Origin of the sequence: Streptomyces huiliensis (assembly GCF_020037025.1) — a bacterium.
Lineage (GTDB): Bacteria > Actinomycetota > Actinomycetes > Streptomycetales > Streptomycetaceae > Streptomyces > Streptomyces huiliensis.
Genome location: NZ_JAIQLH010000010.1, coordinates 1 through 57,671, shown reverse-complemented (window position 1 = coordinate 57,671; position 57,671 = coordinate 1). Strand labels below are relative to the sequence as shown.

Genomic DNA, 57,671 nt, shown 5'->3' with positions numbered 1-57,671 from the left:
CACGGCGACCCCGCCGAGCCCCGCCACCTCCATCCGGACCCCGCCGGCCGTCAACGGCAGGGACACCAGGCCCGCGTGGGCGACGAGACGGCCGTCCCACCGGACGCCGAAGTGCTCGTCCTTGGGCCGCCAGGCCAGCCCCCAGGCGTCGACGCCGAACGGGTCGGGGGCGTCGCCGAGGATCTCGGCGGGGGAGTAGTCGGCGAGCCGGACGGTGACCGGCCCGGACGGGTCCTTGTGAGTGTTCATGCGGGGACGATGGCACGACTCCCGCCGTCCGGCCGTGGCCCGTGTCACTCCGGGGCACCGCCGCGGGCCCGGCCCGTCACGACCCCAGGCAGTGCCGCCGCGCGCGCAGGAACTCCTCGGTCGCCGGCTCCGGCCGGCCGGGGTCGGCGGTGAACGCCGCCCACGGCTGGACGGTGGTGTGCGCCCCCATGGCCGCGAACACCTCCGCCGCCTCGGCGTAGTGCCGGGCCGACCACAACGCGAAGGCCAGGTGCGACAGATCGGCCACGGACAGCGGCGCCCGCCCGCCGCGGACGGCCGGGGCGAACCAGCCCTGGTACGTCCGCAAGGTCTCGGAGCGGATGGGGTCCACCGACCACTGCGAGCGCAGCAGCGCGTCCGACCGGCCCTGCCCCATCGGGTCCGCGGCCTGCCGCCGGTGCAGGTCGGCGTAGGCGAACAGCGGCAGCGCCAGCAGCGGCGACCCGGCCGGCGCCCAGGACGCCACCCAGCGGGCGAAGTCGACCGCCGACACCGACGCCGCGGCGCCGCTGGTGCACGCCTGGAAGAACTGGAGCATCCGGTGGAACGCCTCGCGGTTGCACTGGTCGCGCTCCCAGATCCGGGAGAGCAGCCCCCACGGACCCGGCGGCAGCATGATCTCCCAGGGCTGGAGCCGGTGCTCGGGCCGCTCCTGGCGCTCGTCCAGCGAGGCCAAGGCCAGCAGGCAGATCCACGGCACTGGGTCGCCGGGCGCGGCCTCGACCGCCAGCCGGCATGCCTCCCGGGCCTGGTGCTCCAGGTGGACGGCCTCCGGATGCCGCTGCCGGTGCGCGCGCTGCGCCCGCTGCACCACCACCCGGGCCCACATCACCCGCGCGTCGACGCTGTACCCCTCCTCCGCGGCCCACGCCTCGACGATCGTCGAACCGGCGGCGACCGCGCCGAGGACCTGGGTGCGGGCCGTGCGCAGCGCCCAGTCGGCGCCGGTCTGCGCCAGCAGGTCGCGCATGGCCATCCAGCGGCCCGCCCACACCTCCTCGACGGCGATCCGCAGGGCGTCGTCGAGCCCGGCCGGGTGGTGGACGGGGCGGAAGCCGCCGGCGGGGGCCGTGGTCTCCCTGGCCATCAGCCCACCCCGTCGTGCAGGGCCGGCCGGGTGGCCGGCGGGCGGTAGGCGGTGGCGCGGGGGGACGGCGGGCCGGCGGTGCCGGGTGTGCGGGTGGTCACAAGCGGATCCTGGGCTGGGGGGCGGGGGAGCGGCGGGCGGGACGGGGCGTGCGGTGTCGGCGAGGCCGACGGGGGAAGGCGAAGTATGCGGGGGGTGTGGCAAGAGCCGCACCGCGCAAGGGAGTTCGCGGCCGCCGCCCGACGAGCCTAACCCCAGGCGGACGGCCGGTCGACCGTGGGCCCGAGGAAGATCGGGTTCCGCCGAAAGCGGCTGGTGCGGTATGCAACCAAGTGGGGATTTCGATGGTCTTACCGTTCATGACAATGAATCGCACCTCCCTGCGGACCCGGCTGGGCGTCGCGCTGGGCGCCGCCGGACTGGCCGTCCCCCTGGCCGTGGCGGCCGGCGGGACCGCCGAGGCGGCCCCCGCCAAGGCGGCGGCCAAGGCGCCCGCCAAGGTCTCCTGCCCGACGGACAAGGGCCGCATCGCCTGCGTCGACCTGACCCGCCAGGTGAGCTGGATACAGGACGGCAAGAAGATCAAGTACGGCCCGGTCCACATACGCTCGGGCAGAAAGGGCTTCGCCACGCGCACCGGCCTCAAGAAGGTCTACTGGCGCGACAAGAACCACCGCTCGTCGCTGTACGACGTGAGCATGCCGTACAGCCAGTTCTTCGACGGCGGCCAGGCGTTCCACGCCATCAGCGGCAGCGTCTACTCGCCGCCCGGCTCCCACGGCTGCGTCAACATGCGGATGAAGGACGCCCAGGCGTACTGGAACCTGCTGCACAAGGGCGACGACGTCTTCGTGTACGGCCGCAAGCCCGGCACCTGACCGGTCCGTCCACCGGCGGGCCGGGCCGTACGCGCCCCGGCCCGCCGGCGGGCGTCCGCCGGTGGCGGACCGCACGGCGCCCGGGTACGCTGCCCGGAGCGCCGACCGGGGGGAACGGATGCCCACACCGCTCGTACAACGCCCGCGCCTGCTGCACGAGTTGCCCGCCCACTGGGCCGACCGCGCGCCGGACGCCGAAGCACTCGCCTCGGACGGCCGCCGCCTCACCTGGCGCGATCTCCACGCCCGTGCCGACCTGCTGCGCGGCGCCCTCCACACCGCCGGCGTGGGCCCGGGGAGCCGGGTCGCCGTCGTCGGCCGCAACAGCCTCGCCTGCCTGGAGACCGTCCTCGCCGCCGCCGGCGCCGGAGCGGCCACCGCCATCCTCAACTGGCGCCTCGCCCCGCCCGAACTCGCCCACGTCGTCGCCGACTCCGGTGCCTCCGTGCTGTTCGCCGACGCCGACGTGCTGGACACCGTACGGACGGCCCTCGGCACGCTGGACGCCCCGCCGCGCCTGATCGTCACCGGCGACCCCGCCGAGCCGGGTGACCCCGCCGAACCGGACGACGGCGCCGAGACGTACGCGTCCCTCCTCGCCCGCGCGGAACCGCTCGCCGCCCGCGACGGCCTCGACCCGGACGACACCTGCGTCATCCTCTACACCTCCGGCACCACCGGCTCACCCAAGGGCGCCGAACTGACCCACCGGGGCTTGCTGGAACAGAGCGCGTCGCTGCTCGCCGTCCTGCCCATGGGCCCGGCCGACCGCAGCCTCGCCGTCCTCCCGTTCTTCCACGTCGGCGGCGTCTGCTACGTCGTCACCGCGCTGCTCGCCGGGGCGCCCACCGTCGTCCTGCGGGAAGCCACCCCCGAGGCCATGTGCGCGGCCGTCGCCGACGGCGCCACCCACCTCCTGCTGGTGCCGGCCATGCTGCCCGGCATCCTGGCCGGCGGCCCGGCCGCGGCCGCGGCCTTCGCCGGGCTGCGGTACTGCCTCTACGGCGCCTCGCCCATGCCACTGCCGGTGCTGCGCCGGGCGCTCGCCCTCTTCCCCGACGTCGGGTTCCTCCAGCTCTACGGCATGACCGAACTCTCCGGCGCCGCCACGGCCCTGACCCCCGAGGTCCACCGCGACCCGGTCCAGGCCCACCGCCTCGTCTCCGCCGGCCGCCCGATGCCGGGCGTCGAGGCCCGCGTCGTCGACCCCCACACCCGCGCCGACCTGCCCCCGGGGGAGCGGGGCGAACTGTGGATCCGGTCCCCCGGGCGGATGAAGGGCTATCTCGGCAATCCCGCCGCGACGGCCGAGACCGTCACCGGGGACGGCTGGCTGCGCACCGGGGACCTGGCGCGGATCGACGAGGACGGCTTCGTCTTCGTCGAGGACCGGCTCAAGGACCTGATCATCACCGGCGGCGAGAACGTCTGCCCCGCCGAGGTCGAGCGGGTGCTGGCCGAGCACCCCGCCGTCGCCGAGGTCGCCGTGGTCGGGGTGCCCGACGAGAAGTGGGGCGAGGCGGTACGGGCCGTCCTGGTGGCGGCCGGCGCGGCGCCGATCGACGAGGCCGAGCTGCGGGCGTACTGTCGGGAGCGGCTCGCCGGGTTCAAGTGCCCCAAGGCGGTGGAGGTGGTGGCGGCCCTGCCGCGCAACGCCACCGGGAAGATCGACAAGAACGCGCTGCGGGCCGCGGCGTCCGCCGGATGACGGTCGCGGCGGCCCTCGGCGGCCTTGCGGCGAACGGCCGTTACTCGTCCTGTGCCGTACGGTCGGCCAGCCGTTCGTAGCGCTGCCGTGCGGCCTGGGGAGTGCCGAGCCCGAGCCCGAAGGCGATGTCCGGCCAGGTCATGCCGCGCCCCCGGGCCATTCTGAGGAGCCCGGCCTCCAGCTCGTCCATCTCCCCGCGCATCAGCGGCACGAGGCTCAGGGCGGCGGTGATGTCGGCGCGGTCCACCTCCGGTTCGCCGTCCTCCGGCAGGGCGGCGCCGCTGAGCAGGAAGGACACCAGCCGGACGGCCTCGTGCGGGCCGATCATCGTGGGGTGGACCTGCCGGCGGCGGCGCGCGTCCGTGTCCGCGTGCCGCTCGGCGATCCGGAACAGCGCGGCGTGGACGCGCCGCGCCCGCGCCTGGTCGGCATCCGGGGGAGAGAAGGGATCTGGGGTCTCGGGCGCCTCCGGCGCCTCGGAAGATGACGGCATGCGCAGCAGCATGACGCACCACATGACGGTGCGTCAACGGCGCGTTGTGAACAGTCTGTTTGCTCAGTCGTAGAGGCGGGCGGCGTACCCCGGTCCGTAGTAGGTCTCCAGCTCCTCCAGGGAGTCCTCGGGCCGCTCCAGGACCTTGGCGATGCGCGCCCGGGAGGCGACCCCGTCCGGCCGCCAGGTCTCCGGCTTCCACAGCTCGGAGCGGAGGAACGCCTTCGAGCAGTGGAAGAAGACCTCCTCGACCTCGACCAGCAGGGCGAGGACCGGGCGGTGCCCCTTGACTGTCATCCGGTCGAGGAACGGCGCCTCGCGCACCAGCCGGGCCCGGCCGTTGACGCGCAGGGTGTCGCCGCGGCCGGGCACCAGGAAGACCAGGCCGACGTGGGGGTTGGCGAGGACGTTGTGGAACCCGTCCGCCCGCCGGTTGCCCGGGCGTTCGGCGATCGCGAGCGTGGTGTCGTCCAGGACGAGCGCCAGGCCGCCGGCCGGGTCGCCCTTCGGTGAGACGTCGCAGTTCCCGTCCGCGTCCGAGGTGGCCACCAGGCAGAACGGCGAGCTCTCCAGCCACTGCCGGTCGAGCTCGCCCAGCCGGTCCCGGACCTTGTCGCGGACGCGCGGGACCGGTTCCCCGAGCAGTTCCGTCAGTTCGCCGGGCTCGGTGATCTCGACCCAGTCCGTCCTGTCCACGGTGGTTCCCCCTCGTTCCGCGGTGCCTGCGACGACGTCTTCGATCCTAGGCGCGCCGGCCGGCCCGGTCACCGGCCGGCCGACGCCTTCGACCGCCCGTCAGTGCCCGCGGGCGATCCACTCCTCCAGGTGCGGCGCCTCCGCGCCGATCGTCGTCGTGTCGCCGTGGCCCGTCCGGACGACCGTCGCGGCGTCGAGGGTCAGCAGCCGGTCGCGGATCGACGCGACGATGGTCGGGAAGTCGGAGAACGACCGGCCGGTGGCGCCCGGGCCGCCTTGGAACAAGGTGTCCCCGGTGAACACCGTACCCAGCTCCGGGGCGTGGAGGCAGACCGCGCCCGGCGCGTGGCCCGGCGTGTGCAGCACGGTGAGCTCCGTGCCGGCCACCCGCAGCACCTGCCCGTCCGTCAGCTCGCCGTCCGGGGCGCGGTCCGGGTGGGTGCGGTCCCACAGGGGCCGGTCGGCGGGGTGGAGCAGGACCGGGGCGCCGGTGCGCTCGGCCAGCGCCGGGGCCGCGTTGACGTGGTCGTCGTGCGCGTGGGTGCAGACGACGGCCAGCAGCCGGCGGTCGCCCAGCGCCTTGGCGATGGCGTCGGCGTCGTGCGCCGCGTCGATGACGATCGCCTCGTGGTCGTCGCCCACGATCCAGACGTTGTTGTCGACCTCCCACGTGCCCCCGTCGAGGGAGAACGTGCCGGAGGTGACGAGGTGGTCGATCCGGGCCGGCATCAGAAGACCACCACCGAGCGCAGCACGTCGCCCTGGTGCATCCGGTCGAAGGCCGCCTCGACGTCACCCAGGCCGATGGTCTCGGTGACGAAGGCCGCCAGGTCGAGCCGGCCCTGGAGGTGCAGGTCGACGAGCATGGGGAAGTCGCGGGAGGGCAGGCAGTCGCCGTACCAGGAGGACTTCAGGGCGCCGCCGCGGCCGAAGACGTCGAGCAGCGGCAGGTCGATCCGCATGTCCGGGGTCGGGACGCCGACCAGGACGACGGTGCCGGCCAGGTCGCGGGCGTAGAACGCCTGCTCGTACGTCTCCGGGCGGCCGACCGCCTCGATGACCACGTCGGCACCGAAGCCGCCGGTCAGCTCGCGGATGGCCTCGACCGGGTCGCTGGTGCGCGAGTTCACCGTGTGGGTGGCGCCCATCCGGCGGGCCGTCTCCAGCTTGCGGTCGTCGATGTCGACGGCGATGATCCGGGCCGCGCCCGCCAGCCGGGAGCCGGCGATGGCCGCGTCACCGACGCCGCCGCAGCCGATGACGGCCACCGAGTCGCCGCGGCCCACCCCGCCGGTGTTGATGGCGGCACCGATGCCCGCCATCACGCCGCAGCCGAGCAGCCCGGCGACGGCGGGGGAGACCTCGGGGTCGACCTTGGTGCACTGGCCGGCGGCGACCAGCGTCTTCTCCGCGAACGCGCCGATGCCCAGGGCGGCCGTCAGCTCGGTGCCGTCCTTCAGGGTCATCTTCTGCCGTGCGTTGTGCGTGGCGAAGCAGTACTGCGGGCGGCCGCGCAGGCAGGCCCGGCACTGGCCGCAGACGGCACGCCAGTTGAGGACGACGAAGTCGCCGGGCGCCACCTCGGTCACGCCCTCGCCGACCGCCTCGACCACGCCGGCCGCCTCGTGGCCCAGCAGGAACGGGAAGTCGTCGTTGATGCCGCCCTGCTTGTAGTGCAGGTCGGTGTGGCAGACGCCGCACGCCTGCACCTTCACCACGGCCTCACCAGGTCCCGGGTCCGGCACCACGATGGTCTCGACCCGCACCGGCTGGTTCTTCCCCGGCGCCACCACGCCCCGGACTTCCTGTGCCACGGCACTGCCCCTTCCTTGATCATTACGTCGTGGACCACTCTCGCGCACCACGGCGCCCGGCGTCCAACGACGCGGCTCACGTCTCGCTGGGAGCGCTGGGAGCGCTGGGAGCACTGGGGGCGCCGGGGGTGTCGGCCGCCGGCGCCGCGCCGGGCACGCGGGGCGCCCCCGGCGCGTCGGGCTCGCGCAGCGGGCGCAGCAGCAGCCAGCCGAGGGCGGGCAGCGCGATCAGCGGCGCGAGGGCGGTCCGCAGCGACGCGGTGTCGGCGAGGGCGCCGATGAGCGGGCTCGCCACGCCGCCGACGCTGACCGCCAGGCCGAGGGTGACGCCGCTCGCGGTGCCCACGCGCCGGGGCAGGTAGTCCTGGCCGAGCGTGACGTGCAGGGAGAAGGGGACGTACAGCGCGGCCGAGGTCAGGGCCACGAACAGGTAGAGCGCCGGGCCGGGGACGAGCACGACGCCGGCGACCGCCGGGACCGCCAGGGCGTACGACCAGCGGACGACGGCGATCCGCCCGTACCGTCCGGCCAGCTTCCCGCCCGCCACCGTGCCCACCGCGCCGCCCAGGTAGAGCACGAACAGAGCCGCGGTACCCGCCAGTTGCCCCCAGCCGGTGCGCTGCCGCACATGCAGCGAGACGAACGCGCTCAGCCCGACGAAGACGATCGAACGGCACATGATGGCCCCGGTCAGCCGGCGGAACGACGCCCAGTCGTCCCGTCCGGCCGGGCGGGACGCGGCCTTGGCACCCGCCGCGTCCCCCGGCGCGCGGACCGCGCGCAGCGCCGCCGCGCACAGGGCCGCGCCCGCGACGGCCGGGAGCACCAGCAGCGGCGTCGCCCGCAGGCCGCCTGTGGCGACGACGGCGGAGACCAGCAGGGGGGCCGCGGCGAAGCCCAGGTTGCCGCCGAGCGAGAACCAGCCCATCGCCACATGGCTGCCCCGGCTCGCCTGACGCGCCACCCGCGCGGACTCGGGATGATAGGCGGCCACGCCGATCCCGGACACGGCGACGACCGCCAGGGTCAGGGCGTACGAGTCCCACAGGCCGCTCAGGGCGACGCCCGCCCCGCCCACCAGCGTGCTCACCGGCAGCAGCCACGGCAGGGCCCACCGGTCGGTGAGCGCCCCGAACAGCGGCTGCACCACCGACGAGAGCAGGGACGCGGCCAGGACGACGCCCGAGGCGGCGGCGTAGGTGTAGGCCCGCTCGGAGACGAAGAACGACACCAGGGCGGCCACGGCTCCCTGGTAGACGTCCACACAGGCGTGCCCCGAGGAGAGGAGAAGGATCGGGCGGTTGCGCGGCGGGCGGTTGCGTGAGGGGAGGGAACGATTCTTCGGCACGTCCCCGATCGTGACGGCTCTTCTGCGCGTCGCGCTTCCGATAATGTGCCAACTCCTGTCGGAAACCCGCCACTCCCGGTCCCAACCGGTGGCCGATCGTCCGGAATCCTACCCGTGCGCGGCCCCCGGGGCGGTGAGTAGTCTCGGGCGGGAAGCGGGCGGAACCCGCCGGGCGGGAGGGAGCGGACCATGGCCGGAAGGCGGCCCCGGATCGCCGTCGTCGGCGGGGGTATCGGCGGGCTGGCCGCCGCCGTCGCGCTGCGGCGGAGCGGCGTCGAAGCCGTCGTCCACGAACAGGCGCCGCGGCCGACGGCCACCGGCGCGGGCGTCGCCATCGGCGCCAACGGCCACCGCGTCCTGCGCTCCCTCGGCATCGACCGGCGGCTCGCGACGACGGCCGTCGTCCCGCTGCGCGTCGACTTCCGGCACTGGAGCACCGGTCGGACGGTGGCCGGACTCGGCATCGGCGACAGCTACGAGCAGCGGTTCGGCGCCCCCTTCCGGCACCTCGAACGCTCCGCCCTCCAGGACGCGCTGCTCGCCGCCGCCGACGGGATCCCGGTGCGCTTCGGTGCCCGCTGCACCGGCGTCGAGCAGACCCCCGACGGCGCCGTCGCCCGGTTCGCCGACGGCTCGGTGGCCGAGGCGGACGCGGTCGTCGGCGCGGACGGCATCCACTCCGCCGTCCGGAACGCCGTCTTCGGCCCCGACGAGGCGGTCTTCTCCGGCACCAGCGGCTACCGCGCCCTCGTCCCCCTCGACCGGGTGCCCGACCTGCCCGAACTCGCCGAGCCCGTCCTGTGGCTGTGGGTCGGGCCCGGCCGGCACGTGGTGGTCTACCCGGTCGCGGGCGGCCGCCTGCTCAACTTCCTGGCCGTCGTGCCGGACCCCGCCTGGACCGTCGAGTCCTGGGTCACCGAGGGCCGGACGGGCGACCTGCTCGCCGCGTTCGACGGCTGGCACCCGTCCCTCACCCGCCTCCTGGCCGCCGCCGAACGCCCCGGCCGCTGGGCCCTCTACGACCGCGAGCCCCGGCGCGCCTGGACCCGCGGTCGGATCACCCTGCTCGGCGACGCCGCCCACCCGATGCTGCCCCACCACGGGCAGGGGGCGAACCAGGCGCTGGAGGACGCGGCCGTCCTCGCCGCGCTGCTCGCCGGGGCGGGACCGGACGACGTGCCCGCCGCCCTGCGCCGCTACGAGCTGGCGCGCCGCCCCAGGACCCGCGCCATCCAGGCCGGCTCCCGGCGGAACGCCGCCTGCCTCCAGCTCCCCGACGGGCCCCAGGCCACCGCCCGCGACGCGGACCTCGCCACCCTCCCGGACCGGCTCGCCTGGATCCACGGCCACGACGCCCTGGCCGAGCTGCGCGCACCGGCGCCGGGCGAGGCGGCTACCCGGCGGTGACCTCCAAGTGGTAGTCGTACGCGGCAGGATCGAAGGTGAGGCCCGCCGTCCGCTCCAGGACCGCCATGTGTCCCGCGTCCATGGGATAGACGTCCACGAAACGCTCGACCGGGACCCCGAACAGCCCGGCGAGGAAGGCCGGGTCGGCGTCCGGCAGTTCCGTCTCGCCCGCGGGGAAGTCGGCGCCCTTCGGGTAGGCCGTCACGGTGTGGCGGGCGTCCGGCCGGCCGGAGTCGCGCGGGGCTCCGGCGGTGCCGGGCCGGTCCTCGGTCACACCTCGACCCAGCCGTGGTTGGCGGCCAGGCGGACGAGCCGCTGGCGGATCAGGAGGATCTGCTCCGCGGTCATGGTGGGGGCCGCGCCGAGGAGCAGTTCGGTGACCTCGTCCGTGAACTCCTTGGCGGACAGCACGTCGCAGTCGCCGTCCTCGTGCGGCGGGCCGGGTGTGTAGGGCTCCGCCGGAGGCTCGGCCGGGCGCGCGGACGGCACCCGGTCCAGCAGGCGGACGTGGGACGCCTTGAGGCCCCGCTCGCCCTCCTCCACGGTGAACTCGACGAACGCGCCGGGGACGATCAGGCGCTTGTCCGCCTGGACGTCGTTGACGTGCACGAACACGTCCTCCCCGCCGGTGTCCGGAGCGACGAACCCATAGCCCCGGAACTCGTCGAAGCGGATTATCCTACCCGTGACCACAGACATTCCCCACCTACACCGCGTGCCAGCACCAGCCCGGTCCCGGGCCCGACGGGACCCTATCCAGCGCCGGTGCGGGACACAATCCCCGTGTCAACGCCCTGCCGCCCGCACGTCGACGAGCACCTTCCCCGCCGTCTCCCGCGCCGCGACGGCCTCGTGCGCCTGCGCTACGCCGTCCAGCGGCACGACGCGGTCGACGTGCGGGACGAGCCGCCCCTCGCCGGCGAGGGCGAGGACCCGCCCGGCCACCTCCGCGAACAGGCCGGGCGTTTCCAGGACTTGCTGCATCCACAGCGTCACCACGCCGAGTGAGCGCCGGGTCAGCGCGTCCACGGCGACGACGGCCGGCTCCTCGCGGTGGCCGATGGAGACGAGCCGCCCGAAGGGGGCCAGCGCGGCGAGCGCGGCCTCGACGCGCGGGCCGCCCAGCGAGTCCAGGTAGAGGTCCACGCCGTCCGGCAGGAGCTCCGGCAGATCCTCCGGGCCCGCGACCGCGTGCTCGGCGCCCAGCCGCCGGACGAACTCCCGCTTGGCCTCCGACGAGGCCGTCCCGGCGACGACGGACGCGCCCAGCGCGCGGGCCAGCTGGACCGCCAGGTGGCCGACCCCGCCGGCGGCGGACGCGACCGCCACCCGTTCCCCCGGCCGCAGCCGGCCGGCCGTGACCAGGGCGGCGTACGCCGTGCACCCCTGCTCGACCAGGGCGGCGCCGGTGAGATCGTCGATGCCGTCGGGGAGCTCCACCGTGTACGCGTCGCGGGCCACGGCCACCTCCGCGTACCCGCCCCCGTCGCGCAGCAGCGCGGCCACCCGCCGGCCGTCCCGCCGCCGGACGCCGACGATCTCCGCACCGAGGACCGCCGGCAGCCCCGGCGGCCGATAGACGCCCGCCCGGACCTCCAGATCACCGTAGTTGACACCCGCCAGGGTGACGTCGACGACGGACTCCCCCTCGCCCGCCGCCGGTTCCGGGAGGTCCGCGGTCTCCAGGACCTCAGGACCGCCGAACCGGCGCAGCACCACAGCCCGCATGCCGCTCAGCCCCCCAGGTAGTCCTCGGGCGCGGAGCCCTCCCGGACCGTGTCGAGGGTGAAGCAGTGCAGACCGCCGCCGAAGAGGCGGCGGTGGCGGTGGCGCACCGGCACCACGGTGAAGCGGTGCCCCTCCAGCGTCCGGATCAGCTCCGGGCAGGCGGAGTTGACGAGGACGGTGTCGGGGGAGACCGACAGCACGTTCAGGTCGATGTAGCGGCTGGTGAGCAGCAGGTCATCGTCGTCGTACACCGGGAACTGGTTGTCCTCCGGCTCCGGCGGGAAGATCATGTCCCACGAGCGGAGCTGCTTGGGCAGCCGCTCGGCGATCTGCGGGGTGCGCACCAGCAGCAGCCCGGGGCGGAGCGCCAGCACGGTGCTGTCGATGTGGCTGTCGGACAGCGAGTCCAGCCGGTGCACCCGGAAGCGCCCCTCCAGGTGGCGCTCCAGCCAGTCGCAGCCGAGGGCGTGGTTGGCGGTGGAGACGTTGACGAAGACGTCCAGGCCCAGCCGCAGGCACTGCGCCCCGTCGATCATCATCTCGTGCCCGACGTCGTACGGCGACGGCCGGGGGTCGGTGATGGGCTCCATCAGCTCGCCCGGGGCCGTCTGTGCCGTGACGTAGGAGAGGTCGAAGGAGGCGTCGGTCATCAGCGGCCGGGGCATCACCGTCCAGCGCGCGCCGCGCCGGAAGTAGTCGGCGAAGACCGGCTTGAGCAGCTGCGTCTCGAAGTAGCGGGCGCGCACCTGCGGGGCCGTCTCGATGACCTCGTCGCCGAGGACGATGCTGTTGTCGCGGACGTTGAGCGCCGGGATGACGGCGGCGCGGAAGGTGGGCGTGCGGACCTCGATGTGCTCCGCGAGCGGCGCGGGCCGGTGCACGGTCACGCCGAGCGAGGTGAGGGTCTCCACCATCCCCTCGACGTCCTCCTGGAGCTCCTCGACGTAGCGCTTCTTGATGGGGCTCTGCCGGGCCCCGGTGCCGGTGCCGCCGTCCTCGCCGGGCGCGCGGTGGCGCGGGTAGTACATCCGGCTGTACGGCATCTCGTCGTGGAAGAACAGGTCGAAGGAGAGCTCCCGCTCGTGGGAGGAGTAGTTCTCGGCCGATCCGACGACCACTTCACGCAACGGGGACCAGCTGTCGTAGCTGTTGAGGGACATGCTGCGGCCTTTCTGCGAGCGACGGGGGAGGGGGGACGGGTTCAGGCGCGGGCGGCGGCGAACGCCGGCAGGGAGCGGCGCACGGCGTGCGCGGCGTCCCGGTCGCGGGCGATCACGCAGGGGATCACCGTGCCGTCCACGGGGACGAGGTCGCCGACGAGGACGACGCCCGTGCGGGTGGCGGGGTCGAAGGCGAGACCGGACCGCTCCAGCGCGTCGAGGGCCGCGCCGAAGGAGGGGACGGGCCAGGTGCCCGTCTCCAGGAACACCCGCCGGGACCCCGGGCGCTCGCCGACGAGCCGGCGGCCGAGCGCGGTGTGCAGGTGCGACGAGCCGGTGAGCCGGCCGTTGGCCTCGGTGAACAGCAGCTCGCCGGCGGGGGTGAGGATCGCGTCGGCGCTGAGCGTCCCGCGGTAGCCCAGGGCGCGGTACGCCGCGCACAGCCGCCGCCCGCCGGCGAGCAGCCGGTCGAGGACGGCCCGGGGCAGTGCGGCGGGCACCGTCTCGCCGACCACGACGGGGTCCATCAGCATCTCGCCGTGGCCGGACAGGACGATCGCGTCGTCGCCGACCTCGAACTCGGCGTAGACGGGGGTCGATTCGGGGTGGTACCGCTCGACGACCAGCGGGTGCCGGCCGCCGGACGACAGCCGGTCCCAGTGGCCGGCCACGTGCTTCCGGGCGGCCTCCGGCCCGGGCAGGACGACCGCGCGGGGCGCGCCCAGGGGCCGGACGGCCGGGTCGGCGGTGAGGATCTCGTTCCCGAGCCCGCCGGAGTGGAACGCCTGCTTCAGGACGGCGCAGTGGCCCGCGGCGAGCAGCCCCGCCGCGTAATCGCCCGCCGCGTCCGCGGTGCCCGCCACCGTACCGGCCGCGACGGGCGTGCCGGTGCCCGCCGCCACCGCGCGGAAGGCCGCCTTGCCGTTGACCAGGGCGCTGCCGCCCTGGGCGTGGAACGCCCATCCCGGCAGGGCGCGTTCGGCGCCCAGCCGGCGGGCGAGGTCCGCGACGCCGGCGTCGGCGTACACCGGCAGCACCCGGTCGACGGTCCGGCCGGCCAGGGCGGTACGGACGGCGGCCACCGTCGCGTCGGGCAGGGTCCCGGTGGGCGGGAGGTCGGCGGTGACGACGGTGAGGGTGGCGCGGCGGGTGCCGGTGAGGCCGGTGACGTGGTCGGCGTACGCATCGTCGGGTGCCTCCGGCAGCAGCAGGACGTCGCCGTCGCGGGCCCACCACAGCAGCCGCTGGGCGCCCCGGGCGGCCCGCCGCCGCCCGTCCGGGGTGCCGTCCGGGCCGCCGGCCATCTCCGCGGCCCGGTTGTCGCCGATCAGCAGTGCCGTCATCCGTCCTCCAGCGGCGCGGCGTCCGGGCCGGCGGGCTCGGGGCCGCGGCAGGGGACGAGGAAGCTGCGCTCGAAGACGAGCACGACCTCGCCGGTGGACTTGGTGCCGGTGGTCCGGCAGGAGACGATGCCCTCGCCGGGACGGCTGCGGGAGAGCCGCTTGCCGAGGATCTCCGTGGAGGCGTAGAGGGTGTCGCCGGTGAAGACCGGGTTGGGCAGTCGGATGCGGTCCCAGCCCAGGTTGGCCAGGGCCTTGCCGCTGGTGCTGCGAGCCGTCATGCCGCCGACGATGCTCAGCGTGACCAGGCTGGAGACCAGCGGCCGGCCCCAGGGGGTGTCCGCGCAGAACGCGGCGTCGATGTGCAGGGGCGCGTCGTTCATCGACAACGTGCTCATCAGGACGTTGTCCATCTCGGTGATCGTCCGGCCGGGCCGGTGCTCGATCACGTCGCCGACGGTGAACTCCTCGTAGAGGAAGCCCACCACTTCCCGGTAGTGCTGCGGTCCCAGCCGCTCGTAGCCGCTGGGCGGGGTGTCGTCCGCCATGGGTCCGTACCGTCCTCGGTGCGTGGTGGTTCGGTGTGGGGTGGCTCAGTCCGTGCTGGTGAGGTCCTTGATGTGGCCGATGAACTCGTCGAGCTTCTCCCGGGACAGGTCGGCGCGGATCATGATGCGCAGGCCGGCCTCGCCCTTGGGGACGATGGGGAAGAAGACCGCCGAGCAGTAGAAGCCGCGCTGGAACATCTCGCCGGAGAGCTTGACGGCCGCGTCCGGGTCGCCGACGGTGATGCGGCGCACGGGGAGGCCGTTGCCTGCGAAGGAGGTGGGGAAGGCGTTGTCGAAGTAGGCGATGTTCTCCTGGAGTTTGCGCTGGAGGTCGCCGAGTTCGGGGGAGCGGTGGATCGCGGCCGAGGCCAGCGAGGCGCCGACGACCGGGAACGACATGTTCTGCGACCAGCCGACCGGGCCCGCGTGCCGGTGCAGGAACTCGAACATCTCCCGGCTGCCCAGCATCGCGATGCCGCCGGCCGTGCCGAACGCCTTGCCCAGGCTGGCGGTGATCACCGTCAGCTCGTTCATCTCCAGCTGGGAGCGGGCGAAGCCCTCGCCGTGCTCGCCGAGGATGGAGAGCGAGTGCGAGTCGTCCAGGTAGAGGAACAGGCCGTACCGCTCCTGGAGCCGCCGCAGCCCGTCCAGGGCCGCCGCGCCGCCCATCGAGTACGCGCCGTCGGCGACGTAGGCGACCCGCGGGTAGGTCCGGCAGATCTCCTCCAGCCGGTCCAGGTCGTTGTGGTCACAGGTGAGGACGAGGCTCTCGTCGCCGCAGACGGGCTTCATGTACGACATGCAGAAGTGGCAGAAGCGGTCGAAGACCATCACGCGCGGCTGCCCGTCGGACAGGTGACCGGAGGCGATCAGCGGCAGGATGCCGGCGGTGAGCGCGCTGCACGAGGCGCCGGGCAGGGCGTGGCAGCCGAAGAGGTCGCCGAGCTCCTCCTCCAGCCGGGCGAGCAGCCGGTGCCGGACCCGGGTGGTCGGCATGACCAGGGAGGTGGCGCCGGTCTCCCGGAGCGCCTCGATCGCGCCCTCCACCACGGCGGGGTGGTGGTTGAGGCCCAGGTACGAGCAGGAGCACATGTTGACGAACGCGTGGCCGTCCGGGGTGACGAGGTGGTTGTTGGCGTCGGGGGAGTCGGCGACGACGCCGATCAGCCCGGCCTCCGCGGCGCCCAGCCAGGCCGGGTCGGCCGTGCGGATCATGGTGGCGCTGTTGCGGTAGCGGTGCGGGCCGGTGATGTCGGCCGTGGGGTTCGGGGGGTTCTCGGTGTTCACTGTTCCCTCTCCTGCGTCGCGGTGGTGGAGCGCGGGGCGTCGGGGTACGGGTGGGGTGCCCGGGCGGCCGGGGCCGGGGCGGCTGTCGCCTGAGGGGATGGGGCCGCGGCTCTCGGAGGCGGTTCGGACGGGTCCGGCGCCTGGTCGCCGAACTCCTCGACCAGGCGCTGGGACGCCTCGAAGAACGGGATGCCGATCATCATGCCGTCGACCACGGTGATGTCCCGGCCGTTCTCCCGGCCGGCGGCCACGATCCGGCGGGCGCGGCCGAGGGTGTCGGCGTCCGGGGAGAACGCCTCGTTGATCAGCGGCACTTGGCGGGGGTGCACGGCGATCTTGCCGCTGAACCCCATGTCCTTGGCGAGCGCCGCCTCGCAGCGCAGCGCGCCGTCGTCACGCACCTCGAAGAGCGGCGCGTCCATGACCTCGATCCCGGCCGCCCGCGCGCTGTTGACCAGCACGCCCCGCGCGTGGGCCAGGGCGTCCCAGGTGAGCCGGGCGCCGGTGGCGAAGGCGTAGTCGGCCGAACCGAAGACCAGGGCCCGCAGCCGGGGGGACGACGCGGCTATGGCGGCCGCCCGCTCCAGGCCGCGCGGCGTCTCCACGACGGCGATGAACTCGGTGTGCGGGCACTCGGGACCGAGGACGTGCTCCACGATCTCGACGTCCCGGCGCGACTCGACCATGGGTATCAGCACGAGCGGCGGCTTCACCGCGTAGTGGCGCAGGGCCAGCAGGTCGCGCAGGCCGTCCGGCCCGCTGATGGTGTTGATGCGCACCGCGCACCGGGTGCCGGCGGCGCTCGGCAGGGTGAAGAAACCTTCCGCCCGTCTCCGTGCCTCCTCCTTCCGCGCCGGCGGAACGGAATCCTCCAGATCGACCATGGAGATGTCGGCCCCCGAGCGGTGGCCGGTGGCGTAGCGATGGACGGCGGTGGCGGGGGTGGACAGCAGGGACCGGCAGAACCGCGAGTACTTCATGGGATCTCCGACGAGGGCCGGCGGAAGAGAGCAGGGAGCGGTGGCGTCGTGATCCGCCCCCGCGCTTCCATGCCTACCGCACCCGGGCTGTTCGAGACCGCTCCGCGTGCCCTGAACAAGCAACTCCGAACAACGCCGAATAATCGGGATTGGTCATTCCCAGCCGGACTGTCATTGTCGAATTGACGGAAATCATAGTGTTGTTGGCCATTGCGTGACCGCTACCGTAAGACGCACCGCTTCGTTCGGCTCGCTCGCGCCGTCGCCCCACCCCTGGCCCGGCGCCGTGCGGCACGGCTGGAAAGGCAGGGCAGTGGCACGTCGCGAACGGCCCCTGGACCCGGGTGACAGCCCCCTGCTGCGCTTCGCCGCGGACCTGCGGGCCCTGCGCGAACGGGCCGGCAGCCCCACCTACCGCCAACTCTCCCTCCTCGCCCACTCCTCGGCGGCCAGCCTCTCGGTGGCCGCCGGTGGCCGCAGATTCCCGACGCTCGCCGTCACCAGTGCCTACGTCCGCGCCTGCGGCGGCGACGTGGGGGAGTGGGAGGGCCGCTGGCACGCCGTCGCCGCCGCCCTCGCCCGCCGCAGGCCGCCGCCCTACGCCGGCCCGGCCGCGTACACGGCGGCGGACGGCGACCGCTTCTTCGGCCGGGAACGCCTGGTGGACCAGGCGCTGGAGCGGTTACGCCGGGACCGGGTCGTCGTCGTCACCGGCGCCTCCGGAGCGGGGACCACCTCGCTCCTCCAGGCGGGCGTGGTCCACCGGCTCGCCGGCCAGGGCCGGCCGCCCGCCGTCGGGACGTTCGTCCCCGGTCCCGATCCCGTCGCCGAACTCGCCCGCTGCCTCGCCCGGCTCCCGGACGCCGACTCCGTCCTCGTCGTCGACCAGTTGGAACGGCTCCTCGCGCAGGACACCTACGGAAGCGACCGTTCCGTCGTCCCGCCGGTCCTCCGCTGCCTCCTCGACGTCCTGCGCGCCGCGCCCTGCCGGCTGGTGCTGGGCCTGCGCACCGACCTCCACGACCGGCTCGCGGGACACCCGTTGCTGGCGGGGCTGCCGCTGTCCCTCCCGCCGCTCACCCCCGAGGAGCTCACCCGCGTCGTCACCGAGCCGGCGGCCGCGGCCCACTGCACCGTCGAGGACCGGCTGCTCGCCGTCCTCGTCACCGGCGCCCACCGGCAGCCCGGCGGCCTCTCCCTCCTCTCCGCCGCCCTCCTCGCCACCTGGCGGCACCGGGACGGCAACCGCCTCACCCTCGCCGGCTTCCACGCCGCCGGCGGGTTCGAAGGGGCCGCAGCCGAGGGCGCCGAGGCGGTCTGGGCCGGACTCGCCGACGGGCCGCGGCGGCGCGCGCGGGCCGCTTTGCTGCGGCTGACCGAACCCGGCGACGACGGCGCACCGCGCGCCCTCGACCGGCGCGAACTCGGCGACGACCCCGGCACGGCCGCCGTCCTCGAACGCCTCGCCGCCGCCCGGATCGTCACCCTCGACCACGACCGGGCCGTCCTCGCCCACGGCGCCGTCGCCCAGGGCTGGCCCCGGCTCGCCGCCTGGACGGCCGAGGACCCGGAGGCGCTGAGCCGCCGCCGCGGGCTCACCCGGGCGGCCCGCGCCTGGGAGGAGTCCGGCCGGGACCCGGCGACGCTGTGGCGGGGGCGGCGGCTGGCGGAAGCGGAGGCCGAGGCGTCGGCGGGGATGCCGTCCGACGGCCCGGCCGGGACGGCTGCCGTCCCGCCTGTCCCGCCGGACGCGGCGTACCCGCCCGGCGTCCGGGAGCGCGACTTCCTCGCCGCCTGCGCGACGGCCGAACGCGCCCGCCGGCTCCAGGACGCGGTGAGCGACGCCCGGCTGCGCGCCCAGCGCCGCCTCATCACCTTCCTGGCCGGTCTTCTCCTCTCCATCGCCGCGCTGGCGGCGGCCACCGTCCCGCTCGCGGTCCGCTGAGTCCGCTTGGTGGTTACGGGGTGATGGTCACGGTGTACCACTCGTGGTCCAGGATGCGCTCGGACTGCACGGCACGCCCGTACTCGCCCCCCGCTTCCGTGTTCTGCTTCAGGGGTACGTGGCTGCGGACGCAGGTCTGCGCGGGGCCGAGGTACCGGAGCTTGTCGACCTCCCACTGGAAGGTGGCGGAGTTGTACCACGGGTGGATCTCCGCGCACAGGTTCCCGTTCGTGCCGCCCTGGCTCGAAGCGGCGAACGGGTACTCGTCACACGAGTCGGGCTCCGTCGTGACGAGGATGGGCTTGAAGGGGTTCGGTGGGGCGTCACAGCTCTGGTAGCGCTTCTGCTTCGTCGTCGGGGCGTCCTCGTCCTCCTCGTCACTGCCCCGCTGCAGCGGTGCCTCCTTCGTGCCGGTGTTGCCGCCCTTCAAGTTGTCCTGAGCCCACCGGTAGGTGATGGCCGCAGCCCCGTACTGCGCGATGGAAATCCTCACGTCGGCCATGTGTCCCATCACGATGCACCCCGACGCACTGCCCACGGCCTTGTCACAGCGCAGTTCCGGGCCGTACCAGGTGCTCAGGGGGATGACCCGCTTGTCCGCCTCGGTGGAGGTGAGGTCACCGCGGTAGATGGGCCTGACCACGCTCTGGCCGCCTTTGGCCACGGTGGTCTTGTAGACGACGAAGTCCTCCTTCGTCTCGCCGACACCGATGGGCACGTACTTGCCGCCCCACGCCTTGGCCTTGTACATCGTGCACTGCCCCGAACACGAGGGCCCGAACGCGAACAGTATGGTCCCCTTGCCCGCGGCCTGGGTGACCGTGGCGCTGATCGTCTCCTGCCAGGTCTGGGCCTTCGGGTCGATGGCGGCGGCGCGGGTGACGAAGTGGAGCGAGGCCGTCAAGACGATCTCGCCCTTCTCCGTCTTGAGCGTGTAGGGGGCGTTGGCCTCAAGGCAGTAGGAGTGGCGGGTGTCCTCCTCCTTGCAGGAAGGCGCGGCCACACGGGCCTTGGGTCCGGCCGTGAGCTGCGGCACGGCGTCGCGGGGCCCGTCCCCTGTGACGCAGTCGACCACGCCCACGCCCTCCTTGCCGACCTCGCCGGGCGCGGTCGGGACACAGCCCTTGCCCGCCACGGCGGCGCCCGCCTTCGTCGGTGCGGCGGCGGACGCCGTGGTGGTGGTGAGGGCGGAGGCGGTCAGAGCGAGTGTGGCTATCGCCATCAGGCAGTGTCTCGCGCGTTTCACGATGGTCCCTTCGGTGGTGGTCCGCAGGCCACACGGCCGTACGGGTCAGCGAGAGGGTAGGAACCATCGACCGGACTCGGGTTCGGATGTCGCAACCTTGTCCGGAATTCGCGACCGGTCCAGGCGGTGGGCGGGCCGCATCGCCGGAACAGGCCATTCCGGCCGGAAGCAGCACACTGGCCGATTACGGCATCCCCGTGTCGTCGCCGGTGGCCTATGTTCACTCGCGCTCAGCACCATCACACCGACGGCACCAACGGCCGGGGTTCCCGCCCGTGCGTGGCCCGGCCCATGGGGGGAAAGACAACGATGCGTCACACCAGACCCACCGGCTTCCTCGGCAAGGGGCTCGTAGCCCTCACCGCTACGACTGCCTCCGTGATAGCCACGATGAGCCTCGCCTCACCGGCCACGGCCGCCCCGACCGGGACCGCCGCCGCCTCGGCGGTCAAGCCCGGTGACACCTGCACCACGGCCGACCTCGGCAAACGCCACCCCTACATCAAGAGCGCCGAAGTCACCCCGACCATCACGCACTTCAAGGGCTGGTACGTCACCGACGGCTCGACCGGCTCCCAGACCGTCGACACCAGCACCCAGGAAACCATTACGGTCTCCGTCGGTGCGAACGGCAACATTCAGGGCAGTTTCCAGGTCGAAACCCTGGGCATGGTCGGCGGGACCGTCGGCCTGAACGTCCAGGTCAGCTACACCCACACCAGCAGCACCAACAAGTCGATCAGCTGGAACTTCCAGACCCCCGGCTACTACGGCCTCTACGAGGGAACCAAGAAGGTCACCGGCACCTACGGCAGCCTCAACTGCAACCGCACCGACCTGGGCGGCGGCACCTACGCCCTGAAGTGGACCGAGGGCCCCGACACCGGCAGCTACACCACTTACACCACCCTCGAAGAAGGCGCGGTGCGCTGCGAGGACAAGGTCCCCGCCAACAGCATCATGGCCAAGGCGCAGGTCCTCCTCGACTGCGGCTCGGCCGCCGCCACCGCGAAGCACCCGGCCGGACCGGTCCCCTCGGCGAAGGCCGACGCGGCCAAGGCCGCGTACGAAGCCGGGAAAGCCGCCAAGGCCGCGCAAGGCGTCAAGGCCGCCCAGGCCGCCAAGCCCGCCCCGCTCGCCGGACTGTCCTGCCAGTCCTCCGTCTACAAGATCGAGGTCCCCGGCAAGCCCCTGAACTGGAGCGCACCGGTCCTTGCCAACGACGGCATCCGCCTGCGCCAGTCCAACTGGACCAGCGCCCACCTCGACAACTGGCGGCTGTGCAACGTGACGGAGCGCAACGGGGTCCTCGAGGCGTCCCTGTGGAACTGGGGCAACGGCGGATGCGCGACCATCCCGGCGGACATCGCCAACCGGGAGCAGGCCTACCTGACGACGGCCACCTGTGTGGAGGACGACCTCCAGCGGTTCTACATCTACCGCGACGTACCCGGCAGTTCGAAGGTCGGTCTGCAGAACAAGTACACCGGCTCCATGCTGGGCCACGACCGGTACGCGGACGGGGAGCTCGTCCGCCAGTACTCCAGCGGCCGGCCGGACGGCACGGGCACGTACGCCCTGACCGCGGTCTGACGGCCCCCACCCCGGACGGGACGAAAGGGGCTCAGCGGACGTTGAGTTGGTCATGTCCATGGTGGACAGTAATGCCGGGGAACCCTATATTGATCAGCGCCGCCGCCACGTGATCTCGATTCAGCGAGACGTGCCGGCGATTTCACGAGCCGGGGGGTTTGTGGTCGTGCTGTGCCCGGCGTCGCGCCGTGGTCGCGCAATTCCCCCTGGCTGTCGCGCCCGTGGGTTCCTGGTGACCCCCGTCCATGCACGCAAGGGTATTCCATGTTCAAGATTGCTTCTCGTGTCGCAGCCGTTTCCGCCGCGACCGTCGTCCTCGGCCTGATCCCGCTCGCCGGCACCTCCTACGCGGCGGGCTGCTACGGGACCGCCTGCGACAACAAGGGCCCGAAGGGCACCGGTTGCGAGGACGACGCCGTCGGCCACGGCAAGGTGGACAACAACGGCCGCGTCGCCGAACTGCGCTGGTCCAACAAGTGCCGCGCCGCCTGGGTTCGTACGACGCAGCAGGCCAGCCCGTCCTGGTACAGCTCCTACGCCACGATCGAGAAGTACGACACGCACGGCCGGCTGGTCCGTTCGCTCAGCGTCGACACCCCGAACAAGTACGGCGACTCGGACTGGTCGAACATGCTCGGCGGCAACGACTACTCCTACCGTGCCTGCGTCGGGTTCAAAAAGGACAGCGGCGCCCCCTACGGCGTGCAGTGCACCAACAAGTGGGGTTAACCGACAGGTGGGGATGGTGTGCCCGATTTCCGCGTCGAAAACTCGAAAGACGGCTGACATCGGGCGCGTTCGCCGGGGTGTGTGTCGCACCCGAGTAAGTCAACTCCCCTCTTGCGCAAGGGATTTATTGCGGTCTTAGATGAGCGCGATCACTCGGCGGACGTGCCCTCGCGGCCCGTCCGCCGTCGCACCGACGCCAGGGGGAGGCGCGGATACGGTGCATCGCGCATCATCACTCCCTTCCGTCGCGTGCCAACTGCGACGAAAGACGGAAGACTTGAGACCCATCAGACCGGCCCGTGCCGGGATCGCGGGGCTTGCTGCCGCCGCCGTCCTGGCCGGGCTGATACAGACCAGCGCGGCGCTCGCCGCGCCGGACGCTCCACCGGCCGATACGAAGCCGACCGGCGCCCCGGCGGGTTCGGGGGCGGTCGCCGACCCCGACAAACACCTCGGTGACGACTGGAAGACCTCGAAGGACCAGGCCGTCACCGCCGCCGCGGACTCGGCCGGCCTGCGCGTCCTCGCCGCGGAGTCGAACCGGGCCTACGCGTGGCGGACGGCCGCCGTCCTCAGCGAGCCGGGAGTGCCGGCCGACACGTGGATCGGCAACCAGTGCGTCATGGACGACTCGCACGTCGCCGCGGTGTACGCCCCGCGGGCGTTCACCAACAAGCCCGAGCTGATGCAGGGCGGAGCGTTCACGGCGATCGTGAACACCACGACGGGCGCGGTGACGAAGCTGCCGTTCACGGCGACGCTCGCCTACTTCGACCCCACCTGTAACACCAGCACCCACACGGCCGCGTTCACCCAGTACCGCGACATGAACGACCTGTCACGGACGAAGACGCGCGTGATCACCGTGGACACGTCCGGCAAGACGGTCCTGAAGACCGGCGAGCTGCGCGGCCAGGTGTCGTCGGCCGCCCCGGTGAAGGACGGCGTCGTCGCCGGGCTCGGCAGCGACCTCGTCCGGATCGACGGCCGGGGGAAGACCAGCCGGCTCGCCCAGGGCGACAGCATCCCCTTCGACATCCGCCCGCTGGCCGACGGCAGGATCGGCTTCGTGGACCGCAAGGGCACGAAGACGGCGCAGGCGAAGGTGTACGACGGCCACGGCGCGCCGCGCACGGTGGCCACCGGCCCCCTCGGCGACCTCGACCTGGTGCAGGGCGCGCAGGGCCGGGCCTTCCTCACCGGCAGTCCCAAGGACGTCAAGGTGGAGGGGAGCGGGATCACCCGGATCGACGCGCCGGCCGACACCGACGTCTCCTCGCTCGGCCGCCTCGCCGTCGACCCCGTGCTCACCCCCGGCGTCCGCGCCGGACTGACCCGCATCAAGGGCGGCGGGAAGAGCTTCGACAAGGCGGACGAGCCCGAGGCGGGTGTGCGCTCCCGCTCCGGCAAGGCCCCCGGGGTGGCGGACACCGCCACCACGCTTACCGTCACCTCGACCGCCACGCCCACGGGCGACAAGGTCGAGCAGCGGGTGGCCTCGGCGCAGCCGCGCCTCAAGCAGGGCCTCTCGCCCGCGCTGACCGGCGGTAGCGAGCCGCGGACGCTGGGCCGTCCGTCCGGGGCGCTGAAGGCACCCGCCGACGGGCCCGTCTCGCACGATCCGACCGACACCGACCGCTGGTGCTCGGTCTCCCGCAACGACATGAGCGTCCAGGCGCTGCAGCCGACGCCGAACCAGGTCGAGTGGGCCGTGGACATGGCCATCCGCGGCGAGCTGCGCGGCAAGTGGATCCGCCAGGGCGGCTACCGTGACCAGGCCGGGCTCGGGACGATCGACCCGCAGGGGCTGTTCCCCCTCCCGTCGCTGAACGGCGGCGGCCGGATCCCGGCCAACGTCCTCCTCGGCATCCTGGCCCAGGAGTCCAACCTGTGGCAGGCCGAGTCCGGTTCGATCCCCGGCCAGATGGGCAACCCGCTGGCGGCCGTGGACGGTTACTACGGCCACAGCGCCAAGGACACCCTCCTCGGCTACTGGCGCATCAACTGGGACAAGTCCGACTGCGGCTACGGCGTGGGCCAGGTCACCGACGGCATGCGCCTCAAGGGGCACGAGAAGACGGACAAGACCACGGGCGAGAAGATCGAGACGAGCCTCGACCCGAAGCTGCAGAAGATCATCGCGATCGACTACGCCACCAACATCGCCGCGTCGATGAAGATCCTCGCCGACAAGTGGAACGAGGTCCACAAGGACGGCCAGAAGATCACCGTCAACAACGACGACCCGTCGCGCGTGGAGAACTGGTTCACCGCCGTCTGGAACTACAACCTGGGCTTCAACCCCAGGTCCGAGGCGGGCAAGAACGGTGGCCGCTGGGGCCTGGGCTGGTACAACAACCCGGCGAACCCCATGTACAAGGAGGGCGCCTGGGACCACCCCTTCATGGACGTCTCCCTCAACGCGAAGAACATCACCGACGCGGCGCACCCGCAGAACTGGCCGTACGAGGAGAAGGTGATGGGCTGGGCCGCCTGGTCCATCGACACCGGCTTCTCCTACGACACGGACGGCAAGCAGGGCTGGAAGGGCGAGTCCGGCTACTCCACCGCGGGCTTCCAGCCGGCCTGGTGGCTCAGCGTCCAGAACCGTTCCCGCGTCAGCCCGCCGCTGGACACCTTCTGCAACAAGAACAACGGCTGCAACGCCGGCAAGCCGGTCGACTGCCCGGACGAGGCGTGCTACCGACAGTTCTGGTGGACCCAGGAGAACGCCACCTGGAAGCCCGACTGCAAGGACTCCTGCGGCAACGAGAAGATCAAGTACGTCACCCTGCGCGACGAGCCCGGCCGCGGGTACCGGCTGAAAAACGGTACGCCGGTGTGCGGCGGGGTCCCGGGCGGCTCCGACGTCGTCGCCTCGATCCCGGCCGACACGGAGACGTGGTCGAGCTGCGGCAAGGCGTGGTCGTCGGGCAGTTTCCAGTTCACCTTCCATCCCGACTGGGACAAGCACTACGAGGCGAAGGCCGACCTGCACTCGATCGGCGGCGGCCACGGCGGCCACTTCTGGTACACCCACACCCGTGACGACGACCACCTCGGCGGCGACGGCAACCGGATGACGATCGAGGGCGAGTGGACGGCGGGCAAGTCGTACGACCTCGCCGCCGTCTACGCGTACATCCCCGACACGGGGGCCCAGACCAAGCGGGCCACGTACGTCATCAGCGGTGCCGTCGGCGGCCCGTACGAGCGGGTCGTGGACCAGAACGCGAACAACGGCAAGTGGGTGCCGCTGGGCGCCTACAAGTTCACCTCCACGCCCAAGGTGAAGCTGACGAACTACGCCAAGGGCGGCACCGCCGACGAGGACGTCGCCTGGAACTCCGTGGCCTTCAAGCCGATCAAGGGCAAGTTCGTCCAGCGCTCCCTGACCGCCGCCGCGGTCTTCGACCCGAACCAGGAGCTGAACTCCAACCACCTGACGTCGGACCTGCCGACGCCGGTGCGGTCGATGAAGTCGCTCTACGAGTGGGGCCTGGGACTCGCCGAGCGGGGCCCGCTGTGGAACAACAACGGCAACGGCGTCGAGGCGTTCGGCCTCACGTACGAGGCACGGTGCAAGGACGCCAAGGCCGTGGGCGAGTGCACGGGCCAGAAGACGTACGACGAGGCCGAGAAGTGGGCGAAGGACATCAAGGCGGGCGGCTGGAAGCCGAACGCCGACGGTTCCGTCCCCGGGATGTCGATCCCGATCTGGATGGCCATGGCCAACCCCCAGCGCCCCGACGCGTCGAAGCCCGCTTCCGAGATGTTCAAGGACCCGAACAGCTACAAGATCAAGTCTGACGTCAGCGTGACCTTCGTGGTCGGCGAGGACGGGAAGATCGTCGAAGGCAGCGTGGGGTCGGACTACCGGAACCGCGTCGGCAACGCCCACCTGCCCTACTTCGTCACGAAGATCATGAAGGCGATCGAGGCCGACTACGGCATCCCCGCGCCGGACATCGACTACAACACCCAGGACGCGCTGGAGTACGGCAACGTCAAGTACTCGCGTCCTTACGAGGACGGGGACACCCCCGGGCAGGCCTACTTCCCGCACTTCCGCGCCGCGCGCCTCGACGACGCCAAGCAGTGCGTGGACTTCCGCGCGGTCGGCGGCGGTGTGCACGGCTACCGCGCGATGATCGGCCACAAGTCGATCAACGAGAACGTCAAGAAGTGGGTCGACCAGGTCAACTCCGACACCGAGACCAACCACGCGGTGCGGCGGTTCGCCGGGGACATCTACTCGATGTTCTTCAAGAACAGCGGCTCGTGGAACAACAACATGTGGGGCTCCACGATCGGCAACGCGCCGCCGATCTGGCAGGACGTCGCGGCCGCCTTCTGCGCCGACGGGTCCGTCAAGCCGACGCACTACCTGAAGAACGACGACGCGAACCCGTCCAACGGCATCGTCTACCAGTCCTACATGCCCGACCTCTACCTGTACGTCGACGACCGCATGACGGACAACCTCGGCCGACCGTCCAACCAGCGGATCAACATCGGCGACTGGAAGAACTTCTCCAACTTCCCCGCCGACGCGCCCAACGGCAACGCCTACGCCTGGTGCGGCGTGGGGTCGCGGGGCAGCGGAGGCAACCCGTGGGGCGTCGACGCCCCGGTCCCGATCTTCGGTGACGGACCCGGGAACCGGCCTGACAAGGTCGTCCACTGCGACGAGCCGGAACAGCAGTTCAAGGTGAACCTCACCCAGTGACCGCGAGCGGCACGGTGATGTGACGTCACGGTGAGGGGAGGGAGCCGGGCCTCAGGGGCCGGCCTCCCTCCCCTCTCGTGATTCTGTTCGAAGGTTGTGTCGCGGGCGACCGGGCCCTGCCCGCCGCCCCACCGCCGTCCGGCACCCCGCCGCCATCCGGCGGAGCGGTGCCCCGCCACCACCCGGGTGGCGTGCCTCACCCCGGGGTCTGCCACGCGAGTGATCGGGAAAGCGTCTACGGTGCGTGATCTTCCCGAACCCCTGACGACCCTGGTCCGACGCGGCAGAGAACCCGCGGTCGCGCAGACGGTGCGGTCCACGGCCGCCGCCGTCATCGCCTACGCGGTGGCGCTGACGCTCAGCAGCGAACCGGCGCCGCTCACCGCGCCGCTGACCGCCCTGCTCGTCGTCCAGGTGACCCTGTACTCCACCCTGACCACCGGCATCCGCCGGGTGAACTCGGTCGTCGCCGGCGTCCTGATCGCCATCGGCTTCAGCGTCCTGGTCGGCCTCACCTGGTGGAGCCTGGGACTGATCATCCTGGCGTCGCTGGTCATCGGGCGCTTCGTCCACGTGGGGGAGTTTGTCCCCGAAGTGGCGATCAGCGCCATGCTCGTCCTCGGCGTCACCCGGGTGGCCGAGACCGCCTGGGACCGGGTCCTGGAGACCGTCATCGGAGCCGTCGTCGGGCTCCTCTTCAACGTGCTGCTCGTACCGCCCGTCTGGGTGGAGCCGGCCGGGGACGCCATCCAGGACCTGGCCCGCCGGATAAGCGGACTCCTCCGCCACCTCGGCTCCGAGGTCGGCCGCCCCACCCCCGTCTCCGAGGCCGCCGCCCGGCTGCACGAGGCCCGCCGCCTCGACCACGACGTCGCCCAGGTGGACGTCTCCCTCCGGCAGGCCGAGGACAGCCTCCGGCTCAACCCCCGGGTCAAGGAGGGTCTGCTCTCCCGGATCGTGCTGCGCACCGGGCTCGACGCGCTGGAGATCTCGGCCGTCGTCGTCCGGGTGATGTGCCGCTCCCTGACCGACCTGGCACGCGAGCGTACCGACGAACCCCTCTTCCCGGAGGACGTCGCCGCCGCGCTCACCGATGTGCTGCACCACCTCGCCCGGGCCCTGGAGAGCTTCGCCGTGCTGATCACCAGCCAGGTGAGCGCCAACGCCGAGGAGGCCGAGTCCCGGCTCGTCGAGGACCTCGCCGTCGGCCGGGAGAGCCGCGACCGGGCCGCCCACCTGCTGCTCGACAAGGTCCGCGAGCACCCACGGCAGTGGCAGCTGCACGGGTCGCTGCTCGCCGAGATCGACCGCATCCTCGACGAACTCGACGTGGAGAAGCGCACCGAGCGGCTGACGGAGGAACTCGACCGGCACTCCCGGGCGTTCCGGGAGCGCTGGCCGCTCTTCCACCGGCTCAAGCGGCGGGTGATCCGCAGCCGCTTCGGCAGCCGCAGCACCCGCGCCTGACGGCCGTCCGGGGCGCCGCGCGTCGCGGCGCCCCGGGGCCCTCGTCAGCCGGCGGTCACCGGCGTCCGGTCGTGGTGACGGTCGTGGGTACGGTCGTGGTGGCGGGAGATGTTCTTCTCCAGGAGCGCCAGGCAGTCGGCCACCCCCACGGACGCCGGCGTGAACTCGGGCAGCCGCCCGTCGTCCCGCTTCAGCCCGCTCAGCGCCTCGTCCATCGCGGTCTGCGCCGCGAACAGGCACGGGGTGCTGTAGATGGCGACGTCCACGCCCAGCTCCGACAGCTCCGGCAGCGACAGCCGGGGCGACTTGCCGCCCGCGATCTGGTTGAACAGCAGCGGTTTGTCGCCGATGACGTCGCGCACCTGGCGGATCCGGTCGACGCTGCGCACCCCGTCGACGAGGATCACGTCGCAGTCCGTCGCCGCCAACGCCTTGGCGCGGCGCAGGATCTCGGGCTCGTCCGTGGCGTCGGTGCGAGCCACGACCACCATGTCGCGGCGTGCGTGGAGCACCATGTCGAGCTTCTCCAGGTACTCCTCCAGCGGCAGGATCAGCTTGCCGTCCACGTGCCCGCAGCGCCGCGGCCGCTTCTGGTCCTCCAGGATCACGCCGGACGCGCCGACCTGCTCCAGCGACCGCACCACGTGGCAGGCCGTCTCGGGATCCACGTAGCCGTCGTCGATGTCGACGAGCAGGTGCTGCGCCGGGAACGCCTGGCGCAGCCGCTGGACGAAGCCGACGAGGTCGGGCCAGGCGATGAACCCGATGTCGGGCAGGCCGTAGTGGGAGGCGGCGAAGCCGAAGCCGGAGACGAACATGCCGTCGTAGTGCCGGGCCGCCACGGAGGCGGAGAACATGTCGAACACGCCGATGAGCGGGGTCGTACCGGCGTCCGCTATCGCGGCGCGTAGCCGATTCGGGTGGTTCACGGTACCCTCCGGGTGAGTTGGGCGACGCGCCGGCCGACCGCTGCCGCCAAGCTCGTGACCGGCCGCGCGCGTCGCTGACCAGAACCCGGGTGTCCGCCGTGGAGAGACGGCGTACCCCGGGTTCTCCATGCACGACGGGAGTCGGGACCCCCTCGGGCGGTAGCAGCCGGAGTGGCGTCCCTCACTTCCGGTCCGGAGGCTAGTTCAAAACTTGGTCATGGAGCAATCAGTGAAAGGTAAAGTCCCGGGCGACGCAACGCTTTTGCGCCGAAAGGCGCCCGCATCGCCCGGGACGGGTTTCGTGCCTGGTCCGTGAGATGCGTCCGCCCGGTCGGCGAGCCGTGTCAGCCGCGGACCGGCACCTTGTGGGCCAGCGCGGTGACGTGCAGCTCGCCCTTGTCCACGAGGTCGCCGAGCGGAACCGCCTGGTGGGTCCGCGCTGCGGGCGGCGTCACCAGCAGGTACGTGCTCTTGCGGGCGTCCGTGCCGGAGTGCGTCCAGGCGACGTTGGCCTGTGCGGCCTGGCCGGGCTTGAGGTATATGAGCTTGTTGCCCGGGTCGTCCGCGTACCAGGTGCTGCCCCACACCGCGCGCGAGGACAGCGCCTTGCGCGCGGAGTCCGCGAGGCCCAGGCCCGGGTAGCCGCGCAGCGCGCACGTCCGCTTGCCGGTGTTCTTGAACTCCAGCGTGCCGCCGGCGTGGTTCATCCCGCCGCCCAGCCGCTCGGCGAACGAGATCCGCAGGTCGGAGGTGCCGCACGTCGGCGTGGCCGACGCGGCCCCCGTCCCGTCCTGGGTGGCGCCCGCCGTCCCTGAGGCGGCGGCGAGCGCGATCCCCGCGGCGGCGGCGACGCTCACGAGGCGTGTGGCGGTGAGGCGTGTCACGAGCAGTTCCTTTCCTTGAGTTTTCCCCTGAGTTTCACGTGCCGTCATGCTCGCTGCGCCTACCCGTCGCGCGCGCCCCCGAACGCGCCGGGGCGTAGGGAACGCGCCACCCGGCGGCCGGAATTCCCTTTTCTCTCCCTGGGTTCCCGCATGGTTCGCCTCTGGTTCCCCGCCCGGAAAATCCCCGGTAACGCCCGGTCGGACGCCGGGTGGGCAGGGGCGTTCCGATTCTCATGGCCCTTCCGGGGGCGGTCAATCGGCGAAACGGAGGGCGCGCGGGGGCCTTCGGCCCTGCCGGACATCGGCCCGAAACCGCCGTCCGCCCTCTTGCGCGCCCCGGCGGGCGCGTTAGGCTGCCCCGCCACACGCGGTTCGGGCCGGACGGGTATCGGGGGACTCCGGATGTCTTTGCGACTGTCTACGCGACTGTTGTCTACGCGACTGTCCTTGCGACGGACGGCGCGACGGGTGGCGCGCCGCCGAACGGCCGCTCCGGCGTGCGCGCTGGCATGCGCCGCGCTCCTGGCGGCCGCGGCCGCCCCCGCCCCCGAGGCCCTCGCCGACCCCGTCGCCGCCACCGGCCCGGCCCCCGTCCGGGCGGACGCCGAGCGGCTGGCCGGACGGCTCGCGTCGGAGGTCACCACCGCCGGGGCCTGGCGCCACCTGGAGGCGTTCCAGCGCGCGGCCGACGAGCACGGCGGCGTCCGCGCCGTCGGCACCGAGGGGTACGACGCGTCGGCCCACTACGTCACCCGGCGGCTCACCGAGGCCGGCTACCGGGTCCGCGTCCAGCGCTTCTCCTTCCCCGACAGCCTGCCCGTCGCCCAGACGGCCCGGGTCACCGCGCCCGACCCGCGCGACCTGCACCCGCTGCTCGCCCGGTTCTCGCCCGCCACCCCGGACGGCGGATGGCGCGGGCGCCTGGCCGTCCTGCCGGGGAACGCGTACGGCTGCGGCGCCGCCGACTACGCCGGGGACGTCCGCGGGCACGCCGTCCTCGCCCGGTACGGCGGCTGCGACCTGGCCCGCAAGAGCGAGCTCGCCGCCGCGGCCGGCGCCGCCGCCCTGCTGGTCAACGTCGACCAGCAGCCGGCGGAGATGAACATCCGCTCCACCGTCCGCCCGCCCGCCGTCGCCCGCGTCCCCACCGCCAACCTGCCGCGCGGCGAGGCCGAACGGCTCGCCGCCGACGCCGCCCGCGGACCCGTCGAGCTCTTCCTCGACCTGCGCGGGCGGGCCGTCACCACCGAGTCGTACAACCTGCTCGCCGACACCCCCACCGGCCGCGCCGACCGCACGGTCGTCCTCGGCTCGCACCTGGACAGCGCCACCGAGGGCCCCGGGCTCAACGACAACGGCAGCAGCGCCGCCATGGTCCTGGAGACCGCCCTCCGCCTGGCCCCGCACCGGGACCAGGTGCGCAACCGGGTGCGCTTCGCCTTCTGGGGCGCGGAGGAGGAGGGAATGATCGGCTCGGGGCACTACGTGGCCCAACTGAGCGCCCAGGAACGCCGGGAGACCGCCCTCGTCCTCAACTTCGAGACCATCGCCTCGCCCAACTACGCCCGCATGGTCTACCACGGCACCGGCGCCGTACCGCCCGGCACCGACACCGTCGAGAAGGTCTTCACCGACCGCTTCGCCCGGCGCGGACTGCCCACCGTCCCGCTGGAGTTCGACGGCCGGTCCGACTTCGCGCCGTTCATGGCCGCCGGCATCCCCGCCGGCGGTGGCTCCGCCGGCTACAACCACCTCAAGACGCCCGAGTGGCAGCGGCTGTTCGGCGGTACCGCCGGCCAACTCACCGACCCCTGCTACCACCAGACCTGCGACGACCTCTCCCACCTCGACCGGACCATCCTCGGCCAGTTCGGCGACGCGATGGCCTGGGCGACGGCCCGCTTCGCCGTCGACGTCTCCGACGTCGGAGCCGTTCGCGCCCGGTGAGCCCCACGCCTCCGGCGCTTACCATGACGGGACCGCCCAGCGTGAGGAGCAGGCCATGAGCACCGCCTTCCCCCTGTCCCGGACCGACAGTCCCGTCCCCGCCGCCGAGCGCGCCGCGCGGCTCGCGGCGCCGGGTTTCGGCCGGTACTTCACGGACCACATGGCCACCGCCACGTGGACGCGGGACGGCGGCTGGCACGACCGCGGCATCGGCCCGCTCGCCCCGTTCTCCCTGCACCCCAGCACCGCCGTCCTGCACTACGCGCAGGAGATCTTCGAGGGGCTGAAGGCCTACCGGCACGCCGACGGCAGCGTCTGGCTGTTCCGCCCGGAGGCCAACGCCCGCCGCTTCGCCCGCTCCGCGCGCCGGCTGGCCCTGCCCGAACTGCCCGAGGAGGACTTCCTCGCGAGCGTCGCGGAACTGGTCCGGGCCGACGAGCCGTGGGTCCCGGTGCCCACCGGCGAGGAGAGTCTCTACCTGCGCCCCTTCATGTTCGCCTCCGAGGCGTTCCTCGGCGTCCGGCCCGCCGCGGAGGCGCGCTACGCGGTGATCGCCAGCCCGGCGGGCCCGTACTTCCCCTCCGGCGTCACCGGCGTCACCCTCTGGATCAGCGGCCGCTACACCCGCTCCGCCCCGGGCGGCACCGGCGCCGCCAAGTGCGGCGGCAACTACGCCGCGAGCCTGGCCGCCCAGATCGAGGCCCAGGACAACGGCTGCGACCAGGTGCTGTTCCTCGACAGCGCGGGCCACGGCACCCTGGAGGAGTCCGGCACCATGAACCTCTGCCTGATCACCGCCGACGACGAACTCGTCACCCCCTCCCTCGGCACCATCCTGGAAGGCGTCACTCGCGACACCGTCCTCACCCTCGCCCCCGACCTCGGCCTCACCCCCGTCGAACGGACCGTCACCCTCGACGAACTCCGCACCTCCATCGCCGACGGCCGCGTCACCGAGGTCTTCGCCGCCGGCACGGCCGCCGTCATCACCCCCATCGTCGGCTTCAAGAGCGACACCCACACCTTCACCGTCGCCGACGGCACCCCCGGCAAGAAGACCCTCGCCCTTCGCGAACACGTCCTGGACATCCAGTTCGGCCGCACGGAGGACAAGCACGACTGGCTGCGGCGGGTGGTCTGACGGCCCTTTGACGGCCGGGGGCCGGGCGGGCGGCATCCGCCACGGCGGCGGGCCCGGCCCGGCCCCCGGAGCGCCCGGTCAGCGTCGAGGGCTGCCGAGCGCGTCGCTCCGGTGCGCCCACAAGGTGGCCTGCGGGTCCACGTAGGGAGCCGCCCCGGCCGCCCGGTCCTGATCATGCCCGCACCGGAGGGAGACCGTCGTGGAGCCCGTGCTGGAGAAGGCGCCGTGGATGCCGACCGTGGCCACGTACACCCCCGTGCCGGCACTCCCGCTGGTGGGGCTGCCGACCATGGTGCTCGCCGCGCCGACGGCGCTCTCGCCCGCGTACAGCGCACACCGGGTGTAGTCGCTGGGCCCCCAGCCCACCAGCGTCGCGTTGCCCGACAGCACCCAGGAACCGGCGGGCACCGACTCCGACACCACCGTCGTGGGCACTCCGCCCTTGGTGCTGAGCTGCACCGCGGACGAGTTCTGTCTCACCACGTCCTGCCCGGTCGCGAGCCTCGGCTCGGCCACGGGCGCCGTGGACGTACCGGCCGACGCCGACGCTGCCGTCAGAACGCCGCCTGCCACCACAACACCGGCGCCCAGCAGCGCCATCGACCGGGACGACTTCGTCATCATCTGGCTTCCTCCCTCGGGTGGTGCCGGTGAAAACCCCCGCCCGATAGAGGATGGTGCTCCCGAAGCCCGTGGGACAGAGCGAGTTCGGCCGACTGCACGGCCGGAACCACCCGCCGCCCTCCCCGCCCGCCCGCACGCGCCGTACCACCCGTCAGACCGCGCCCCCCACCCGCGACAAGGGCAGCCGGCCCACCGCCCGCGCCTCCCGTTCGGCCGGGATGTCACGGTACGGGTGACGCGGGGCCGGGGAGCGCTGGAGGCCGCGACGGTGGTCACGGTGCGGTGAGGTCAGTTTCCGCGGAAGGTCTGTACTCCCTTGCGGCAGCCGCGGGTCCAGGCGTCCGGGTAGGCGGTGCGGGACTCGCGGGCGCGTTTCTCGCAGCCGCCCCAGACGACCTCGCGGACGGCCGCGCCCTTGCCGCGGGCCTCCAGGACGTCCTGGCCGGTGTCGAAGCCGTCGTCGTAGGCGGATTCGGAGGTCTCGGCGTCCTCGGCGTCCTCTTCTTCCTCGTCGTCGCCCGGGTCCGCCGCCTCGTCGTCCTCCTCGTCGGCCTCTTCGGCGTCGGGGAGGTCGTCGTCGGCGCCTTCGTCGTCCTCTTCCTCCGCCTCGTCGTACGCGTCGTCGTCGGCGACGTCATCGGCGGCATCGCCGGGTGTCGCGTCGCTCGCCGTGCCCGGCCGCCGGAGGTCGTCGCGGGGGCCGTGGTCGGTGCCGCAGGACGTCAGGAGGAGGGAGGAGGCGGCCACCGACACGAGGAGGACGGGGAGTGCCCGGCGGGGGCGCCGGGCGGGAGAAGGTTGTGCCATAGGACCGTACGGTACGGGGTCCGGGGCGGCCGCCGCTCAGCCGGCCGGTTTCAGGACGAGCCGTACCTCCAGCTCGTGCTCGCCCGGCACGGTGCCGTGCTCCTCCACGCCGAACGCCCCGGCCAGTTCGTCCTGGACCTGGCGCACGGGCTGCGCGGCGCCGAACAGGTCCACGGTCACGGGGGCGTCGAGCGGGACGGGGCCTGGGTCGGTGCGTGGCCGGCGGGCCCGGGTGTCGACCACCGTGCACCAGACGACCGGTTTGCCCGGTGCCGTCCCGCGCCCCTCGCTCCGCTCGGCGACGAGGGTGCCGGGGGCGGTGGGGAACGCCGCGTCCAGGGCGGCGATGACCGCGTCGGCGGTCTCGCGGCCGCAGTCGGTCAGATGGACGCTGACGTGATCCGCGCTTTCCGGGATGGTCACCGGGGGGCTCCTTTGCGTCGTGCCGTCGTCGGCCGCTGCCGCCGCGCCGGCCCTCGGCCCGACCGTACGGGACGGCCGGCCGGGCGGCACTCGGGGCGGGTCCGTCCGGGGCGGGGCGGGACGGCCGCAGTGCCCGGCCGCGTACCCCTTGAGCAGGGGCGCATGCCCCGAGTGGCCCAGTGGGACCCCGTTCGGCTCTGCCGGGTCGGGCCCTGATCCACGATCCTGGACGAATGGGATGACCAGCATGACCAGCGCATCCAGGACGACCGGGACGGTGCCGCCGCGCCGCTCCATGAGGCCGCGCCGCTCCACGAGGGAGAGCAGTCCGTGATCACACGCATCCGCCTGCCGCACCGGCACCTGGCGCCGCCCGGGCGCCCCGGGCCCCCGCCCGAGCCGCCCCGGCGTCCCCCGCCGCAGCCCCGCCCCGGCTGGGGCCGCTGGGTGCTGGTCTTCGTCCTGGTGATGTTCGTGATCGTCATCCTGTTCGCCCGCGGCCTGCCCGGCGGGGAGAGCCACGAGAAGTCCTACAGCGACTTCGTCGCCACGGTGGACGCGGGGCAGGTGCGCAGCGTCGACATCGGGGACAAGGGAACCGTGACCGGCCGGCTCAAGGACGGCACCGAGTTCACCACGCAGCTGCCGACCGCCCTCGGCCACGGGCAGCTCGAACAGCGGCTCCAGGCACACCACGTGGAGATCACCGCCTCCCGCAGCGGCCAGAGCAGCCCGTGGCTCTCCGTCCTGCTGGCCTTCCTGCCCCTGCTGTTCCTCGGCGCCTTCTTCCTCTGGGGCGCCCGCCGCGCCGCCGGCTCGCTGTCCGGCGGCATCAGCGCCATCGGCCGCTCCCGCGCGAAGATCATCGAGGCCGAGCGGCCCACCACCGGCTTCGCCGACGTCGCCGGCTACGACGGGGTCAAACAGGAGATCGGCGAGGTCGTCGACTTCCTGCGCAGCCCCGAGCGGTACGCCAGGGCCGGCGCCACGGGACCGCGCGGCGTGATCATGGTCGGGCCGCCCGGCACCGGGAAGACCCTCCTCGCCCGCGCCGTCGCCGGCGAGGCGGACGTGCCGTTCCTCTCCGTGACCGGCTCCGCGTTCGTCGAGATGTTCGTGGGCGTCGGCGCCTCCCGGGTCCGCGACCTCTTCGACGAGGCCCGCAAACGGGCGCCGTCCATCATCTTCATCGACGAGATCGACGCCGTCGGCGGCCGGCGCGGCGGCGGCACCCGGCTCGGCGGCAACGACGAGCGCGAGCAGACCCTCAACCAGCTCCTCGCCGAGATGGACGGCTTCGACCAGAGCAGCGGCATCGTCGTCCTCGCCGCCACCAACCGGCCCGACGCCCTCGACCCGGCCCTGCTGCGCCCCGGCCGCTTCGACCGGCAGGTCACCGTGCCGCTGCCCAACCAGGCGGAACGGGCGGCCATCCTCGCCGTCCACGCCCGCGGCAAGACCCTCGACCCGGACGTCGACCTCGGCACCGTCGCCCGCGCCACCCCCGGCTTCTCCGGCGCCGACCTTGCCAACCTCGTCAACGAGGCCGCCATCAACGCCGTCCGCGCCGACCGCGCCGTCCTCACCGCGCGGGACCTCGACACCGCCCGCGACCGGGTGCTCCTCGGCCGCCGCGAGACCTCCAACGCCCTGCTCCCGGAGGAACGCCGCTCGGTGGCCGTCCACGAGTCGGGTCACGCCCTGGTCGCGGCCCTCTGCGAACACGCCGACCCCGTCGCCAAGGTCACCATCCTGCCCGCCGGGGTCTCCCTCGGCGTCACCGAGCAACTGCCCGAGGCGGAACGGCACCTGTACAGCGAGGGCTACCTCACCGACCTGCTCGCCGTCCGGCTGGGCGGCCGCGCCGCGGAGCTGGTCGTCTTCGACGAGGGCTCGACCGGCGCGGCCAACGACCTGGCGGGCGCCACCCTGATCGCCACCCGCATGGTGCGGGAGTTCGGCCTGTCCCGCGTGCTGGGGCCCGTCGGATACGCGGCGCCGGGACAGCAGCTCCTCGGCGAGACGGCCGAGGAGCTGCAGCGGCGGCCCTACTCGGAGCAGACCCAGCGGATCGTCGACCAGGAAGTGGCCCGGCTGCTGGGGCAGGCCGAGGAACGCGCGCTGGGCCTGCTCCGCGAACACCGTGCCGCCCTCGACCTGCTGGCGGACCTGCTGGTCGCCAAGGAGACGGTGGACGGCGCGGTGGTTCTCGACGTGCTGCGGCGGGAGCGCGGGTGACGGGATACAGAGTCGAGGGCTCCGGCGGGTCAGGAGGCCCGGAACCCGCCGCTCAGAGCTCCAGGCGACCTGCCGCTCAGAGCTCCCAGCCGTACATCGGCGACCGTCGCGGCTCCGGTCCGGCCCCGCGCGCCGCCACGTCCCGTTCCGCCGTGCCGATCAGCTGCTCCCCGAGGTCACGCAGGGCGCGGCCCGCGGCGAACTCGTCACCGATCACCGGGACGTCCTGGTCGCCCGGCGAGCACTTGGCGACGCCCTGCCCCGTGAGGGACGTGGCGCCGGTGTCGAGGACCGCGCGCGCCTTCGTGGTGCCGCCGTCCTCGGAGACGTCCAGCCGGACCGTCCACTCGGTCGTGTGCTCCATGGCTCACTCCTCGCTCGGGTGTCCCCGCCTCCATTCTGCCGCCGTCGGCCCCCGAGCGACCGTCCGCGACCGGTCCGGGTACACGGTGTGACGCTTCCCGTACGTACCGCAGCGCTCCGATGCGTGGGGCGGACCGTTCCGCGGAGGGCCGTGACCCTTTCCTGACGAGCGTCGTTCGGATGGAACGGGGTGTGCGCGGGGCGTCAACTGCGCAGGATGAACAGGTCCGTTGTGCGTGTGATGTCGCGTTGCCGTGGTGAACGGCGGTGGCCAGGCGGTAGACCAGTGTCGTCATCCCGGACAACGACCGTCGCCAGGAGGTTCCGTGAGCCCACGACGTACGCTGCTGCGCGGCACCCTGGCCGCCGTCCTCTGCGCCGCCGTGCTGCCCGCCTGGGGCACGCCGGGCCGCGACCGGCGGACCGCCGCGCCGCCCGGGGCGGAGGCCGCCACCGCCGCCTACATGGACGCCGTCCGGACCGACCGGCGCGCCCTGCGGGCCTTCCTCCACGCCCTGCCCAAGGGCGCCGACCTGCACAACCACCTCGGCGGCGCCGCCAGCACCGAACTGCTCGTCGACCTCGCCGCCCAGGACGGGCTCTGCATCGAGAAGGAGCGGCTGCGCGCCGTCCCGCCGCCCTGCCCCGCGGGCGGCCGGCCCGCCGCCGACGTCCGCGCCGACCGGGCGTTCCACCGGCACCTCGTCCGCGCCTGGTCCATGCAGGACTTCCGGCCCGGCCGCGAGTCCGGACACGACCACTTCTTCGCCACCTTCGAGAAGTTCGAGATGGTGGAGACCGGGCACATGGGCCGGCTGCTGAGCGAGGTCGCCGACCGGGCCGCCGCGCAGCACCAGTTCTACCTGGAGACCATGGTCACCCACGCCACCGCCGGGGTGGCCGCGCTCGCCGCCCGCGCCGGCTTCGACCCCGACCTCGGCCGGCTGCGCGGCCGGCTCCTCGCGGGCGACGGGCTCGGCCGGCTGGTCGGACGGGCCCGGGGCGCCATGGACCGGGCGGTGGCCGAGTTCCGGACCGCCTCCCGCTGCGGCACGCGGCGGCCCCGGCCGGGCTGCGGCCTCGCGATCCGCTTCATCACGCAGGTCGACCGCTCCGCCGCGCCCGAGCAGGTCTTCACCGAGCTGCTGCTCGGCTTCGAACTCGCCCGGCGGGACCGGCGGTTCGTCTCCGTCAACCTGGTGGCCCCCGAGGACGGTGCCGTCGCCCTGCGGGACTACGCGCTGCACATGCGCATGCTGCGGTGGCTGCACGCCTGGTACCCGCGGGTACCCGTCACCCTCCACGCGGGCGAGCTGGCGCCCGGCCTGGTCGGGAGGGACCATCTGCGGTCCCACATCCGCCAGGCCGTGCTCGTCGGGCACGCCCGGCGGATCGGGCACGGCGTGGACATCGGGTGGGAGGACGCGCCGCGCGACCTCCTGGCGACGATGGCGACGCGGCGGGTGCTCGTCGAGGTCCCGCTCGTCAGCAACGCGCAGATCCTGGGGGTGGTCGGGCGGCGGCATCCCTTCGAGCTCTACCGGGAGCACGGGGTGCCCGTCGCTCTCGCGACCGATGACGCGGGGGTGGAGCGGAGCGACATCACCGCGGAGTACGAGCGGGCCGCCACCGCGCACCGGCTCGGTTACCGGGCGCTCAAGGACCTGGCGCGGACGTCGTTGGAGTACGGGTTCCTGCCGGGGCGGAGTCTGTGGCGGTCCCGCGACGGCTTTGCGCTCGCGGGCCCGTGCGCCCGTGATCGGCCCGGGGGGCCGGGTCCCCGGGCGGCTTGTGCCGCCTTGCTGGCGGGGAGTGCGAAGGCTGCGGTGCAGTGGAAGCAGGAGGTGGCCTTCGCTCGGTTCGAGGAGCGGTTCGGGCGGCTCTCGGTGCGGCTTCCGGGGGCGGGGCGGTGGTGAGGTGGTGGGGGGCGCCTGCGGCGGGCTGTGCCCCGGGCCCGCCCCTTCACCGATTCCTGGGGGGGGCAAGCCCCCAGACCCCGGAACCGCGCTCCGCGCGGAAGTCCTCAAACGCCGGACGGGCTGATCGGCTGCCCCCAGTCGACCGTCAGGCGGCCGCTCTCCGCCAGGGCCACTGTCGTGCCCAGGTCCGCCGAGGCCCGGGAGAAGCGGTGGTGGATCCAGGCGCGGCCGCCCTCCGGGGCCAGTTCCGTGTGGCCGTAGCCGAGTTGGAGGGGGACGGCCTCCAGCCGGACGGGGGCGGTGCCGTCGAAGGTGACGAGGAAGAGGAGGCCGAGGTCGTTGCGGAGGACCGGGTCCACGGCGTAGTCGTCGACGAAGTCCCCCATGTCGTACAGGGTCCGCCGGCCGGCGCCGTGGAAGACGTGGGCCGAGTGCCCGGCGACGAGCCCGGCGCCCGCCGCGTGCAGCCCGGCGGCGGCCTCGCGGACGTAACCGGGAGGACCGGAGGTCATGTTGGGCCCCCAGTGCGGGGTGACGAGCACCGCGTCGGCCGCCCCGGCCGCGGCCGCCACCGCGTCGCGGAGCCAGCCGGGCGGCCCGTGGTGGAGGTCGGCCCAGGCGACGCCGGGGCGGTCCGGGGCGGCGGCGAAGTCCTCCGGGTGGTCGGTGGCGCCGAGCACGGCGAGCCGCCGGCCGCGCGCCTCCAGCACCGCGCCCGCCCGGGCCCCGGCCGCGTCGGCGCCCGCGCCCACCACCGCGATCCCGGCCTCGCCCAACAGCTCCAGCGTGTCCGCGAGGGCGTCGAAGCCGTAGTCGAGAGCGTGGTTGTTGGCCAGGTTCACACAGTCGACCCCGAGGGCGGCGAGGACTCGCGCGGCCACCGGGGGCGCCCGGAAGAAGAAGGGCTTGCCGGGTGCCGGCCACGGCTCGCCGCGCGCGGAGACGCAGCACTCCAGGTTGAGGACGAAGAGGTCGGCCTCGGCCAGGGCCTCCCGTACTCCGGGGGAGACCAGGGTGTCCGGCGCGGGCGCCGCCGCCAGTCGTTCGGCGACGCCGCGTCCCAGCATGGTGTCCCCGGCCAGGGCCACGGTCACGGTCACCGGCGTACCTCCCGTTCCCTTCAGTCTCGGCCGGGGCCCGCCACCGGGCAAGCGGCGGCGGGCCCCGGCGGGCGGCTCAGCGCCGGAGCACCTTGCGGGCCAGCGCGTTCCCCAGCAGCTGCGCGAGCTGGACCAGCGCGATCAGCACCGCGACCGCCACGACCATCACCGACGTGTCGAACCGCAGGTAGCCGTAGGTCATGGCCAGGTTGCCCACCCCGCCGCCGCCCACCGTCCCGGCCACCGCCGAGAAGTCGATCAGCGCGACGAGCATGAACGTGAAGCCGAGGACGAGCGGGCCGAGGGCCTCGGGGACCAGCACGGTGAGCAGGATCCGCAGCGGGCCCGCGCCCATCGACCGGGCGGCCTCGATCACCCCCGACTCCACGGACAGCAGGTTGGTCTCGACGATCCGGGCGACGCCGAAGGTGGCCACGACCACCATCGGGAAGACCGCCGCGTCCGTCCCGATCATCGTGCCCACCACGCCGCGGGTCACCGGGGACAGCGCGACGATGGCGATGACGAACGGCACCGGGCGGACGACGTTCACCAGCGTGTTGAGCACGGCGAAGACCAGCCGGTTCGGCAGCACCCCGCCCTTGCGCGTCGCGTACAGCGTGAGGCCGACGGCCATGCCGAGCACCGCCGACAGCGCGAGCGTCACCAGCACCATGTAGACCGTCTCGCCGGTCGCGTCGACCACCTTGGGCCAGAACGTGCTCCAGTCAGCCTGCATTGACGACCGCCTTCGCCGTGGTCCGGACGGCGTCCAGCGCCGCCACGAACGCGTCCACGTCCCCCTCCGCGCCGCGCAGTTCGAGCGTCACGCTGCCGAGCGCGGCGTCGCGCACCTCGCCGACGCCCGCGTGGGCGATCGTGAAGTCCACCCGGTGCTCCCGCAGCAGCCGCGACAGGTGCGCCGCGCCCGGCGCGTCGCGCGTCACCGGGACGGTGACCAGCCGGCCGGGGTGCCGGCCGCGCAGCCGTTCCAGCGCCTCGCCCTCGGGCGGGTCCCCGAGCGCGGAGCGGACGAACACCTTGGTGACGGGGTGCCGCGGCCGGGCGAACACCTCGTACACCTCGCCGTTCTCCACCACCCGTCCCTCCGACATCACGGCCACCTGGTCGCAGAGGAAGCGGACGACGTCCATCTCGTGGGTGATGAGGACGATGGTGATGCCCAGCTCGGTGTTGACGCGCCGCAGCAGCTCCAGCACCTCCCGGGTGGTCTGCGGGTCCAGGGCCGAGGTCGCCTCGTCGCACAGCAGCACCTTCGGCGACGTGGCCAGGGCCCGGGCGACGCCGACGCGCTGCCGCTGGCCGCCCGACAACTGCTCCGGCCAGTGCCGGGCACGGTCCTCCAGGCCGACGAAGCGCAGCACCTCCAAGGCGCGCCGGCGGGCCTCGGCTCGCGGGGTGCCGGCCAGCCGCAGCGGGTAGGCGACGTTGCCGAGGACGGTGCGCGAGCGGAACAGGTTGACGTGCTGGAAGACCATCCCGACGGACCGCCGGACGGCCCGGCGCCCCCGCTCGTCGAGCGCCGTGAGGTCCCGGCCCCCAACCAGCACGCGTCCCGCGGTGGGGACTTCGAGGTGGTTGACGAGCCGCAGCAGGGTGCTCTTCCCGGCGCCGCTGTGCCCGACGACGCCCAGGACGGTGCCCTCGGCGACCGTCAGGGACACCCCGTCCACCGCGGTGAACTCCGTGCCGTGCTTGCCGGGGTAGGTCTTGCGGACGTCCCGCAGTTCGATCACGGCCGTCACTTCCCCTGCTCGGTGAGGCGGTCGAGCTCCTTCTCCAGCGCGGCGCGCGGGATGTCCACCACGTACCGCGCGCCCTTGCCGGACTTCCGCACGGCCGCCTGGACCTTTGCGGAGCGGTAGAGGCCGACGACCTTGCGCAGCGTCGCGTCGTCCTTGTCCTTCGCCCGCGCCGCGATGACGTTGACGTACGGGCGGGTGGCGGCGCTCTCCGGGTCGTCCCGGAAGACGGCCTGTTCGACGCGGTATCCGGCCTGTTCGGCGACGCCGGCGTTGATGACGGAGGCCGCGGTGTCCTTGAGGGCGCGCGGCGTCTGCTGGGCGTCGACGGGGGTGAGTTCGAGGTGCTTGGGGTTGTCGGTGACGTCGTCCGGCGTGCCGTAGATGCCGGCCTTCTCCTTGAGCCCGATCAGCTTGGCCTCGCGGAGCACGAGCAGCGCCCTGCCCTGGTTGGACGGGTCGTTGGGGATCGCGATCCGGGCGCCGTCGGGGATCGCGTCCACCGACTTGTGCTTGAGCGAGTACAGGCCCATGGGGGCGACGGAGGTGGAGGTGAGCGGCACGATGTCGGTGTGGTTCGCCCGGTTGAACGCGCCGAGGAACGCCAGGTGCTGGAAGGCGTTGAGCTCGATGTCGCCGTCCGCCAGGGCGCGGTTGGGCAGCTGGTAGTCGTCGAAGTTGACGATCTTGACGTCGATGCCCTCCTTCTTCGCCTCCTCGGCGAGCACGTCCCATTCCGGGTCGGAGCCGTTCACCCCGATCCGCACCTGCCCGTCGGCGGACGAACCGGACATGCCGCAGGCCGACAGCAGGGCGGCGAGGGCGGCTGCGGCGGACGTCGCCGCGGCGCGGCGGAGTACGTGTTTCATGAGGGCTCATTCCGGGTGGTGCCGATGCAGGGCCGGTTCGGAAAACGATCACCGGCGGGTTGCTGGAGATCGTAGGAGGGAAACCCGGAATCGCCTGGTTATGAAAGGAAGGGTTCACTTCCTTGCAATCAAACAAAGGCTTGGCTCAGGAGGGTGCCCAGGGCTCAGGACGCCGTCCGCTCGACCGCCTCCTTGACCACCGCCGGCAGCTCGCCCGTACGGGCCAGGGCCGCCCGCTGGAGGGCCGCGCCGCCGCCCCGGGCGAACAGCCGGTCCAGCGACTCCTCCACCAGGGCGAGGTCACCGGAGTCCGCGAGCGCGTCGCGGACGTGGTCCACCAGCGACCGCACCACCGCCTCCGCCGGCGCCGGGGTCCAGTCCGCGGGGTGCACCAGCGCGTCCGAGACCCCCGACTTCGCCGCCCGCCACGACGCCAGCCGCAGCACGCCCACGGAGACCGGTTCCGGCGGCCGGCCCGCCCGCCACTCCCGGGCCGCCGTGTCCACCAGGCCGCGGACCAGCGCCGCCACCAGCACGGTGTCATCCGGATCCAGGCACACGTCGGACACCCGGATCTCCACGGTGGGGTAGTTCCGCGACAGCCGCGCGTCGAAATAGATCATGCCCTTGTCGAGCAGCGTCCGCGTGTCGAGCAACTGCCGTACGTGGCCGTGATACCGCTCCGGACCGCCGAACACCTCCACCGGCCCGGCCGACGGCCAGCGGCCCCACACCTGGCTCCGGTAGCTGCCGTAACCGCTGTCGTGGCCCTGCCAGAAGGGGGAGTTGGCGCTGAGCGCGAGCAAGGGGGCCAGCCAGGGGCGGATGCGGTCCAGGACCGCCACCCCCTCCTCGTCGGACTCCACGCTCACGTGCACATGGCAGCCGCAGGTCAGCTGCTCCTGCGCGGTGAGCCCGAACTCCTCGGCCAGCTGCCGGTAGCGCCGGCCCGCGCTCAGCGACGGGTCGACGGGCAGCGGCGAGGTGGCCAGCGCCGCCACCGCGGCGCCGACGGCGCCCGCCCGCTCGATGGCCGTGGCACGTCGTCGCCGCACCTCCGCCGCCAGGTCCGTCATGTCGGCCGTCGGCTTCGTGGCGGTCTCCAGCTGCTCCCGCTGGAGCTCCTTCTCCAGCTCCGGGTCGTCCCCCCGGGCCAGATCCTCCAGGGCCAGCACCGTCCCGGCCACGGCCCGGGGCTCCCCACTGTCCGGATCCACCAGGAGGAGCTCCTCTTCCACTCCGACGCTGCGCATGCCGTCTTCCGCCCCTTTCCCGGGTCCGCCTGTCGTTCGCACCCCGTATACCCAGGTCGGGCGGGGTTGCGCCGAGGAATCGGAAGCGTTCTCAGGGGCCCGGGTCCGGAGCGCGGCGGATCCGGACGACGTCGTGGGCGTGGCCGATGGCGTACGTGCCGTCCGGCTGGGCGAAGTGCTTCTCCACGTACGCGGCGAGGTCGGCGCGGGAGGGGAGCGGATCGAGGTCCTTCAGGACGGGGACGTTGATCATGAATTCGGCGATCTCCAGGGCCTCGCGCGGATCGGCCGTCCGGTACGCGTTGTCGACCGTCTCCAGGGACCGGTCGGCCACCCGCCCCGCCTGCCGCTCCAGCAGCAGCCGGGTGGCGTGCCGCAGGTCGAACCGGGCTCCGGTGAAGTGCCGGACCATGCGCATGCAGGCGTTGTCCGGATCCTGGAGCAGGACGACGAGCGTGCCGCCGGGGGCCACCCAGTCGAAGACCCGGTCGAGGGTGCCTGGCCACTCCTCCTCGGGCAGGTAGTACAGCACGTGCGAGAGCAGGACCAGGTCCGCCCGGACGCCGGGCTCGGCACGGCCGACGGGCGCCGCGACCACGGTGGCACCGGGGCACGCCCGGCGCAGTCCCTCGCGCATGGCGGCGCTGGGCTCGACGGCGACCGTCCGTTCGAAGAAGGGGGCCAGCCGGGCGGTGGTCCGTCCGTCGCCCGCGCCGACGTCCAGGAACACCCGGCGCCGTGCGAGCCCTTCGACGAGGACGATCAGGCGCGCCTCGATGTCGTCCTTCTCGTCCGACCCGGCCAGGAAGAGGTCGAACGCCCGCCGGTAGGCGGCGCTTTCGACCTCCAGCACCCGCACCGGGCCGGAGCCCGCGAACGGCACGGACATCCCGATCGCCCCCTTCCCTCTGCTTCCTCTGTCCCGTTCCCCCTCTCCACCATGGCACCGCGTTCCACGGCCCCTGCGGTGCAGGCACGTTCCTGCCCGCGTGTCGCGTCCGGGCGCGTGGTGCCGGGTGGATAAGGGGCCTGGTGCGCGGCGCCGGGTGGGCGGCGCCGCTGTGAGAAGGGGATCGGGACGGACGTCAGGCGGCGTCGGCGACGCTGATCGGAGCCGCGATCTGCACGCGCTTGAGGTGGCGCGTCGGGTCCTCGAACGCGTTACGCGAGTGCAGCATGCGCCAGTTGTTCCAGACGATCATGTCGCGCTCCTCGTACTGGACGGCGACGTGGCTCTCGTCGTAGATCGTCTTGCCGCGCTCCAGCAGCCGGGCCGCGAGCTCGTCGCCCTCGGGCACGACCAGGTTGTTGTAGGAGAAGCGGAAGACTCGCTCGCCGTCGACGTCCTCCAGTACCGGGTGCTCGACGTTGTGGTGCACGCCCCGGCGGGCGAGGCCCTCGGTGGACTTCCAGGTGTAGGAGGTCTCGGCGAAGTGCCGCAGCTCGTCCTCGGTGAACTCGCGCAGGATGCGGTCGCCGTCGAGCATGGTCGTCTCGCCGCCCAGCCCGGACGCGGGCTTGACGCACCACAGCGCCATGTAACGCGGCGGGAGCCCGCGGAACTCGTAGCCCTCGGAGTGCGGCACCAGGGGCTTGCGGTTCTGGGCGTGGTAGATGTCGTCCATGTCGGCCTCGGGCTTGAGGTCGCCGATCACCGTACCGGTGGGCGTCGGCTGGAAGTCGCCCAGTTCCTTGAGGAAGGCGACGTGGTCGAAGCTTTCCGGAACGTTCACGAGATGGACATAGCCGTTGTTCCCCAGAAGCTGGCGGAAGGCGTAGCGGAGAACGCTGTCGGGCAGCAGGTCGTGATTGACGTCGTAGCAGGAGAGAACGCTGTCGGGGGACTTGGGCATGACTGTTCCTCGTATTCGTGGTATTTCGCGCCCGGTGGGGCTGGGTAAGGGTGACGGCACGGCGGACCGCGCCGGTGTACGGGAAAGAGAAGTTCCGATCGGCACGGCGGTACCGCGCGGCCGGTCACGTGGTCCCGACGGCCGGATTCCCGGGTGCCGGATTCCTGACGATCAGGCGAACTCGTCGTATCCGAGCCGAATCACCATGGCGGCGACGACGAACAGGAGGACGCCCCTGACGAATCCGCTGCCCCGGGACAGGGTCATTCGTGCGCCGACCAGTGCGCCGGCGACATTGAACACGGACATGCCGAGCCCGAGTGCCCACAGGACATGTCCCTGTACGGCGAAGACCAGGAGAGCGCCGAGGTTGGTGCCGACATTGATCATCTTCACCGTGGACAACGCCTGGATGAATTCCAGGCTGAGAAGAGTGGTGAAGGAGATGATGAGGAAGGTTCCGGTGCCCGGGCCCACCAGGCCGTCGTAGAAGCCGATTCCGGCGCCGGTCAGCAGGACGAGGCGGGCGACGTGCCGCCGCTCCGGGGCGTCCCGGTAGGCGTCCGGGGCGGCCGGGTCCGCCGGGGAGGACGTGCCGAACTGCGGGCGCATCAGGACGAATGCCGCCACTCCGATGAGGAGGGCGAGGATGACCGGCCGCAGGAAGTCGGAGGAGACGGCCGTCGCGACCAGCGCGCCGCCCGCGGACCCCGTGACGGCCGCACCACCGCCGACCAGGGCCACTTTCCGGGAGATCGGGTGTTTCCGGCGGTACACCATGGCCGCCGTGAACGTGCCCAGAGTGGCGGCGAGTTTGTTCGTTCCCAGCACGGAGGCCACGGGATACGAACCGGCCGTGACGAGAAGCGCGGGCAATTGCAGGAGGCCGCCCCCTCCCACCACCGCGTCGACCCAGCCGGCCATGGCGGCGACGGCTAACAGGGCGACTACAGCTTGCCATTCCATAAAGTGACCGAATCTTTCCAGGGAAAAGTCCCGGACGGGGACGGTGAGCGGTGGGGGATCCGTGTGCCGCGACGGCCGGAAGGGCACGCGCGCGAAACACACGGGTGACGAGCGTGGGGGACGGCATATGACGAACTGCCGCGGGTGACGCCGGAAGATCAACTAGCCGGAATCGTATTGCCGCCGTACCTCTGCGTCACTCCCTGAATGAGGGATGAGAGTCAGGTCACACACGACCCCGAATCGGTTGCCTGCGGCACCGTTCGGGAAGGGTTTCACCCCCGAATTCACCGCCGCACGGAAGGCGAACGCAAACGCCCGGCGGTGCCGGGCGAGTTGGGAATTGCGGCGGACCCGGACGGGGCCGGGCCGACGGTGTCACTCCGCGGCGGACTCCGGTGCGTCCACCACCAGTTCGGCCACCGCCTCCGGCGCGTGGCCCGCCGCCCGCAGCGGCGCCCGGACGTCCCGGTCGAGGTCCGGCAGCCGGCCGACGAGGGCCGAACGGGGCCCTCGCAGGTGGCGCATGGCGTGCTGCTGGACGTCCGAGGTCTGCTCGATCTCGTAGACGAGGGTGCCCGGCCCGAAGCTGTGCAGCGTGCCGCCCGGCACGTACACCGTCTCCCCGGCCCGGACGGGGAGGCGGCGCAGCACCGCGTCGAAGTCCTGGCGCAGCAGCGCCCGGCGCAGCGCGTCCCGGCCGACGCCCTCGCGTGTGCCGACGTACGCGGTGGCGCCCGGGGCGGCGTGCAGGATGTGCCACGCCTCGGTCTTGCCGTGCGGCTGGTTCTCCAGGCGCCGGGCCGTGCGGTCGTCGGCGTGCAGGTGCACGGGCAGCGGACCGTGGGCGTCGATGAACTTGGTGAGGAGCGGGAAGTGCGGGCCGCGCCGGCCCGGGCCCACGAGGTCGTCGGGGTGCCCGAGGAACAGCTCGCGCAGCGTCCGCCCCGCCGGCGGTCCGCCGGTGACCCGGGCGATGTCCCCGTCCACGTCGCTGACCTCCCACGTCTCCGCGATCCGCCCGACGGGCAGCCCGGTCCGTCCCAGTACGTCGGCGATGGCCCGGCCACCGAAGACGTGTTGCCGGACGGGCGTGGTCAGCTCCAGCGGGTACCAGGGGACGGCGGGCGCCGCGCTCACAGGATGGGCTTCCCTCCGGTCACCGCGACGCGGGCGCCCGAGATGTAGCTGCCCTCGTCGGAGGCGAGCAGGACGTAGACGGGTGCCACCTCGGACGGCTGACCCGGGCGGCCCAGCGGGGTCTGCTCGCCGAAGTGCTCGACCTGCTCGGGCGGCATGGTGGAGGGGATCAGCGGGGTCCAGATCGGGCCGGGGGCCACGCTGTTGACGCGGATGCCGCGGTCGCCGACGAGCTGGGCGAGGGCGGCGCAGAGGTTGGCGACGCCCGCCTTGGTGACGTCGTACGGCAGCAGCGTCGGCACGGGCATGTCGGAGTTCACCGAGCTGCTGCCGATGATCGAGGCGCCGGCGCCCATGTGCGGCAGGGCGGCCTTGCACAGGTGGAACATCGCGCTCAGGTTGGTGGCGAGGGTGCGGTCCCACTCCTCGTCCGTGATCTCCTCCAGCGTGCCGTGGGTCATCTGGAACGCGGCGTTGGATACGAGGACGTCGATGCGGCCGAACTCCTCGACGGCCTTGGCGACCACCGCCCGGCAGTGCTCCGGCCGGGCGAGGTCGCCGGGGACCAGCACGGCCTGCCGGCTGGCCTCCTCCACCCAGCGCGCGGTGTCCCGGGCGTCCTCGTGCTCGTCCAGGTAGGAGACGAGGACGTCGGCGCCCTCCCGGGCGTAGGCGATGGCCACGGCCTTGCCGATGCCGCTGTCCCCGCCGGTGACGACCGCGACCTTGCCCTTCAGCCGTCCCGAGCCCTGGTAGCTCTCCTCGCCGTGGTCGGCCCGGGGCCGCAGCTCCTTCTCGACGCCCGGGACCTCCTGCTGCTGTGCCGGCCGGGTCATGGTGCCTCCTCGCTCCGCGCTCGGCCCTCGGGGAAAGGCGCGCGGGAATGTCCGGGATCTTCGCGGTTCCGGCTCCGGGTACCCGGCCGGGCGGGGCGAATGCGCGCGCTACACAGCGGGGCGCATGGGCGCGCGTCACAGCCGAGGCAGCGCCCCGGCGCACGCCGGCGGCCCCGCGCGCCGTGCGCCGGGGCACCGGCGGCCTCCCGTCCGGGCCGACCGCCCCGGCACCCCCGTCAACCCCGCCACCCCGGGCGCGCGAACGAGTGATTCGCTCCCTCCGTGGGCAGGCGGTGCGGCGACCAGGGAAAGGGGAAACACCGTGACCGCTCTCGGCCTGCCCGCCACCGTCCGCGCCTGCCTGTTCGACCTGGACGGCGTCCTCACCCGGACGGCGACCGTCCACGCCGCGGCCTGGAAGGAGATGTTCGACGCCTACCTTGCCCAGCGCGACGGCCCGGACTTCCGGCCGTTCGACCCGGTGGCCGACTACGACGCGTACGTGGACGGCATGCCCAGGGCCGACGGCGTCCGGACCTTCCTGGCCTCGCGCGGCATCACCCTGCCCGAGGGCAGCGACGCCGACCCGCCCGACCGGGACACCGTCCACGGCCTCGGCAACCGCAAGAACGCCCTGGTCCTGGCCAAGATCAGGAAGGAGGGCGTGCAGGCGTTCCCGGGCTCCGTACGGTACGTCGAGGCCGTCCGGGACGCCGGGCTGCGCCGGGCCGTCGTCTCGTCCAGCGCCAACTGCCGCGACGTCCTCGTCGCCGCGGGGATCGAGGAGCTGTTCGAAGTGCGGATCGACGGCCTGGTCGCCGCCGAACGCCACCTGCCGGGCAAGCCGCACCCCGACACCTTCCTCGCCGCCGCCGAGGCGCTCGGCGTGACACCGGCCGAGGCCGCGGTCTTCGAGGACGCCCTGGCCGGCATGGAGGCCGGGCGCGCCGGCAAGTTCGGGCACGTCGTGGGCGTCAACCGGGCGGACCAGGCCGAGGCGCTGCGCCGGCACGGCGCGGACGTCGTCGTGGACGACCTTTCCGACCTTCTTTCGGATCATCTGGGGGAGACAGCGTGATCACTCATCCGGCCTTTCTCGTCGAGCCCTGGTGCCTCCGCGAGACCGAGCTCAACCTGAGCGTGCTCTCCCAGAGCGAGTCGGTCTTCGCCCTGTCCAACGGCCACATCGGCTGGCGCGGCAACCTGGACGAGGGCGAGCCGCACGGACTGCCGGGCAGCTACCTCAACGGCGTCTTCGAGTTCCGCCCGCTGCCCTACGCCGAGGCCGGCTACGGCTACCCCGAGTCCGGCCAGACGGTCATCAACGTCACCAACGGCAAGGTGATCCGGCTGCTCGTCGACGACGAGCCGTTCGACCTCCGCTACGGCCGGCTGCACCGGCACGAACGCGTCCTGGACTTCCGCACCGGCCTGCTCCACCGCACCGCCGAATGGACGTCGCCCAGCGGCCGGAGCGTCCGCGTCCGCTCCACCCGGCTGGTCTCCTTCACCCAGCGCGCGGTGGCGGCGGTGGCGTTCGAGGTGGAACCCCTCGACGGCGACGTGCGGATCGTCGTCCAGTCGGAGCTGGTGGCCAACGAGGAGATGCCCGACCTCGGCGGCGACCCCCGGACGGCGTCCCACCTCAAGGACCCGCTCGTCCCGGAGCAGTCCGCCGCCCACGGCCCACGGCTGCGGCTGCTGCACCGCACCGCCCGCAGCGACCTGAAGGTCGCCGTCTCGGCGGACCACGTCGTGGACGGGCCCGAGAAGACCGAGATGTCGTCGGAGAGCAGCGAGAACCTCAGCCGGCTCACCGTCGCCGCCCGGCTGGGCTCGGGGCAGCGGCTGCGGGTGGAGAAGTTCGTCGCCCACGGCTGGTCGGCCGTCCGGTCGGTGTCCGCCGTGCACGACCAGGTGGACGCCGCGCTCGCCGGCGCCACCAGCACCGGCTGGCGGGGGCTGCTCCAGGAACAGCGCGCCTACCTAGACCACTTCTGGGCCCGCGCCGACGTGGAGGTGGACGGGGACGCCGAGATCCAGCAGGCCGTCCGGTTCGCCCTCTTCCACGTCCTCCAGGCCGGCGCCCGGGGCGAGGCGCGGGCCCTGCCCGCCAAGGGCCTCACCGGACCCGGCTACGACGGCCACTGCTTCTGGGACACCGAGACCTTCGTCCTGCCGGCGCTCACCTACACCGCCCCCCAGGCCGTCGAACAGGCGCTGCGCTGGCGCCACAGCACCCTGCCCGCCGCCCAGGAGCGCGCCCGCCAACTGGGACTGCGCGGCGCGGCGTTCCCCTGGCGGACCATCAACGGCGACGAGTGCTCGGCCTACTGGCCGGCCGGCACGGCCGCGTTCCACGTCAACGCCGACATCGCGGACGCGGTGGTGCGCTACGTCGCCGCCACCGACGACGAGGACTTCGAGCGGGAGATCGGGCTGCCGCTGCTCGTCGAGACGGCGCGGCTGTGGCGCTCGCTGGGCCACCACGACCACCACGGCGACTTCCACATCGACGGCGTGACCGGCCCCGACGAGTACAGCGCCATCTGCGACGACAACCTGTACACGAACCTGATGGCCCAGCACAACCTGCGCGCGGCCGCCTGCGCGGCCGAACGCCACCCGGACACGGCCGGCACCCTCGGTGTCGACGACGAGGAGACCGCCGCCTGGCGCGACGCCGCCCACCGGATGACGCTGCCGTACAACGAGGAACTCGGCGTCCACGAGCAGTCCGCGGGCTTCACCGGCCACCAGCAGTGGGACTTCGCGCGGACGGGCGAGGACCAGTACCCGCTGATGCTGCACTTCCCCTACTTCGACCTCTACCGCAAGCAGGTCGTCAAACAGGCCGACCTCGTCCTCGCCATGTGCCTGCGCGGCGACGCCTTCACCCCCGAGCAGAAGGCGCGCAACTTCGCCTACTACGACGCGCTGACCGTCCGCGACTCCTCGCTGTCCGCGTGCGGACAGGCGGTGATGGCCGCAGAGGTGGGCCACATGCGGCTCGCCTACGACTACCTGGGCGAGGCGGCCATGATGGACCTCTCCGACCTGGAGGGGAACACGCGCGACGGCATACACATCGCCTCCCTCGCGGGGACCTGGTTCGCCCTGGTCATGGGGTTCGGCGGGATGCGCGACCACGGTGACGTGCTCGCGTTCGCGCCCCGGCTGCCCGAGCAACTGGGGCGGCTGGCCTTCACCATGCAGGTCAGGGGGCGCCGGCTGCGGGTGGAGATCACGGGCACGACGGCGACGTACACCCTGCTGGAAGGGGAGGCGCTGGACATCCGGCACTGCGACGAACCGCTGACGATCACCCCGGCCTCGTCGGAGTCCCGTGAGGTGCCGGAGCTGCCCACCCGGCCCGCGCCTGACCAGCCCGCGGGCCGCAGCCCGGCACGCCGCCGCGCCGTCGCCCACGCGGAGTCGGAGGCGGCGCCCGGGCATCGGTGACGGGGGGTTGGCAGGGGTGTGAGTGACAGGGGTGACTTCTGCGGCCAGTGAGGCGCGCCCTAGGGTGCGGACATGAGTGCATCCGACTACCTTTCCGACCTGTTCTCCCTGCATGGACGCGTCGCCGTCGTCACGGGCGGCAGCTCCGGCATCGGCCGGGCCATGGCGGTGGCCCTGGCCCGGGCCGGCGCGAGCGTCGTCGTGGTGGCCCGCAAGGAAGCCGAACTCGACGACACCGTCCGCGAGATGGCGGCGCACGGGGGCCGGGCGGCGCGGGTCAGCGCCGACCTCGGCACCCGGGACGGCGTCCGCGCCGCGGCCGAGGAGGCCGTCCGGGCGTTCGGCGAACCCGACATCCTCGTCAACAGCGCGGGGATCAACCTGCGGCCGCCGATGAGCGAACTGGGGGAGGACGTGTGGGACGCCACCATGTCCGTGAACCTGGAGGCCCCCTTCTTGCTCGGACAGCGGTTAGGGCCGGGCATGGCCGAGCGCGGCTACGGGCGGATCATCCACGTCAGCTCGCAGCAGGCGCACCGGGCGTTCGTGCAGAGCGGCGCGTACGGAGTCTCCAAGGGCGCCCTGGAGTCCCTCGCCCGCTCCCAGGCCGAGGCGTGGTCGCCGCACGGCGTCACCTGCAACACCCTCGTGCCGGGCTTCGTCATGACCCCGCTCAACCGACGCCTCTCCTCCGACCCCGAGAAGGTGGCCGCCCTCGCCGGCCGCACCCTCGCGGGGCGGAACGGGCTCGCCGAGGACTTCGCGGGGGCGGTGGTCTTCCTGGCCAGTCGCGCCTCGGCGTACGTGACCGGGCAGTCGGTGTACGTGGACGGGGGCTTCTCGGTGCACTGACCGGTCCCGAATCCTCCTCTCAGGGTTCCGGTCCTCATCTCCCTCTCAGGGTTCGCCCCTGAGAAGGCGTCGGGTTTTCTCAGGGTGGAGTCAGGGGGGAAGCCGGGGAGGTCCCGGATGCCGGGGAGGCGTGGGCGGAGAAGCATGGAGGACATGAATTCCTCAACTCCTTCTCCTTCCGTGCCTGTTCGCCACCGCCGCCGGCGGGTCCTCGCCGGAGCGGCGTTGGCCGGTTCGCTGCTCCTGACCGCGGTCGCGCCGGCCGCTCTGGCCGCGGCCGACACGGGGGCGGCCCCGGCCGCGGCCCCCGCCCGTGGGCCTGCGGTGCCGCCGCTCGACACGCAGGCCCTCCGGGCGGCCATCGCGGACCTCGGCGATCCGCAGGCGACGGCCGCGCAGGTGAGAGTCGAGGGTTCGGCCGGGCGCTGGTACGGGACGTCGGGCGTCGCGGACCTGCGGACGAAACGGCCCGTGCGGCCGGACGACGCGTTCCGGGTCGGCAGCATCACCAAGGTCTTCGTCGCCACCGCGGTCCTCCAACTGGCCGCGGAGCACAAGGTGGACCTCGACGCCCCCGTCCAGCGCTACCTGCCGGACGCCCTGCCCGCCGACTTCCCACCGATCACGATCACCCAGCTGCTGAACCACACCAGCGGCCTCCCCACGGAGAGCGGCCCGGGCGTTCCGGACCTCTCCACCCCGGAGAAGGTCCTCCAGCACCGCTACGACCGCTGGACGCCTCGGGAACTGGTGTCCCAGGTGGGCCGTGGGCCGATGAAGTTCGCCCCGGGTACCAAGCAGGAGTACCGGGGGATCAATTACGTGCTCGCCGCCATGGTGATCGAGAAGGTGACCGGCCGACCCTACGGGGAGGAGATCGGCCGGCGGATCCTCCGCCCCCTCCACCTCACCCGCACGTCCGTTCCCGGCACCGACCTCGGGATCCGCGGGCCGCACGTGCACGGCTATCTGGCGATGTCCGACGGCAGCCTGCGGGACGCCACGGTGTACGACCAGACGGAAGCCTGGGGCGAGGGAGAGATGATCTCCACGACCGGGGATCTGGACCGCTTCCTCTCCGCGCTCTTCTCCGGCCGGCTGCTGCCCGCCGCCCAGCTGGACAAGATGTTCACGCTGCCGCCCGCGAACGTGCGCATGGTGGACGGCGGACCGGCCCGCTACAGCACCGGACTGCAGACCGTCACGGTGAACGGGGTGACGTTCTGGGGCAAGACCGGCGAGCGGTACGGCTACAACTCGGCCATGGTCGCCACGCGCGACCAGCAGCGGCGCGTCGTGTACTCCTTCAACCCCACGCATCGCGACCAGTCCCAGATGAAGATGACCCTCCGCATAGCGGACGCGATCACGAAGGGGAAGGGCTGAGCGGCGGGCCGGCGGCGCCGGCCACCGGTCCGGCGGTGGGCGCCAGCGGTTCGGCGGCGGGGGGTCAGCCGACGTAACGACGGGCGCGGGAGGCCCGTTGGGGCGCCTCCGGCAGGCGGGGGCACGCGGAGCTCGGCGACGATGGGGTCCTCGAACGGCCCGCCGGGCCGGCCGTCGGACGGGTGCTGCTCCGGATGCGGGTGGACGAGGATGCGGCCGGTGACGGCGGCGAGGCGGGGGCGGGCGTCCGAGAGATCGGCGGAGCGGGCGAGGGAGCCGGGGCCCACCAGGAGTCGTCGTCGCAGAAGGCCGGATAGGGGGTGGTGATCGAGCGGGCCGCCAGGTTGCGGCCGACGGCGCCCAGGTTGCGGCCCGGTGTGAGCAGGCGCACGTCGGGGCGGAGTTCGCGTACGGCCCGGGCCGTGCCGTCGGACGAGGCGTTGTCGACGACGACCGGCGGCCGTTCGGGGAGGCCGGCCAGCCGGTCGAGGGTGTGGAGGAGGTCGTCGCGGCGGTCGTGGGTGATGACGACGACGGTGGTGCGGGCCTCGGTCACGGCTCTTCCTCCCGCGCGGCCTCCTTCGTGCGGCGGGCCATCACGGCCGGCGGTGGCTCGCCGTGTCGCACCGGGCGAGGGCCGGCAGGAGCGGGTTCGGGCGGCGGGCAGGGGGCGGAGTCGACGAGCCGTGCGCTCCGTTCGACGGCCGGTGGCAGGGGGCGCCGGCGGGCCAGGGCGGCCGGGAGCCGGCGTAGGACCTCGGCCAGCGCGCGGCGGGCCTCCCGATCGCCGGGGCAGTCGCACACCAGCGACCAGGTGCGGGACAGGGCGTACGGCAGGGGGCGGACCAGCCAGGCCGTCAGCAGCTCGTTGCGCCGGGCCCGGGCGGGGCGGCCGGTGCGCGGCGCCGGGTCGGGGTGGTGCCGGGCGACGAGGGCGGGGCAGTGCACCAGCCCCCAGCCCCGGCGGGCCAGTTCGAGGGCGAGCAGCGTCTCCTCGCCGCCGAAGTGCAGCAAGGGGTCGAAACCGCCCGCTTCGAGGAAGGGCTCGCGCCGCACGACGGCCGAGCAGGCGAGGAAGCCGAGGACGGACGGGCCGGGCAGATCGGGCGCCCGGCCCAGAGGGGAGGCTGCCAGGACGCGGTTGATGGGATCCGGACGGCCTTCGGCGCCCACCCGAGTGGTGGCGGCGATCAGGGCCAGGCGTGCGTGGGCGTCGAACAGGTCGGCCGCCGCGGCGAGGGAACCGGGCTCCCACCAGGAGTCGTCGTCGGCGAACGCGACGTAGGGCGTGTCCAGGGCCGCGGCACCGACGTTCCGCCCCACGGCGCCGAGGTTGCGGCCCGTCTCCAGGAGACGGACGTGCGGGTGCTGCTCGCGCACGGCCGCGGGGGTGCCGTCGTGGGAGCCGTTGTCCACGATGACGATCGGGGGGTGTTCGGGGAGTTCGGTGAGGTGGCGGAGGGTGCGCAGGAGGAGGTCCCGCCGGTCGCGGGTGATGATGACGATGCCTACGCGCTGGGACACGGGTGCCGGGTAACCGTTGCGCGGGGGTGCAAACGGTGGGGTGCCCCCTCTGGGGGAGTTTGAGGACGAGCGGCGGAGCCGCGAAAAGGGGGTCTGGGGCGCAGCCCCAGGAAACGGCGAAGGGGCGGGACCGGGGCACCCTCACCCCAGCAACCGCCCCACCACCCGCAGATCAGCCACCAAGCCCCCATAGAGCTCCGCCCGCCCCGCATCATCCCCCCGCAACACCGCCGACGGATGGATCGTGGCGACAAGCACCCCGTCTCCCGCCGGCAACGGCACCGGCACCGGCACCCCCCGATCCCGATTGACCCGAAAACCCGACCCCAGCAACGCCTTCCCCGCGGACGCGCCAAGCGCGACGACGACCTCCGGCCCCACCGACCGCAACTCCTCCACAAGCCACGGCTTACAAGCACTGATCTCCCGGAGACTCGGCGCCTTGTGAATCCGCCGCTTCCCCCGGGCCGCGGCCTCGAACTTGAAGTGCTTGACGGCATTGGTCACATACGTCTCGCCAGACGAGATCCCCGCTTCCGCGAGTGCCCGGTCGAGCACGCCACCGGCCGGCCCGACGAACGGATGCCCCTTCCGATCCTCCTGATCACCGGGCTGCTCGCCGACGAGAAGGACGCGGGCCGAGACGTCGCCGGCGCCGAAGACGGTCTGGGACGCGTCCCGGTGCAGCGGGCAGCCGTGGCAGCCGGCCGCCGCGTCCCGCAGCGCGTCGAGGTCCGCGCCGGCGGGAACGAAGGGCGACGCGTCGTAGGCGTCCTCATCGGACGAGCCCGCCGCCGCGCCGCGGGTCACGGCCCGGTCCGCTGGTTGTAGCGGCGGGCGGCCCGGTCGTTGAGCACGGTGAGGCGGGCGACGGCGGCGGAGCCGAGCCGGCGGGCGGCCTGCCGGCCGGGCACGTCGTGCGCGGGGCCGGGCCCGCCG

The 57,671-nt window shown here is 73.1% G+C and carries 49 protein-coding genes and 2 pseudogenes (1 of these 51 running past the window's edge); 16 read left to right on the top strand and 35 right to left on the bottom strand.

Translation table 11 applies throughout. From position 1 onward, the window contains the following. Both JNW98_RS03030 and JNW98_RS03025 read right to left on the bottom strand, forming a co-directional pair. Positions 1–249, bottom strand: partial view of a GNAT family N-acetyltransferase gene (locus JNW98_RS03030; RefSeq protein ID WP_223766475.1) — the 5' end (the start) only. Its footprint begins 276 nt before the window's first position; only the first 249 of its 525 coding nucleotides appear in the window; it begins with the start codon at positions 247–249; its stop codon lies off the left edge, out of view. A 76-nt stretch (positions 250–325) separates the two neighbouring features. Continuing rightward, a complete protein-coding gene (locus JNW98_RS03025; protein ID WP_223766474.1) occupies positions 326–1,357 on the bottom strand; it encodes a hypothetical protein in 1,032 nt (343 codons plus the stop codon). Positions 1,358–1,830: 473 nt separating this feature from the next. Here JNW98_RS03025 and JNW98_RS03020 point away from each other — a divergent pair. Together JNW98_RS03020 and JNW98_RS03015 are read left to right on the top strand one after the other, a co-directional pair. Then, positions 1,831–2,235 (top strand): annotated as a pseudogene (locus JNW98_RS03020) (L,D-transpeptidase); the annotation flags it as partial. 118 nt (positions 2,236–2,353) lie between these two features. After that, positions 2,354–3,943 carry a long-chain-fatty-acid--CoA ligase gene (locus JNW98_RS03015; RefSeq protein WP_223766472.1) on the top strand — a complete coding sequence of 530 codons (1,590 nt, stop codon included), beginning with the start codon at positions 2,354–2,356 and terminating at the stop codon, positions 3,941–3,943. Positions 3,944–3,983: 40 nt separating this feature from the next. Here JNW98_RS03015 and JNW98_RS03010 read toward each other — a convergent pair whose 3' ends face one another. From JNW98_RS03010 to JNW98_RS02990, 5 genes are all read right to left on the bottom strand, one after another. Then, positions 3,984–4,436, bottom strand: a complete 453-nt coding sequence (locus tag JNW98_RS03010) for a DNA-binding protein (RefSeq protein ID WP_223766471.1) — start codon at positions 4,434–4,436, stop codon at positions 3,984–3,986. A gap of 63 nt (positions 4,437–4,499) precedes the next feature. After that, the gene (locus JNW98_RS03005; RefSeq protein WP_223766470.1) at positions 4,500–5,132 is read right to left on the bottom strand and encodes a pyridoxamine 5'-phosphate oxidase family protein; all 633 of its coding nucleotides are present in this window, start codon (positions 5,130–5,132) and stop codon (positions 4,500–4,502) included. 99 nt (positions 5,133–5,231) lie between these two features. After that, positions 5,232–5,861 carry an MBL fold metallo-hydrolase gene (locus tag JNW98_RS03000; protein WP_223766469.1) on the bottom strand — a complete coding sequence of 210 codons (630 nt, stop codon included), beginning with the start codon at positions 5,859–5,861 and terminating at the stop codon, positions 5,232–5,234. Next, entirely contained in the window at positions 5,861–6,946 is a 1,086-nt protein-coding gene (locus tag JNW98_RS02995) for an S-(hydroxymethyl)mycothiol dehydrogenase (protein WP_223766468.1), read from the bottom strand. The genes JNW98_RS03000 and JNW98_RS02995 overlap by 1 nt, the downstream gene beginning before the upstream one ends. Positions 6,947–7,022: 76 nt before the next feature. Continuing rightward, positions 7,023–8,294 carry an MFS transporter gene (locus tag JNW98_RS02990; protein WP_223766467.1) on the bottom strand — a complete coding sequence of 424 codons (1,272 nt, stop codon included), beginning with the start codon at positions 8,292–8,294 and terminating at the stop codon, positions 7,023–7,025. A 189-nt stretch (positions 8,295–8,483) separates the two neighbouring features. Between JNW98_RS02990 and JNW98_RS02985 the strand changes: the two genes are divergently transcribed. Then, positions 8,484–9,701: an FAD-dependent monooxygenase gene (locus tag JNW98_RS02985; RefSeq protein ID WP_223766466.1), complete on the top strand. Its 1,218-nt coding sequence runs from the start codon at positions 8,484–8,486 to the stop codon at positions 9,699–9,701. Here the strand turns inward: JNW98_RS02985 and JNW98_RS02980 are convergent. The 8 genes from JNW98_RS02980 to JNW98_RS02945 all read right to left on the bottom strand — a co-directional run bounded on the left by JNW98_RS02980 (position 9,688) and on the right by JNW98_RS02945 (position 16,744). Then, positions 9,688–9,975, bottom strand: a complete 288-nt coding sequence (locus JNW98_RS02980) for a DUF7683 domain-containing protein (protein WP_223766465.1) — start codon at positions 9,973–9,975, stop codon at positions 9,688–9,690. The genes JNW98_RS02985 and JNW98_RS02980 overlap by 14 nt on opposite strands. Continuing rightward, a complete protein-coding gene (locus tag JNW98_RS02975) occupies positions 9,972–10,394 on the bottom strand; it encodes a cold-shock protein (RefSeq protein WP_223766464.1) in 423 nt (140 codons plus the stop codon). The genes JNW98_RS02980 and JNW98_RS02975 overlap by 4 nt, the downstream gene beginning before the upstream one ends. A 93-nt stretch (positions 10,395–10,487) precedes the next feature. Further along, the gene (locus JNW98_RS02970; RefSeq protein ID WP_223766463.1) at positions 10,488–11,429 is read right to left on the bottom strand and encodes a quinone oxidoreductase family protein; all 942 of its coding nucleotides are present in this window, start codon (positions 11,427–11,429) and stop codon (positions 10,488–10,490) included. A gap of 5 nt (positions 11,430–11,434) precedes the next feature. Then, positions 11,435–12,589, bottom strand: coding sequence for a glycine amidinotransferase (locus JNW98_RS02965; protein ID WP_223766462.1), 1,155 nt, complete (start codon positions 12,587–12,589; stop codon positions 11,435–11,437). A 41-nt stretch (positions 12,590–12,630) separates the two neighbouring features. Further along, entirely contained in the window at positions 12,631–13,932 is a 1,302-nt protein-coding gene (locus JNW98_RS02960) for a preATP grasp domain-containing protein (protein WP_223766461.1), read from the bottom strand. Further along, positions 13,929–14,477: a MaoC family dehydratase gene (locus JNW98_RS02955; protein WP_223766460.1), complete on the bottom strand. Its 549-nt coding sequence runs from the start codon at positions 14,475–14,477 to the stop codon at positions 13,929–13,931. The genes JNW98_RS02960 and JNW98_RS02955 overlap by 4 nt, the downstream gene beginning before the upstream one ends. Positions 14,478–14,522: 45 nt before the next feature. Beyond that, entirely contained in the window at positions 14,523–15,764 is a 1,242-nt protein-coding gene (locus tag JNW98_RS02950; RefSeq protein ID WP_223766459.1) for an 8-amino-7-oxononanoate synthase family protein, read from the bottom strand. Then, the gene (locus JNW98_RS02945; RefSeq protein ID WP_223766458.1) at positions 15,761–16,744 is read right to left on the bottom strand and encodes an HpcH/HpaI aldolase/citrate lyase family protein; all 984 of its coding nucleotides are present in this window, start codon (positions 16,742–16,744) and stop codon (positions 15,761–15,763) included. Before JNW98_RS02945 ends, JNW98_RS02950 begins: the two co-directional genes overlap by 4 nt. Positions 16,745–17,057: 313 nt before the next feature. On the opposite strand from JNW98_RS02945, the gene JNW98_RS02940 reads away from it, so the two are divergent. Beyond that, on the top strand, positions 17,058–18,689 hold the full coding sequence (locus JNW98_RS02940; RefSeq protein ID WP_223766457.1) for an nSTAND1 domain-containing NTPase: 1,632 nt from the start codon (positions 17,058–17,060) through the stop codon (positions 18,687–18,689). Positions 18,690–18,702: 13 nt separating this feature from the next. On the opposite strand, the gene JNW98_RS02935 is transcribed toward JNW98_RS02940, so the two are convergent. Beyond that, on the bottom strand, positions 18,703–19,911 hold the full coding sequence (locus JNW98_RS02935; RefSeq protein WP_223766456.1) for a NucA/NucB deoxyribonuclease domain-containing protein: 1,209 nt from the start codon (positions 19,909–19,911) through the stop codon (positions 18,703–18,705). 333 nt (positions 19,912–20,244) lie between these two features. On the opposite strand from JNW98_RS02935, the gene JNW98_RS02930 reads away from it, so the two are divergent. The 4 genes from JNW98_RS02930 to JNW98_RS02915 all read left to right on the top strand — a co-directional run bounded on the left by JNW98_RS02930 (position 20,245) and on the right by JNW98_RS02915 (position 28,453). Next, entirely contained in the window at positions 20,245–21,528 is a 1,284-nt protein-coding gene (locus JNW98_RS02930; RefSeq protein WP_223766455.1) for a hypothetical protein, read from the top strand. A gap of 264 nt (positions 21,529–21,792) precedes the next feature. Beyond that, on the top strand, positions 21,793–22,257 hold the full coding sequence (locus tag JNW98_RS02925; RefSeq protein WP_223766454.1) for a DUF2690 domain-containing protein: 465 nt from the start codon (positions 21,793–21,795) through the stop codon (positions 22,255–22,257). A 277-nt stretch (positions 22,258–22,534) separates the two neighbouring features. Further along, the gene (locus tag JNW98_RS02920; protein ID WP_223766453.1) at positions 22,535–26,986 is read left to right on the top strand and encodes a hypothetical protein; all 4,452 of its coding nucleotides are present in this window, start codon (positions 22,535–22,537) and stop codon (positions 26,984–26,986) included. Between the two features lie 240 nt (positions 26,987–27,226). Further along, positions 27,227–28,453, top strand: a complete 1,227-nt coding sequence (locus JNW98_RS02915; RefSeq protein ID WP_223766452.1) for an aromatic acid exporter family protein — start codon at positions 27,227–27,229, stop codon at positions 28,451–28,453. 44 nt (positions 28,454–28,497) lie between these two features. Here the strand turns inward: JNW98_RS02915 and JNW98_RS02910 are convergent, their stop codons facing one another. Beyond that, the gene (locus tag JNW98_RS02910) at positions 28,498–29,382 is read right to left on the bottom strand and encodes an isocitrate lyase/PEP mutase family protein (RefSeq protein ID WP_223766451.1); all 885 of its coding nucleotides are present in this window, start codon (positions 29,380–29,382) and stop codon (positions 28,498–28,500) included. Positions 29,383–29,726: 344 nt separating this feature from the next. After that, on the bottom strand, positions 29,727–30,266 hold the full coding sequence (locus JNW98_RS02905) for a DUF4232 domain-containing protein (RefSeq protein WP_223766450.1): 540 nt from the start codon (positions 30,264–30,266) through the stop codon (positions 29,727–29,729). 468 nt (positions 30,267–30,734) lie between these two features. Between JNW98_RS02905 and JNW98_RS02900 the strand changes: the two genes are divergently transcribed. Together JNW98_RS02900 and JNW98_RS02895 are read left to right on the top strand one after the other, a co-directional pair. Further along, positions 30,735–32,213, top strand: coding sequence for a M28 family peptidase (locus JNW98_RS02900; RefSeq protein ID WP_223766449.1), 1,479 nt, complete (start codon positions 30,735–30,737; stop codon positions 32,211–32,213). Between the two features lie 55 nt (positions 32,214–32,268). Then, entirely contained in the window at positions 32,269–33,354 is a 1,086-nt protein-coding gene (locus JNW98_RS02895) for a branched-chain amino acid aminotransferase (RefSeq protein WP_223766448.1), read from the top strand. 78 nt (positions 33,355–33,432) lie between these two features. Here the strand turns inward: JNW98_RS02895 and JNW98_RS02890 are convergent, their stop codons facing one another. From JNW98_RS02890 to JNW98_RS02880, 3 genes are all read right to left on the bottom strand, one after another. Then, entirely contained in the window at positions 33,433–33,978 is a 546-nt protein-coding gene (locus JNW98_RS02890; RefSeq protein ID WP_223766447.1) for a hypothetical protein, read from the bottom strand. Between the two features lie 288 nt (positions 33,979–34,266). Then, on the bottom strand, positions 34,267–34,785 hold the full coding sequence (locus tag JNW98_RS02885) for a hypothetical protein (RefSeq protein WP_223766446.1): 519 nt from the start codon (positions 34,783–34,785) through the stop codon (positions 34,267–34,269). 36 nt (positions 34,786–34,821) lie between these two features. Then, positions 34,822–35,208 (bottom strand): hypothetical protein, encoded by a 387-nt coding sequence (locus tag JNW98_RS02880; RefSeq protein WP_223766445.1) that lies wholly within the window; start codon positions 35,206–35,208, stop codon positions 34,822–34,824. A gap of 330 nt (positions 35,209–35,538) precedes the next feature. Between JNW98_RS02880 and ftsH the strand changes: the two genes are divergently transcribed. Next, positions 35,539–37,446 (top strand): ATP-dependent zinc metalloprotease FtsH, encoded by a 1,908-nt coding sequence (ftsH, locus tag JNW98_RS02875; RefSeq protein ID WP_223766444.1) that lies wholly within the window; start codon positions 35,539–35,541, stop codon positions 37,444–37,446. Between the two features lie 76 nt (positions 37,447–37,522). Here the strand turns inward: ftsH and JNW98_RS02870 are convergent, their stop codons facing one another. Continuing rightward, positions 37,523–37,810, bottom strand: a complete 288-nt coding sequence (locus JNW98_RS02870) for a DUF1876 domain-containing protein (protein WP_223766443.1) — start codon at positions 37,808–37,810, stop codon at positions 37,523–37,525. Positions 37,811–38,135: 325 nt separating this feature from the next. On the opposite strand from JNW98_RS02870, the gene JNW98_RS02865 reads away from it, so the two are divergent. Further along, positions 38,136–39,725 (top strand): adenosine deaminase family protein, encoded by a 1,590-nt coding sequence (locus JNW98_RS02865; protein WP_223766442.1) that lies wholly within the window; start codon positions 38,136–38,138, stop codon positions 39,723–39,725. 107 nt (positions 39,726–39,832) lie between these two features. Here JNW98_RS02865 and JNW98_RS02860 read toward each other — a convergent pair whose 3' ends face one another. The 10 genes from JNW98_RS02860 to JNW98_RS02815 form a co-directional block, all read right to left on the bottom strand. Beyond that, complete coding sequence (locus JNW98_RS02860; protein WP_223766441.1) at positions 39,833–40,828, bottom strand: CapA family protein; 996 nt, start codon at positions 40,826–40,828, stop codon at positions 39,833–39,835. Between the two features lie 76 nt (positions 40,829–40,904). Continuing rightward, complete coding sequence (locus tag JNW98_RS02855) at positions 40,905–41,567, bottom strand: methionine ABC transporter permease (RefSeq protein ID WP_223766440.1); 663 nt, start codon at positions 41,565–41,567, stop codon at positions 40,905–40,907. Continuing rightward, positions 41,557–42,594 carry a methionine ABC transporter ATP-binding protein gene (locus JNW98_RS02850; protein WP_223766439.1) on the bottom strand — a complete coding sequence of 346 codons (1,038 nt, stop codon included), beginning with the start codon at positions 42,592–42,594 and terminating at the stop codon, positions 41,557–41,559. The genes JNW98_RS02855 and JNW98_RS02850 overlap by 11 nt, the downstream gene beginning before the upstream one ends. Then, entirely contained in the window at positions 42,591–43,460 is an 870-nt protein-coding gene (locus JNW98_RS02845; protein WP_223766438.1) for a MetQ/NlpA family ABC transporter substrate-binding protein, read from the bottom strand. Before JNW98_RS02845 ends, JNW98_RS02850 begins: the two co-directional genes overlap by 4 nt. Before the next feature lie 164 nt (positions 43,461–43,624). Then, positions 43,625–44,713, bottom strand: a complete 1,089-nt coding sequence (locus JNW98_RS02840; RefSeq protein ID WP_223766437.1) for a glutamate--cysteine ligase — start codon at positions 44,711–44,713, stop codon at positions 43,625–43,627. 91 nt (positions 44,714–44,804) lie between these two features. Continuing rightward, positions 44,805–45,602 (bottom strand): class I SAM-dependent methyltransferase, encoded by a 798-nt coding sequence (locus JNW98_RS02835; RefSeq protein WP_223766436.1) that lies wholly within the window; start codon positions 45,600–45,602, stop codon positions 44,805–44,807. Between the two features lie 196 nt (positions 45,603–45,798). Beyond that, positions 45,799–46,566, bottom strand: a complete 768-nt coding sequence (locus JNW98_RS02830; RefSeq protein ID WP_223766435.1) for a TauD/TfdA family dioxygenase — start codon at positions 46,564–46,566, stop codon at positions 45,799–45,801. 171 nt (positions 46,567–46,737) lie between these two features. Then, positions 46,738–47,532 carry a TSUP family transporter gene (locus JNW98_RS02825; protein ID WP_223766434.1) on the bottom strand — a complete coding sequence of 265 codons (795 nt, stop codon included), beginning with the start codon at positions 47,530–47,532 and terminating at the stop codon, positions 46,738–46,740. A gap of 378 nt (positions 47,533–47,910) precedes the next feature. Further along, positions 47,911–48,672 carry a class I mannose-6-phosphate isomerase gene (locus tag JNW98_RS02820; RefSeq protein WP_223766433.1) on the bottom strand — a complete coding sequence of 254 codons (762 nt, stop codon included), beginning with the start codon at positions 48,670–48,672 and terminating at the stop codon, positions 47,911–47,913. Continuing rightward, entirely contained in the window at positions 48,669–49,508 is an 840-nt protein-coding gene (locus JNW98_RS02815; RefSeq protein WP_223766432.1) for an SDR family oxidoreductase, read from the bottom strand. The genes JNW98_RS02820 and JNW98_RS02815 overlap by 4 nt, the downstream gene beginning before the upstream one ends. Before the next feature lie 322 nt (positions 49,509–49,830). On the opposite strand from JNW98_RS02815, the gene JNW98_RS02810 reads away from it, so the two are divergent. The 4 genes from JNW98_RS02810 (at position 49,831) to JNW98_RS02795 (ending at position 55,208) form a co-directional block, all read left to right on the top strand. Then, positions 49,831–50,586 (top strand): HAD family hydrolase, encoded by a 756-nt coding sequence (locus JNW98_RS02810; RefSeq protein ID WP_223766431.1) that lies wholly within the window; start codon positions 49,831–49,833, stop codon positions 50,584–50,586. Beyond that, positions 50,583–52,970 (top strand): glycoside hydrolase family 65 protein, encoded by a 2,388-nt coding sequence (locus tag JNW98_RS02805; protein WP_223766430.1) that lies wholly within the window; start codon positions 50,583–50,585, stop codon positions 52,968–52,970. Before JNW98_RS02810 ends, JNW98_RS02805 begins: the two co-directional genes overlap by 4 nt. Before the next feature lie 72 nt (positions 52,971–53,042). Next, positions 53,043–53,822, top strand: a complete 780-nt coding sequence (locus tag JNW98_RS02800) for an SDR family NAD(P)-dependent oxidoreductase (protein ID WP_223766429.1) — start codon at positions 53,043–53,045, stop codon at positions 53,820–53,822. Between the two features lie 180 nt (positions 53,823–54,002). Continuing rightward, the gene (locus tag JNW98_RS02795) at positions 54,003–55,208 is read left to right on the top strand and encodes a serine hydrolase domain-containing protein (RefSeq protein ID WP_223766428.1); all 1,206 of its coding nucleotides are present in this window, start codon (positions 54,003–54,005) and stop codon (positions 55,206–55,208) included. A gap of 74 nt (positions 55,209–55,282) precedes the next feature. Here the strand turns inward: JNW98_RS02795 and JNW98_RS02790 are convergent. The 3 genes and pseudogenes from JNW98_RS02790 to JNW98_RS02780 all read right to left on the bottom strand — a co-directional run. Then, positions 55,283–55,764 (bottom strand): annotated as a pseudogene (locus tag JNW98_RS02790) (glycosyltransferase family 2 protein); the annotation flags it as partial. Further along, positions 55,761–56,732: a glycosyltransferase family 2 protein gene (locus JNW98_RS02785; RefSeq protein WP_223766427.1), complete on the bottom strand. Its 972-nt coding sequence runs from the start codon at positions 56,730–56,732 to the stop codon at positions 55,761–55,763. The gene JNW98_RS02785 and the pseudogene JNW98_RS02790, both read right to left, overlap by 4 nt. Positions 56,733–56,873: 141 nt before the next feature. Further along, complete coding sequence (locus tag JNW98_RS02780; protein ID WP_223766426.1) at positions 56,874–57,542, bottom strand: UdgX family uracil-DNA binding protein; 669 nt, start codon at positions 57,540–57,542, stop codon at positions 56,874–56,876. Positions 57,543–57,671 lie beyond the last annotated feature (129 nt).

Coding starts and splice junctions, on each gene's coding strand:
- JNW98_RS02825 (WP_223766434.1), bottom strand. CDS start 47,532: ATGGAATGGCAAGCTGTAGTCGCCCTGTTAGCCGTCGCCGCCATGGCC.
- JNW98_RS02815 (WP_223766432.1), bottom strand. CDS start 49,508: ATGACCCGGCCGGCACAGCAGCAGGAGGTCCCGGGCGTCGAGAAGGAG.
- JNW98_RS03000 (WP_223766469.1), bottom strand. CDS start 5,861: ATGCCGGCCCGGATCGACCACCTCGTCACCTCCGGCACGTTCTCCCTC.
- JNW98_RS03015 (WP_223766472.1), top strand. CDS start 2,354: ATGCCCACACCGCTCGTACAACGCCCGCGCCTGCTGCACGAGTTGCCC.
- JNW98_RS02890 (WP_223766447.1), bottom strand. CDS start 33,978: ATGATGACGAAGTCGTCCCGGTCGATGGCGCTGCTGGGCGCCGGTGTT.
- JNW98_RS03010 (WP_223766471.1), bottom strand. CDS start 4,436: ATGCCGTCATCTTCCGAGGCGCCGGAGGCGCCCGAGACCCCAGATCCC.
- JNW98_RS02895 (WP_223766448.1), top strand. CDS start 32,269: ATGAGCACCGCCTTCCCCCTGTCCCGGACCGACAGTCCCGTCCCCGCC.
- JNW98_RS02970 (WP_223766463.1), bottom strand. CDS start 11,429: ATGCGGGCTGTGGTGCTGCGCCGGTTCGGCGGTCCTGAGGTCCTGGAG.
- JNW98_RS02845 (WP_223766438.1), bottom strand. CDS start 43,460: ATGAAACACGTACTCCGCCGCGCCGCGGCGACGTCCGCCGCAGCCGCC.
- JNW98_RS02800 (WP_223766429.1), top strand. CDS start 53,043: ATGAGTGCATCCGACTACCTTTCCGACCTGTTCTCCCTGCATGGACGC.
- JNW98_RS02870 (WP_223766443.1), bottom strand. CDS start 37,810: ATGGAGCACACGACCGAGTGGACGGTCCGGCTGGACGTCTCCGAGGAC.
- JNW98_RS02930 (WP_223766455.1), top strand. CDS start 20,245: ATGCGTCACACCAGACCCACCGGCTTCCTCGGCAAGGGGCTCGTAGCC.
- JNW98_RS02935 (WP_223766456.1), bottom strand. CDS start 19,911: ATGGCGATAGCCACACTCGCTCTGACCGCCTCCGCCCTCACCACCACC.
- JNW98_RS03025 (WP_223766474.1), bottom strand. CDS start 1,357: ATGGCCAGGGAGACCACGGCCCCCGCCGGCGGCTTCCGCCCCGTCCAC.
- JNW98_RS02830 (WP_223766435.1), bottom strand. CDS start 46,566: ATGCCCAAGTCCCCCGACAGCGTTCTCTCCTGCTACGACGTCAATCAC.
- JNW98_RS02840 (WP_223766437.1), bottom strand. CDS start 44,713: ATGCGCAGCGTCGGAGTGGAAGAGGAGCTCCTCCTGGTGGATCCGGAC.
- JNW98_RS02965 (WP_223766462.1), bottom strand. CDS start 12,589: ATGTCCCTCAACAGCTACGACAGCTGGTCCCCGTTGCGTGAAGTGGTC.
- JNW98_RS02985 (WP_223766466.1), top strand. CDS start 8,484: ATGGCCGGAAGGCGGCCCCGGATCGCCGTCGTCGGCGGGGGTATCGGC.
- JNW98_RS02925 (WP_223766454.1), top strand. CDS start 21,793: ATGTTCAAGATTGCTTCTCGTGTCGCAGCCGTTTCCGCCGCGACCGTC.
- JNW98_RS02945 (WP_223766458.1), bottom strand. CDS start 16,744: ATGAAGTACTCGCGGTTCTGCCGGTCCCTGCTGTCCACCCCCGCCACC.
- JNW98_RS02855 (WP_223766440.1), bottom strand. CDS start 41,567: ATGCAGGCTGACTGGAGCACGTTCTGGCCCAAGGTGGTCGACGCGACC.
- JNW98_RS02885 (WP_223766446.1), bottom strand. CDS start 34,785: ATGGCACAACCTTCTCCCGCCCGGCGCCCCCGCCGGGCACTCCCCGTC.
- JNW98_RS02960 (WP_223766461.1), bottom strand. CDS start 13,932: ATGACGGCACTGCTGATCGGCGACAACCGGGCCGCGGAGATGGCCGGC.
- JNW98_RS02835 (WP_223766436.1), bottom strand. CDS start 45,602: ATGTCCGTGCCGTTCGCGGGCTCCGGCCCGGTGCGGGTGCTGGAGGTC.
- JNW98_RS02955 (WP_223766460.1), bottom strand. CDS start 14,477: ATGGCGGACGACACCCCGCCCAGCGGCTACGAGCGGCTGGGACCGCAG.